Annotated in this window: 45 protein-coding genes (2 of these 45 only partly in view); 33 read left to right on the top strand and 12 right to left on the bottom strand. The window is 45.4% G+C overall.

What is annotated here, in order from left to right; translation table 11 throughout:
- From STSP1_RS02175 to STSP1_RS02080, 20 genes are all read left to right on the top strand, one after another.
- On the top strand, window positions 1-1,549 hold the 3' portion of the coding sequence (locus tag STSP1_RS02175) for an ATP-dependent helicase (protein ID WP_123806953.1). It extends 632 nt beyond the left edge of the window; 1,549 of the gene's 2,181 nt are visible here — the last part of the coding sequence; its start codon lies beyond the left edge, outside the window; the stop codon is at window positions 1,547-1,549.
- A 171-nt stretch (window positions 1,550-1,720) separates the two neighbouring features.
- Window positions 1,721-4,033 carry a tetratricopeptide repeat protein gene (locus tag STSP1_RS02170; protein WP_123806952.1) on the top strand — a complete coding sequence of 771 codons (2,313 nt, stop codon included), beginning with the start codon at window positions 1,721-1,723 and terminating at the stop codon, window positions 4,031-4,033.
- Between the two features lie 6 nt (window positions 4,034-4,039).
- A complete protein-coding gene (locus STSP1_RS02165; RefSeq protein WP_085754778.1) occupies window positions 4,040-4,483 on the top strand; it encodes a DUF2752 domain-containing protein in 444 nt (147 codons plus the stop codon).
- On the top strand, window positions 4,461-5,141 hold the full coding sequence (locus tag STSP1_RS02160; RefSeq protein ID WP_123806951.1) for a hypothetical protein: 681 nt from the start codon (window positions 4,461-4,463) through the stop codon (window positions 5,139-5,141). The genes STSP1_RS02165 and STSP1_RS02160 overlap by 23 nt, the downstream gene beginning before the upstream one ends.
- A 41-nt stretch (window positions 5,142-5,182) precedes the next feature.
- On the top strand, window positions 5,183-6,766 hold the full coding sequence (gene serA, locus STSP1_RS02155) for a phosphoglycerate dehydrogenase (protein ID WP_085754776.1): 1,584 nt from the start codon (window positions 5,183-5,185) through the stop codon (window positions 6,764-6,766).
- Window positions 6,767-6,943: 177 nt separating this feature from the next.
- Window positions 6,944-8,707: a TrkH family potassium uptake protein gene (locus STSP1_RS02150; protein WP_085754775.1), complete on the top strand. Its 1,764-nt coding sequence runs from the start codon at window positions 6,944-6,946 to the stop codon at window positions 8,705-8,707.
- Between the two features lie 192 nt (window positions 8,708-8,899).
- Entirely contained in the window at window positions 8,900-10,123 is a 1,224-nt protein-coding gene (locus STSP1_RS02145; RefSeq protein ID WP_085754774.1) for an IS4 family transposase, read from the top strand.
- Between the two features lie 303 nt (window positions 10,124-10,426).
- The gene (locus STSP1_RS02140) at window positions 10,427-12,571 is read left to right on the top strand and encodes a LamG-like jellyroll fold domain-containing protein (protein ID WP_085754773.1); all 2,145 of its coding nucleotides are present in this window, start codon (window positions 10,427-10,429) and stop codon (window positions 12,569-12,571) included.
- Between the two features lie 43 nt (window positions 12,572-12,614).
- Window positions 12,615-14,792, top strand: a complete 2,178-nt coding sequence (locus tag STSP1_RS02135) for a LamG-like jellyroll fold domain-containing protein (RefSeq protein ID WP_161491566.1) — start codon at window positions 12,615-12,617, stop codon at window positions 14,790-14,792.
- 327 nt (window positions 14,793-15,119) lie between these two features.
- Window positions 15,120-16,430 carry a phenylacetate--CoA ligase family protein gene (locus tag STSP1_RS02130; protein ID WP_118158562.1) on the top strand — a complete coding sequence of 437 codons (1,311 nt, stop codon included), beginning with the start codon at window positions 15,120-15,122 and terminating at the stop codon, window positions 16,428-16,430.
- Between the two features lie 15 nt (window positions 16,431-16,445).
- Window positions 16,446-16,880 carry a hypothetical protein gene (locus STSP1_RS02125; RefSeq protein WP_085754771.1) on the top strand — a complete coding sequence of 145 codons (435 nt, stop codon included), beginning with the start codon at window positions 16,446-16,448 and terminating at the stop codon, window positions 16,878-16,880.
- Between the two features lie 13 nt (window positions 16,881-16,893).
- Window positions 16,894-18,111 carry a bifunctional 3,4-dihydroxy-2-butanone-4-phosphate synthase/GTP cyclohydrolase II gene (locus STSP1_RS02120; protein ID WP_085754770.1) on the top strand — a complete coding sequence of 406 codons (1,218 nt, stop codon included), beginning with the start codon at window positions 16,894-16,896 and terminating at the stop codon, window positions 18,109-18,111.
- A complete protein-coding gene (locus STSP1_RS02115; RefSeq protein WP_085754769.1) occupies window positions 18,112-18,600 on the top strand; it encodes a hypothetical protein in 489 nt (162 codons plus the stop codon).
- 34 nt (window positions 18,601-18,634) lie between these two features.
- Window positions 18,635-19,189 (top strand): RNA polymerase sigma factor, encoded by a 555-nt coding sequence (locus STSP1_RS02110; protein WP_085754768.1) that lies wholly within the window; start codon window positions 18,635-18,637, stop codon window positions 19,187-19,189.
- Window positions 19,190-19,191: 2 nt separating this feature from the next.
- Window positions 19,192-20,073, top strand: a complete 882-nt coding sequence (locus STSP1_RS02105; protein ID WP_085754767.1) for an anti-sigma factor family protein — start codon at window positions 19,192-19,194, stop codon at window positions 20,071-20,073.
- Between the two features lie 176 nt (window positions 20,074-20,249).
- Complete coding sequence (locus STSP1_RS02100; RefSeq protein WP_161491565.1) at window positions 20,250-20,567, top strand: Sec-independent protein translocase subunit TatA/TatB; 318 nt, start codon at window positions 20,250-20,252, stop codon at window positions 20,565-20,567.
- A 71-nt stretch (window positions 20,568-20,638) separates the two neighbouring features.
- Window positions 20,639-21,109, top strand: coding sequence for an N-acetyltransferase (locus STSP1_RS02095; RefSeq protein ID WP_085754766.1), 471 nt, complete (start codon window positions 20,639-20,641; stop codon window positions 21,107-21,109).
- Window positions 21,094-21,939: a prephenate dehydrogenase gene (locus STSP1_RS02090; RefSeq protein WP_085754765.1), complete on the top strand. Its 846-nt coding sequence runs from the start codon at window positions 21,094-21,096 to the stop codon at window positions 21,937-21,939. The genes STSP1_RS02095 and STSP1_RS02090 overlap by 16 nt, the downstream gene beginning before the upstream one ends.
- 215 nt (window positions 21,940-22,154) lie before the next feature.
- On the top strand, window positions 22,155-23,477 hold the full coding sequence (locus STSP1_RS02085; protein ID WP_123806950.1) for an MFS transporter: 1,323 nt from the start codon (window positions 22,155-22,157) through the stop codon (window positions 23,475-23,477).
- Window positions 23,455-23,967 carry a methylated-DNA--[protein]-cysteine S-methyltransferase gene (locus tag STSP1_RS02080; RefSeq protein WP_085754763.1) on the top strand — a complete coding sequence of 171 codons (513 nt, stop codon included), beginning with the start codon at window positions 23,455-23,457 and terminating at the stop codon, window positions 23,965-23,967. The genes STSP1_RS02085 and STSP1_RS02080 overlap by 23 nt, the downstream gene beginning before the upstream one ends.
- Here STSP1_RS02080 and STSP1_RS02075 read toward each other — a convergent pair.
- The 6 genes from STSP1_RS02075 to aroC form a co-directional block, all read right to left on the bottom strand.
- A complete protein-coding gene (locus STSP1_RS02075) occupies window positions 23,964-24,371 on the bottom strand; it encodes an acyl-CoA thioesterase (protein WP_085756639.1) in 408 nt (135 codons plus the stop codon). The genes STSP1_RS02080 and STSP1_RS02075 overlap by 4 nt on opposite strands.
- A gap of 55 nt (window positions 24,372-24,426) precedes the next feature.
- Window positions 24,427-25,665, bottom strand: coding sequence for a phosphoglycerate kinase (locus STSP1_RS02070; protein ID WP_085754762.1), 1,239 nt, complete (start codon window positions 25,663-25,665; stop codon window positions 24,427-24,429).
- A gap of 169 nt (window positions 25,666-25,834) precedes the next feature.
- On the bottom strand, window positions 25,835-26,665 hold the full coding sequence (locus STSP1_RS02065; RefSeq protein WP_226997495.1) for an alpha/beta hydrolase: 831 nt from the start codon (window positions 26,663-26,665) through the stop codon (window positions 25,835-25,837).
- Window positions 26,666-26,681: 16 nt separating this feature from the next.
- Window positions 26,682-27,212, bottom strand: a complete 531-nt coding sequence (locus STSP1_RS02060) for a D-glycero-alpha-D-manno-heptose-1,7-bisphosphate 7-phosphatase (RefSeq protein WP_161491564.1) — start codon at window positions 27,210-27,212, stop codon at window positions 26,682-26,684.
- Window positions 27,213-27,232: 20 nt separating this feature from the next.
- The gene (locus STSP1_RS02055) at window positions 27,233-28,384 is read right to left on the bottom strand and encodes an MFS transporter (RefSeq protein ID WP_161491563.1); all 1,152 of its coding nucleotides are present in this window, start codon (window positions 28,382-28,384) and stop codon (window positions 27,233-27,235) included.
- Window positions 28,385-28,520: 136 nt separating this feature from the next.
- Window positions 28,521-30,113, bottom strand: a complete 1,593-nt coding sequence (gene aroC / locus STSP1_RS02050) for a chorismate synthase (protein ID WP_085754758.1) — start codon at window positions 30,111-30,113, stop codon at window positions 28,521-28,523.
- Between the two features lie 425 nt (window positions 30,114-30,538).
- On the opposite strand from aroC, the gene eno reads away from it, so the two are divergent.
- The 4 genes from eno to STSP1_RS02030 all read left to right on the top strand — a co-directional run bounded on the left by eno (window position 30,539) and on the right by STSP1_RS02030 (window position 34,737).
- On the top strand, window positions 30,539-31,834 hold the full coding sequence (gene eno / locus STSP1_RS02045; RefSeq protein ID WP_085754757.1) for a phosphopyruvate hydratase: 1,296 nt from the start codon (window positions 30,539-30,541) through the stop codon (window positions 31,832-31,834).
- A gap of 146 nt (window positions 31,835-31,980) precedes the next feature.
- Window positions 31,981-32,940, top strand: a complete 960-nt coding sequence (locus tag STSP1_RS02040) for a glycoside hydrolase family 43 protein (RefSeq protein WP_085754756.1) — start codon at window positions 31,981-31,983, stop codon at window positions 32,938-32,940.
- 130 nt (window positions 32,941-33,070) lie between these two features.
- A complete protein-coding gene (gene larB, locus STSP1_RS02035; protein WP_085754755.1) occupies window positions 33,071-33,847 on the top strand; it encodes a nickel pincer cofactor biosynthesis protein LarB in 777 nt (258 codons plus the stop codon).
- The gene (locus tag STSP1_RS02030) at window positions 33,844-34,737 is read left to right on the top strand and encodes an NAD(P)H-hydrate dehydratase (protein WP_085754754.1); all 894 of its coding nucleotides are present in this window, start codon (window positions 33,844-33,846) and stop codon (window positions 34,735-34,737) included. Before larB ends, STSP1_RS02030 begins: the two co-directional genes overlap by 4 nt.
- Before the next feature lie 29 nt (window positions 34,738-34,766).
- Here the strand turns inward: STSP1_RS02030 and STSP1_RS02025 are convergent, their stop codons facing one another.
- Window positions 34,767-35,321: a class I SAM-dependent methyltransferase gene (locus tag STSP1_RS02025; protein ID WP_085754753.1), complete on the bottom strand. Its 555-nt coding sequence runs from the start codon at window positions 35,319-35,321 to the stop codon at window positions 34,767-34,769.
- A 297-nt stretch (window positions 35,322-35,618) separates the two neighbouring features.
- Between STSP1_RS02025 and STSP1_RS02020 the strand changes: the two genes are divergently transcribed.
- The 4 genes from STSP1_RS02020 (at window position 35,619) to STSP1_RS02005 (ending at window position 46,272) form a co-directional block, all read left to right on the top strand.
- Entirely contained in the window at window positions 35,619-38,489 is a 2,871-nt protein-coding gene (locus STSP1_RS02020) for a LamG-like jellyroll fold domain-containing protein (RefSeq protein ID WP_161491562.1), read from the top strand.
- A gap of 110 nt (window positions 38,490-38,599) precedes the next feature.
- Window positions 38,600-41,332 (top strand): glycoside hydrolase family 31 protein, encoded by a 2,733-nt coding sequence (locus STSP1_RS02015; protein WP_161491561.1) that lies wholly within the window; start codon window positions 38,600-38,602, stop codon window positions 41,330-41,332.
- 32 nt (window positions 41,333-41,364) lie between these two features.
- Window positions 41,365-43,551, top strand: coding sequence for a glycoside hydrolase family 43 protein (locus tag STSP1_RS02010; RefSeq protein ID WP_085754750.1), 2,187 nt, complete (start codon window positions 41,365-41,367; stop codon window positions 43,549-43,551).
- Window positions 43,552-43,656: 105 nt separating this feature from the next.
- Entirely contained in the window at window positions 43,657-46,272 is a 2,616-nt protein-coding gene (locus STSP1_RS02005; RefSeq protein WP_123806949.1) for a beta-L-arabinofuranosidase domain-containing protein, read from the top strand.
- A gap of 80 nt (window positions 46,273-46,352) precedes the next feature.
- Here STSP1_RS02005 and STSP1_RS02000 read toward each other — a convergent pair whose 3' ends face one another.
- From STSP1_RS02000 to STSP1_RS01985, 4 genes are read right to left on the bottom strand one after another with little or no spacing between them, the layout of a single operon-like run.
- Window positions 46,353-47,738 carry a TRAP transporter large permease gene (locus STSP1_RS02000; protein ID WP_085754748.1) on the bottom strand — a complete coding sequence of 462 codons (1,386 nt, stop codon included), beginning with the start codon at window positions 47,736-47,738 and terminating at the stop codon, window positions 46,353-46,355.
- Entirely contained in the window at window positions 47,738-48,253 is a 516-nt protein-coding gene (locus STSP1_RS01995; RefSeq protein ID WP_085754747.1) for a TRAP transporter small permease, read from the bottom strand. The genes STSP1_RS02000 and STSP1_RS01995 overlap by 1 nt, the downstream gene beginning before the upstream one ends.
- Window positions 48,250-49,260, bottom strand: a complete 1,011-nt coding sequence (locus tag STSP1_RS01990) for a TRAP transporter substrate-binding protein (protein ID WP_085754746.1) — start codon at window positions 49,258-49,260, stop codon at window positions 48,250-48,252. Before STSP1_RS01990 ends, STSP1_RS01995 begins: the two co-directional genes overlap by 4 nt.
- 21 nt (window positions 49,261-49,281) lie before the next feature.
- Complete coding sequence (locus STSP1_RS01985) at window positions 49,282-50,487, bottom strand: ROK family transcriptional regulator (RefSeq protein ID WP_085754745.1); 1,206 nt, start codon at window positions 50,485-50,487, stop codon at window positions 49,282-49,284.
- Window positions 50,488-50,604: 117 nt separating this feature from the next.
- Between STSP1_RS01985 and STSP1_RS01980 the strand changes: the two genes are divergently transcribed.
- Genes STSP1_RS01980 through uxaC form a run of 5 tightly spaced genes read left to right on the top strand, consistent with a single transcriptional unit; the run spans window position 50,605 to window position 56,728 of the window.
- A complete protein-coding gene (locus STSP1_RS01980; RefSeq protein ID WP_085754744.1) occupies window positions 50,605-51,423 on the top strand; it encodes an SDR family oxidoreductase in 819 nt (272 codons plus the stop codon).
- 45 nt (window positions 51,424-51,468) lie between these two features.
- On the top strand, window positions 51,469-52,719 hold the full coding sequence (locus STSP1_RS01975) for a nickel-dependent putative hexonate epimerase (protein WP_085754743.1): 1,251 nt from the start codon (window positions 51,469-51,471) through the stop codon (window positions 52,717-52,719).
- 28 nt (window positions 52,720-52,747) lie between these two features.
- A complete protein-coding gene (locus tag STSP1_RS01970; protein ID WP_085754742.1) occupies window positions 52,748-53,815 on the top strand; it encodes a sugar kinase in 1,068 nt (355 codons plus the stop codon).
- Between the two features lie 24 nt (window positions 53,816-53,839).
- Entirely contained in the window at window positions 53,840-55,291 is a 1,452-nt protein-coding gene (gene gnd / locus STSP1_RS01965; RefSeq protein WP_085754741.1) for a decarboxylating NADP(+)-dependent phosphogluconate dehydrogenase, read from the top strand.
- A 27-nt stretch (window positions 55,292-55,318) separates the two neighbouring features.
- Entirely contained in the window at window positions 55,319-56,728 is a 1,410-nt protein-coding gene (gene uxaC, locus STSP1_RS01960) for a glucuronate isomerase (RefSeq protein ID WP_085754740.1), read from the top strand.
- Window positions 56,729-56,903: 175 nt separating this feature from the next.
- Here the strand turns inward: uxaC and STSP1_RS01955 are convergent, their stop codons facing one another.
- Window positions 56,904-57,671, bottom strand: the 3' portion of a protein-coding gene (locus tag STSP1_RS01955) for an IS256 family transposase (protein WP_161491560.1). 471 nt of this gene lie beyond the right edge of the window; 768 of the gene's 1,239 nt are visible here — the last part of the coding sequence; its start codon lies off the right edge, out of view; the stop codon is at window positions 56,904-56,906.

The raw sequence follows: 57,671 nt of genomic DNA, 5'->3' as shown, positions 1-57,671 counted from the left end.
ATATAAATATATCCTCGTAGATGAGTATCAGGATACAAACCACGCCCAGTATCAAATCGCAAAAGGCCTTGCTCTCGAGCATGGCAATATCTGCGTAACAGGCGATCCAGACCAGTCTATTTATCGCTGGCGGGGAGCTGATATAAGGAATATTATGGCCTTCGAAAAAGACTGGCCAAATGCCAGAGTAGTAAAGCTGGAGGAGAATTTCCGGTCTTGCCCGGCAGTCCTTAACCTTGCAGACAGGCTCATATCGCACAACAGGGAAAGGAAAGAGAAAAATCTCAAGGCCGTCCGCAGTGAGAAGAAGGATATTGTTTTCTCGCCCTTTGAAGACCAGCGGGAAGAGGGACTCTCAATAGCCGGGAAGATTAACGAGCTTATCCAGCAGGGGCACAATCCCAATGAAATCGCCGTTCTGTACAGAACCAATTCTATGAGCCGCTCAATCGAAGAGGCATTCATACGTGAGAAAGTGCCCTATCTTATTGTTCGGGGAGTAGAGTTTTACAACAGAAAAGAAATTCGTGATATGCTTGCATATCTCAAGCTTATTTCTAACCCCTCTGACTCTGTTGCACTTGAACGGATAATAAATACGCCAGCGAGGGGCATAGGCAAAACTACAATGGAAAGGATCAAGAGTTATGCCTCGAAGAAGGGAATCTCCCTTTGGCAGGCCGCCTGTGAGGCAGACAAGGTGGAGCTTTTAAGCAAGACTGCGGCGGCAAAGGTTTTAGAATTTACGAAGATGATAAGAGGCTTTCAGAATTTTTGTGGGCAGGATAGCTTTGCAGTTTCAGATTTAATAGAAGATATATTCGAATCCTCGGGTTTTAAAGCCGCCCTTAAAAAATCCTCAGAGCAGGAGGATGCTGTTGAAAATATAGAGGAGCTCATAAACAACGCCGCATTTTTCGATGCTGCTCAGCAGGAGGAAGGACAGCTCGGCGGCCTCGATGACTATCTTCAGATGATCTCGCTATACAGCGATGCGGATGCTTACGACCCGGGAAGCGGAAAGGTTTCTCTTATGACTCTCCACGCCGCTAAGGGCTTGGAGTTTGACAACGTATTTATAATTGGGCTCGAAGAGGGCATACTTCCCCATGAGAGAAGCAGTGAGTCAGAATCTCAGCTCGAGGAAGAGCGAAGGCTGTTTTTCGTTGGGATCACTCGGGCAAGGCTAAATCTCTTTATAAGTCAGACGAAATATCGAACTATATGGGGCAGGGAAATAAGAACTATGCCTTCAAAGTTTATCTTTGAATGCGGTCTTAAAACCGAAAAATATTCTGCTGTAAACGATAGAATTCAAGAAAGCATGCGGAGCTCCCGGAAAGCTGAAAGAGAATTTGCAGGCAAAGGCAAACCTTCTGGAAGCCCTGCATACTTTGCCGGCCAGAGGGTGAGCCACAGGAAATTCGGCGCTGGTGTGGTTAAAGAATACCTCGATTTGGGCGAAAACAGCGTGATTACCGTTAAATTCGATAAGGGGCAGATTAAAACCCTAATTCAAAAATATGCCAAGCTTGAATGTTTGGATTAGCTGCTTATCGGCAAGCGAAAATATATTTCGAGCGGCTTTTCTGAAATATTTTAGCTTTGATGTTTAGCTCTATTGTGTAGAATAGCATCTTATTATATATCAGGCCTTGATAACTGGATTATTGAGGGAAAAAGTTTTGTAAACAAATATTATGTGGATATTATGGTGAAATTGATATTACGAAGTATAACTGCATTATTGGTTTTGAGTTTCAGCCTGCACGCAGCAGAGCTTGAGGCCGAAAAGCTCGACAGAATATATTCACCGCAAACCGCTCAGACGTTCCATAATATTGCATGCGATATTCTTGAACCGGAGTATGTGAGCGTACGCGATGCGAAAGAGGCCATTGTCCTGATCAAAGCTGCGCACCGGCTTGATGAAACTATGAACAATATGCTTCCTCAGCTTCTGGATGCAGTTGAGATAGACGAAGAGACAGATCATTCGGATTTCGTAAAGAAGCTTCTTTATCGATATGTTACAGCCTCAAGCGACTCGGAGCTTGCTATGCGGGGCATTTCATACCTATTGAATCAGGCGCCCACCCGAGAAAGAAGGGAAGAGATTCTGGATGCCTTCAACAGCGACATCGGCTCAACTAATGAGCAGTTTTCTTCAAGACTCAGCACATTTCTGGGCTCTCTGATTGCTGAAACGGGCGATTTTAAGCGGGCTTCAAGGCAGTTTAAGCTTGCCTACGAGAAAGACCCTTACAACGTTGTGGCCTTTGAGAAGCTCTCTGAGATAGATCCTGAAAGCGTGAACGTGGTTAATATGGGGCCTTATCTCAGAAGGAAGATTGTATTAGACCCATACAGCCTTGAGCTTACCCTTGATTTTGCTGACTATGCATTCAAATACGGTCTGTTTAAAATAGCCCGTGACACCTATGAATATGCAGCAGACCTGTTTGTTTATGAAAACCCCGATCAAAAAATTCCTCAAAGGGTTTATATGCCGTGGGTTATCAGTGCCTACAATGTTGAGCATGGCGAGGCAAAGTGCATTAAGATTATCAACAGGATCCGCCAGCAGGGCGATTTCAATATCTACGTTGAATATATTTCTATTATGTCAGAGCCGCTCTCGCGTTCAGAGCGTATGGACAAGCTCTCAGGGCTTGCTGAGACAGGCGAGCAGATGCTCGAAACAAACAACCCTATGGTTACAGAGCAGCAGCTTGCATTCTTTTATTTCTTCCTAAACAGAAACACCCAAAAGGGTATTGAAATGGCAAAAAGGGCATACGCTAGAAACGCCGATTCGGTGGACGTGAGAGCTCTTTACGCCTATTCGCTCTTTGAGTCCGGCGATATGGAATCAGCCAAGCAGATTGTTGAAGAGATTAAAACTTACAATCAGATTGCCGCCTACACCGGAGCGATGATCAGCCTTGAGGAAAACAACGAAAGCGAGGCGATGAAGCTGCTTCGTTCTTGTATAGAGATGCAGCCCGGAGAGCTGATTTCTCATAAAGCCAAGGAAGTAATGCGGGAGAATGAATCTAACTATGTTCCCGCTTATGATGCCTTCACTCTCAGGCAGAATCTCGAAAAGGCATTTGGCGATTCCCTGATTCCCAAATTCTACCGTCCTGAAGATGTGATTACAACAAAGCTGAGCCTGAATGGTGTAGAATTCAGTTACGGTGCAAAACTTGGGCTTTATGTGATAATCACAAACAACGGAAGACAGCCGATAGTTGTAAATGAAAATGCGTTCTTCAAGGGGAATATTTTAGTTAAGGCTAAAGTTGCGGGCGATATAGAAGGTGCAAAGCCGATTGAGATAAGGAAGAAGATTACCCCTGTATCACCTATTCGTCCGGGCGGAACTCTCGCTGTTCCAATGCCGATTAAAACAGCAGCCCCAACCTTAGACAGGATCCTTGAGAGATTCCCGCAGGCAAATTTGGTTATTACGTTTCAGGCATATTTCGATTCTTATGAAAATGAGTCCGGCGAACTTGCCAGCAAGATCGTCCCCGCTACAACAACAGCCAAAAGGCTTGGGGTAGTGCTCACTGAAGATTTGCTTGAAAAGAGAATTCAGTCCCTTCAAGAAGGTTATGCGGGTCAGAAAATTAACACTCTCAGGCTTCTTAACGGACTTGTAGCTGAGCGAAAGGCCGCAAAGAATTACGGCGTTGTTTATAAGAGAAACGCTCTTCCAGATTCAGTGCTCAAAGAGGCCTTTGATATAAGCCTTGCTGATATGAACTGGCAGGTGAAATTCCTTATGCTCAATGTGCTGAGAGGCGCATCCGATCTGCTCGATGCGAAGGAGAAATTCTCCAACGCCCTTGATGATGATCATTGGCCTGTGCGTCTGCTGTCTTTATACGCACTTACTAATATCCCCCAAAGCAGCGATTTCCAAAAGGTAATAGACTGGATGTATCAGGCGGACGAACAGGAACTTATTCGCAAGATGGCTCTTATAGCTGGCGCTGTGCCTGAGGCTGCCGAGGAGGAGTATTAGCAGAATTTGAATCACAAACCCGCTGAAATTCAAAATTCAGGGACATTTGCCGTTTGGAGATGGATAGTTTTTATCTGCGTGCCCTTTGGCTGGTTTTTAATATGGCTTATGGGCAGCGAAATCATCAGCGGCGAATCTGTATTCGGGATCTGCGGATTCAGGCAGAAGCACGATTTACCCTGCCCATTTTGCGGGATGACAACTTCAGCAAAATTATTCCTTGAAGGGAATTTTTTGGACTCTCTCAAAGCTCAGCCGGCAGGTTTTATATTATGCATATTCAGTATTGCTGTTTGGGTTGAATCTGCAATACTGCTTATCCCTGCGGTACGGAGAAAAAGAAGCTTTTTTATAAAGTGGAAATTACGGGTTTTATTATTAGCTGCTTTGGTTATAATCTTACTTTCCTGGGGCTGGAAGATTTTCTATGAAACGATTATTTATGAATAAAAAAAACATAGTTTTAATTTTGTTTGTTTCTGCGGCGATTTTTACCGGAGGCTGCAAGCTTGCCGGCATACTTGCAGCAGGCCCTTCAAAGCAGTATATACTTCCTGAATATGACCTGAAACCGGATCTTAAAGAGAAGATATATATTTTCGTTTCTCAGCCGGCATGGATTGATACTCCTGTAAATATAAGGCAGGATATTGCAGACAAAATGAAGGCCTATATAAAGGTGAGTTTCAAGAAAGATTACGTTCCTGAAAATATCCTGACATACGAAGATGCGCCTTTTGCTGATACGAACTCTGCAGATCTGGATCCATCAGGGGCAGCGGAAAAGCTTGGAGCGAAGAAAATGTTTTACATAGAGATTCAGGGCCTTGATATAATCCGCCTGTCTCACCAGTTTGGATACTACTCTGCAGAAATGAAGATCGGGGCATTGTATTATGATATCACCAAGGATAAGAAGCTCTGGCCGGCAGGAAGTGAATATAAGGTGCTGAAATATGATATAGAGTGCGAAAAAGGTGCTGAAAAACTCGGCTCAAGACTTGCAACTGCAAACGCACATTGTATATTAAGGCACTTCTATAAATGTAAGAAAAACAAATTCAAAATTGCTGAGGAAGCTGTTGATACAGATTTTAGTGACTGGTAAGTTTAGCAGCAGCTTTTTTCAAAAGTTTTAATGGAGAACGTATGTATAAGATACTTATTGCAGACAAGTTAGCCCAGCAGGGAATCGATTTGATCAATGCCACTGAAGGCTTTGAAGCCGTTGTGAAAACGGGCATCAGTGAGGAAGAACTCTCCTCTATAATCGGTGATTATGATGGGCTTATAGTAAGAAGCGCTACGCAGGTAACCGAAAAGGTTCTGGAAAACACTGGCAATCTAAAGGGCGTTGCCAGAGCAGGCGTAGGGGTTGATAATATAAATATCCCCGAGGCAACCCGCAAGGGCGTTCTGGTGATGAATACCCCAGGCGGAAACACGCTAAGCGCTGCAGAGCATACCATGGCTCTTATGCTGGCTTTGAGCAGGAATGTTGTGCCGGCGTGCAACAAGATGAAATCCGGCGGCTGGGACAGAAAACTCTACGTTGGAAATCAGCTCAACAACAAGGTGCTCGGTGTTATAGGGCTTGGAAGAATCGGGATGGCAGTTATCAGAATGGCTTCCGGATTTAATATGAAAATAATGGGTTACGACCCATTCTCAATCCCCACTCAGGCAGAAAATTTCGGTGTTCAGATTACAGATTCTCTCGAAGAGATCTACAAAAACGCCGATTATCTTACAATGCACATCCCGAGGAACAAAAATACAGAAAACCTCATCTCCAAAGAGCAGCTTGAGATGATGAAGCCAACTGCGAGGATTGTAAACTGTGCAAGGGGCGGGATAATAAATGAAGATGACCTTTACGATGCCCTTGAGAATAACGTTATTGCGGGCGCAGCTCTGGATGTTTACAATGAAGAGCCCCCTGAGAACAGAAGGTTTGAGAAACTCGAGAACAGCCTTGTAACACCGCACCTCGGCGCCAGCACAGAGGAAGCTCAGATTGGAGTGGCAGTAGAGGCGGCGGAAGTGCTGATGGATTCGATTAAAGGCGGCCCGATTAAGAACGCTATTAATGCACCTGCCGTAAGTGAATCGGCTCCGAAGATTATCAAATCTTACAGCGAACTTGCTCAAAAGGTAGGAAGGCTTATGAACGTTCTCAAGGCAGGCAGGATTAAGAAGGTTGTGCTTGAGTACCGCGGGACTATAGCAAATGAGGATGTTACTCCGCTGAAAACTTCATTCTCTATCGGACTGCTCCAGCAGAATTTCGATGTGCAGGTTAATATCGTAAATGCAGGCTTCCTTGCAAGAGAAAGAGGAATCTCTATTGATGAAGTGAAAAACGAAGACTGCACAAACTTCTCCTCCTGCTTCACAGCGAAAGTGTCAACAGAAATAGGCGATTATTCTGTAACAGGCACGTTGTTTGACGACAACATAATGAAGATTGTTAGTATAAACGGTTATGAAACTGAATTTACTCCGAGCGGCCTGATTATGCTGGCACTTTATAAAGACAGGCCAGGGGTCATCGGTTCTATCGGAACAGCCTGCGGGAAATACCAGATCAACATCGGTACTATGAGCGTAGGCCGTAAAGGCGGCAAGGCAATGATGGCTCTGAGCCTTGACCAGAATTTGGGCAAGGAAGCGCAGAAAGCTCTTGATGAAGTAGAATCCGTTGAAAAATACACAGTTTGTGATTTTGAGTAAAATCAGCAGATAGATTCAACTTGAAATTTTAAGGGGCGAGTTTCCAGCTTAGCCCCTTTTGTTTTTGCATATGAATAAGGCGGAAATTTCTAAAACGGCCGGTAGCTATCCTTAATGACTTCAGTATAATCATCAGTTGAAAGCAAAAACTCCTTAAGTTTACAGAGACAGCCTGAAATGAAGAACGGCAGTGTAAAGCTAACCCCCCAACAATGGGTCCATATTAGTGTGTGCCTGTTGGTGGTTGCAAGTTTTATCTTGCTTTTCGGCTTTTATGAGCCGCTGGTAAGTCCTGCAGCTCTGCACATTATTCAAATACTCGCATTTATATATTTCTTTGTGAGCCACGCAGCCGGCTTTATACGTGCAAAAAACAAGCTTGCATACGCCCGGAGAAACTGGTTTCAGATTCCGCTGCTTTTGGCTCTGGTACTGTTTTTTATCCTCGCTTCTCAGAGATTTTTCAGCGATCATCCCGTGGAAGGCATTCTTCTTGTCCTGAATATCTACCTTATAGTTCAGGTTGTAGATTCTGTTTGCAGGTTTATTGTTAAGGTTGCGGCTACTGGGCGAAACCCGATGCGAACTTTTGTTCTGAGCTTTATAGCTTTCATAATTATCGGGGCGATTTTTCTTAAGCTCCCCACTTTTCATAAATGTGAGCAGTTTAGCTTTGTAGATGCATGCTTTACAACAACCAGTGCAGTCTGCGTTACTGGACTGATAGTAAAAGATACCGGCAGCGATTTTACGATTCTGGGTCAGTTTGTGATCTTAACGCTTATGCAGCTCGGCGGATTGGGAATAATTATATTCGGTGCAATATTTGCTCTGCTTTTCGGCAAAGCGTTTTCGGTGCAGGAATCAGTAGCATTGCAGGATCTACTGAGTACTGAAACAGTTGGCCGGATTAAGAGGATGATAGGCTTTATCTTCGCTTTCACCATTATAGCTGAGGCTCTTGGAGCTGCGGGCCTATGGGGTATGTGGGAGCTTGAAAGCGCAAGATTTGAGGCCGGCAGAAGGCTTTTCTGCAGTATATTCCATTCAGTCAGTGCATTCTGCAACGCAGGCTTTTCGCTCTTTACTGACAGCTTCACCTCTTTCAAGGCCTCACCGCAGATTTATGCGGTAGTGTGCCCGCTGATTATCCTCGGGGGGCTCGGTTTTACCGTTCTATACAATATCAGCGAAATGACAGCCTGCAAAATCCGCAATTTATTCCGCTCTTTATTCATCCCGCCTACAGTTTTCAATAAATTGCCTTCCGGATATACCAGCCTGCAGACAAAAATTGCAGTTTGGGCAACTCTCGCTCTTCTTGCAGCCGGCACAGCAGGATACATCACTTTTGGTTATATCTTTGAAACCTGCGAAATCTCCAGCCTCAAGGATGCTTTTTTTATGAGCGTTACAACGCGAACTGCCGGCTTTAATACCATTGAGGTAGCCCAGATGAGCGAGGCAGGCAAGCTTTTTTCGATTATACTTATGCTCATAGGAGGTTCGCCGGGTTCAGCAGCAGGCGGTATGAAAACAGTTACTCTTGTGGTTATAATACTCGCAGTTTTGGCCGCTGTTACCAAGAAAAAAGAGGTGGAGGCTTTCCGACGCAGCGTTAGAACAGCAATAATTGGCAGGGCGATTACAGTGGCTTTTTTCTATATTACCGCATACATAATCGTTGTATTCGGGCTTATGATAACCGAAAGAAGCAATTCTTTTGAGGCCATTGATTTGATGTTCGAAGGGGCAAGCGCACTTGCTACTGTAGGGCTTTCTTCAGGCATTACATCTGAGCTTTCTGTCTCAGGCAAGGTGCTGCTGATATTCACTATGCTCTTAGGCAGGTTAGGCCCTCTTACGATCCTTTCCTCTTTGCTGCTCAGATTTAAGACAGCTAAATACAATTATCCGGAAGAGCCTCTGATTATAGGCTGATATTTTTATGGTTTTTTAGAGCAATATTCTAACTTGATAGATATGCTGACAAATTCAGTAAGAAAATTAAAAAAAAATAATTTTTTTTCACAGCCATCCCATAGAAGAACAAAATATAAGATGTTTCTTTGAAAATAGCGGGGTATGAGTTACACTAATTTCAACAAACTAACCAAAAATTAGGAGTAACTCATGACACCCGCTAAGCATCAATATACAGTTCTCAAGCAGATATGCCAATATATTCCTGCTTATCTTGTTTCAAAATTATCCCGGTTTTACGGTATTGACAAGCAATCACGAACATTTTCGTGCTGGTCTCACATTGTATCTATGCTTCATGTCCAGATTGCTCACAGCCTCTCGCTGAACGACGTTGCCGACACATTGCGTAATCATTCCGGAGCTTTGATTCCTATTCGCCGTGCAACCCCACCAAGCAGGAATGGGCTTTCTCATGCAAACAGGGTTCGAGATCCTCGTATGGCAGAGACTCTCTTCTGGGAGGTGCTGTCCCATATCCAAGCCCAGCATCCTAATTTTGGCAGAGGTCATAAATACTCCGGCCTTCCAAGGCGTTTTAAGAGAGCAATATATGCGGTTGATTCAACAACGATTCAGCTTGTAGCCAACTGTATTGACTGGGCTAAACATCGCAGACGCAAAGCCGCTGCAAAGTGCCACATGCAGCTTAATCTCCAGACATTCCTGCCTCAATTTGCTATTGTAAAAGAAGCCTCAACCCATGATTCGACAGAGGCTTATCAGCTCTGTCAGAACCTTAAAAGCGGCGAAATAGCGGTTTTTGACAAGGCTTACGTGGATTTTAAGCATCTGGCTGATCTTGACAGGCGAGAATTATTCTGGGTTACCAGAGCCAAAGACAATATGAAATATCGTTTTGTTAAACAGAATACAGAACCAAAAGGTGATATCCAATACGATGCATTAATTGAACTTGAAATGCCGAAAAGCTATGAGGCCTACCCGAAGCAGCTCCGTTTGGTTAAGGCTTATGTGGAAGTTAACGGCGAGAAAAAGCTTATGAAATTTATCACTAACAATACTCAGTGGGCGCCGAGCAGTATCTGCGGCCTATATAAATGCCGATGGGGCATAGAGGTGTTTTTCAAGCAAATAAAGCAGACTTTGCAGCTAAGCGATTTCCTAGGGCATAGCCAAGAAGCGATTCTATGGCAAGTATGGACGGCAATGCTTGCTTATATTTTAATACGGTATATAGGTTTCCTCGGCAAATGGAAAGGAACATTCAGTCGATTGTTTACTTTGCTGAGGGGTGTATTATTCAGCCGGCTGGATGTTTTTAGCGTTATGGCTGCCTGTGGGACAGCACGTGGTTCACCGCGTATGGTTGCAAGCCCTCAGCAGGCTTATTTGCCAGGTTTTAATATGTAGCAAGATTTTACGCAAAGAAAGAGGTGAAAAAAGAGTGGGCAGTATTGAGCAAATAACTGACAATTGAACAATAGCCAAAAAAATGCAAACTGGGGTGATTGAAATCCTTCAGGAAAAGGGCGTTTTAATACAATAAACAAGCCCTCAACGATAAATCTATGGACCTATGGGATGGCTGTGATTTTTTTTGTAAAAAGATTGGCTCCTTCTTATTAATTCACTGAAGAAAATTTTTAAATGGAAGTTGCAGCTTTGGTTGCTGCATATAGTTAATAAGTTAAATTTATTTCGGAGTATTTCATTATGAAAAAAGTGTTTTTAATTCTTTTCTGTTGTTCAGTTGCGGCGTCCGTCTGGGCAGGGGAGATAGTCCCTTGGTTCGATGACGGCGATGCCCTGGTGGATTATACCGCTGCCAGAGATGGAGATTTCGGCGATATTACAGCCCTGAACCCGGGCAGCACTATCACCTTCGCCGCAAAATTCACACCTTCAGTGGCCGATGTTACAGAAGACAGCGGCCCGGTGGCTGTAATTGAAACCGGCGGTACCACCTTCGGCAGCGGCATTTGGATCTGCAACGGCGAGCTTCACTACGCCTTCAGGGCAAATGTTAGCGGAAATAACGACCGCACCTTTCAAGATTTCGAATTTGCAGATGGTGCTGGTGCAGTAAAAATGGGCGATATTGAGGCAGAACAAGAAGTAAATGCGTGGGTTTCTGTCGATTTGAATTCAGGTATAGTTCTTTCTTCAGTTAATGGAGTTAGAAGAATCGTCTATCTGGACACTTTCCCCACCTCAACAAATCTGACAGGTAACCAAACTGTTACATTTCTCGGAGCAGGTACTATTGATACAGGCTCAATGGGCGGCTTGAATGGAGCAAATGAGCCCCTGCTTAATGCAGAAAATACGTGGGGAATGACTACCGTATCCGGCACTACCGTGAGAGGACAGATTTTTGGAGAAGCCGTAGATCCTACGCTTCTTCCTCACGACCCTTCTCCTGCGGTAAGAGCTGAGAATATCGACCCCGACACCTTTACAGAAGTTAGTTTTGACACTGCTGAAGATCCGGAAAATGCGGGCTCTCAGAATTCTGACGTAACAGGTCATTTTGTAACTTTCTATCGCGGAATGGACGGCGATCCTAATCTTGGCATGGCCCCGCTTTATGAAACCTTCGTTTCAGCAGGAGCAGATCCTATTACAGTGCCGGTCAATACGCCTGAAACATTCGAGCTCGAGCTCGGGCAAGAGGTTTTCTGGAACGTTGAAGAACAGATGAGCGGAGCACCGGAAGGCGATTCTGCAAATATAGTTGGGCCTCTGTGGAACTTTGAAACTCTGCCCGCTACTCCGGCTGCTGTTTCTCAGCCTGTAGATGAGGCCGTATTTGCAGGTGAGCAGGCGGTATTTGAATACACCTTCACAAGCAAATCAGCAGCAAGCTCAGCATGGTATAAGGAAGGCGACCCTGACACAGAACTGCTCGAATCCGATCCTGACATAACCATTGATCTTGCCCAGAACGGCGATGAATTCACCTCAACGCTCTACATCAATAATGCAGAGGTGGCTGATCAAGGTTATTACTACTGCATTGCAGCAAACACAGCGGGCGATACTCAGTCTGATTCTGCTTCTCTTGCTGTTAAGCGTATGGTTGGATACTGGCCTCTCGACGGAGACTATCAGGACTATTCCGGCGAAGAGAATCACCTTACACCTTATGAAGAACCGATAACAGAACAATGGGTTGACGGCGTCGCCCCTGCAGTAACCGGTCAGGCTCTGAGTACAATAGAACACAGAGATACGGTTGCTCAGACAGAGCCTTTTGCGGCCGCTGAATACACCGATGAAGTTACTATGTCTATGTGGATTTATTGGCCGGGAGCGGACAGCCACCCTGCAAATAATCATTTACGTACTATATTCAGCTCACGTGACTCAAGTCAGAATAACTGGTTTTGGGAGTTTGATCAGAGAACAGGCTGGCTTACTGTAAATGCCCCGGGATACGCACCATACGGATATTACAATCTTCCAAAGAGCGAGTGGGTTCATCTTGCGGTAACCTCATCCGCCGATGAAGTTGCCACGTTCTATGTAAACGGCTCTGAAATTGACCAGACAAATCCGGGCAGGTACAGCATCAATACTGCAAGTGTGCCTGTATTCCTCGGAACAAACCAGCTTGATAACCTCGATTTCTGCACCGAGGCGATATTTGATGAAGTTAGGCTCTACAATTATGCTATGCCTCCAGAGGATATTGCCGGCTTGTACTATGATGTAACCGGCGAACAAATATGCGTTGAGCCGAATGCTGAAAATCTCGCTTATGATATAAACGGAGACTGCACCGTAGGCCTTGAAGATTTTGCTGAATGGTCGGTTGACTGGCTGAACAGTATGCTTTATCCCGCAGCGGGCGAGTAATTCGGTTTGTAAGTGATAATTAAATATTATGGAGAAAAATAAAATGACGAAAGTATATAAAATCCTTGTATTAATGTTCTTTGCAGCGGCCTGTTCAGTGTCTCTGGCTGGAGAAATAGTTCCCGGATTCGATGACGCTGATGCCTTGGTAGATTTTTCTGAGAAAACCGCTCAAAGCCAAACTTGTCCGCCAATAGACAGCTCTGGGCTGATAACACTTTCAGCAAAATTTACTCCGACTGAAGCAGACACAACTAAAACAGACGGGCCGGTAATAGTGATTGAGGTAGGCGGAACTACCTTTGGTACAGGTCTGTATATCTGCGATGGTATGCTAACATTTTGCTCAAAGGGAGCCGGCGGCTCCGGCGGAGAGCAGGCAAATGTAGCCAGCCTTGATGATACCGATGCCTCAGGTGATGAAGGCGTTGCAGTGGCAATGGGACCAGTATATCCGGGCGTTGAAACAGAAGCTTTTGCTTCTTTCAATGCGAACACCGGCGAGCTTGCAGTTATGATTAACGGAAGGCTCTATGAAGAAACCATAACAGGAACATTAGGCTCAACAAATCTCACTGGCGATCGCAGAGTAAGCGTTCTTGGCCAGTTTCCCGCTGAGGGAGAAAGCTACAATTACCCTTCAATGGGTGGCTTGAGCCGTGATTGGTATCCTTCAATTGAGCTGGTAACCTCAGACGGCTGCGCTGTTGCTATGGAAACCGAAGGAGGCTCTGATGTTAGAGGGCAGATCTTTGAAGACGTGATAGATCTGGAAACCTTCCCGAGAAACCCAGTGCCTGCCAACAATGCGATTAATGTTGACCCTGCTGCCGTAACTTCTGTTCAGTTTGACACTGCCGGCGACCCCGCTGACACTTCAAATCCGAACCCAGACATTACAGGGCACTTTGTTACTATCTATTCAACATTCGACCCAGCAGATCCGAACAACAATGTGGCAGAAGTTGATACATTCGTTCCGGCAGGCAGTGATCCTGTGCAGGTTCCTTACTCATTCAACCTTGGTGATGAGGTATTTTGGCAGGTTGAAGAGCAGGTTAGCGGTGCTTCAAAAGGCGCTCCGGGCAACATTGCTGGTCCTGTATGGGAGTTCGAAGCACTGCCGGCAATCCCTGCAATTACCGCTTCACCTGAAGATACGGCAGATTTTGCCGGCACAGAAGTAACTTTAAATGCTTCTTTTACCAGCAAGTCTGCAGCTTCTGTGAATTGGGTGAAGGCAGGTGAACCTGAGCTTATTCTTGACGACAGCGACCCTGACGTAACAATCGGAGTATCTCAGCACGGTGACAGCTACACCACAAGCCTTTCAATTGCTGATTTTGAGAAAGCCGATGAGGGTGAATACTTCTGCAGGACAAACAATGCGGCCGGAACTGTAGATACTGATTCTGCGATGCTGGGAGTTAAGCGTATGATAGGTTATTGGCCGCTTGATGGAGACTATACAGACGCTTCAGGCGAAGGCCATCATGCAGACCCAAACACTACACCTCTGGCAAGTCAGTGGGTTGACGGTGTTGACCCTGCAATGACTGGCCAAGCACTTGATACTGAGCCTAACGCTCTTGTGGCCGCAGAAACTGATGCCTTTGTGCCTGCTGAGTACACAAACGGGCTTTCTATTACCCTCTGGATCAAATGGGCAGGCTCTGGTGTTGCTCCTACAGATTGGACAGGCCTTGTTTGCTCTAAAGACCAGCAGCTAGATAATAACTGGTGGTTTGGTCTCGGTCCGGACGGACAGATTGACATCAATCATCAGGATTACGGCCCTGTTACAGCTCCTCAGGAGTATTATCTGCCAGAAGGTGAATGGGCTCATATAGCGTTTGTAAACAACGAAGATGAGCAGGGCAAGCTCTATGTCAACGGTACTCTTGCTGCTGTTGGCGGGCCTTTCAAAACCAGCAGAAACGAATTGCCTGTGCAGCTTATGAGTGATATGCGGGATGAAAACGGCACACTCTGGCGGCCAACATACGGCGTATTCGATGAGATAAAAATGTACAATTATGCACTTTCAAGCGATGAAGTAGCAGAGCAGTATTACCAGATAACTGGTGAAACAGTTTGTACAGAGCCTGAATCACCCGTGCTTCAGTTCGATTTCAACGGCGACTGCAAAGTTGACCTTGCAGATTTCGCTCTGATGGCGGGCGACTGGAACGAGTCTAACCTGTATCCACAGCTTGACTAAACATTACTGACTCCTTTAAAACATTAAAGCCTCCTCAATTTTTGAGGGGGCTTTTTTTGGATTCAATAGCCCCTTTGGAAGTTGAAATATTGTAGCAGAAAGAGCCATATTCCTGTTTCCTCAAAAAAATTCAAATGTTGGTTTTTTATACGGAGCAGTTCAGCCCAGACCCTTTTATGGAGAGGCTAAATTCCTGCGGACTGCCTTGGAAGATGATTGAATTTGAGCAATAGTATAAAGAGAGCCTTTTTGTAAGTTGAAATTTTTACGGTCTTTGCTAAACTTTAGCTTTTGCGGCCAATTAAAACAATTATAAAGGCAGAACAAATGCAGATAAACTTCTGGAATAAGCAGATCGAAACGGCGAGCCGAGATGAGATAAACGATATTCAGCTCCAAAGGCTCAAAAAGATTGTGGGACTTGCTTTTAAATCAGAATTCTACAAGAAAAAGTTTTACAAGGCGGGCATAGAAACCCCTGAAGATGTTAAAACTCTTGAGGATATTCAGAAATTCCCCTTCACTACAAAAAACGATTTGAGGCAGAATTACCCCACAGGACTGCTCGCATCGGATTTTGATGATGTTGTGAGAATTCATTCCTCCAGCGGGACAACAGGCGTTCCTACGGTAATCTATCTTTCGGCCGAGGATATGGACTGCTGGACTGAGCTGGTTGCAAGGAGCCTTGTTGCAACAGGCTGCACGAAGAGCGATATATTCCAGAATATGATGACATACGGACTGTTTACAGGCGGCTTAGGCCTGCATTACGGGGCTGAGCGAGTAGGGATGGCGGTTCTCCCTATCGGCGGTGGAAACACGATCCGGCAGGTTAAATATATGCAGGATTTCAAAACAACAACTCTGCACATTACCCCGAGCTACCTTCTGCACATCCACGGGAAGCTGGATGAATTTAATACGAAAATAGAAGACTTGAATCTCAAAAGGGCTATCACCGGCGCAGAGCCGCATACTGAGCAGACACGAAAAAAACTTGAAGAGCTTTACAATATGCCTTGCTACAATTCCTACGGGCTAAGCGAAATGAACGGGCCGGGAGTAGCGTTTGAATGCGTTTACAGAAACGGAATGCACATCTGGGAAGACGGCTTCATCGCAGAAATAATCGACCCTGAAACAGGCCAAGTGCTTCCGGACGGCGAAAAGGGCGAACTTGTTCTCACAAACCTTACCAGAACAGCTATGCCGCTTATAAGATACAGAACAAGAGACTTGTGTCATATCTATGATTCAGACTGCCCGTGCGGTAGAACTCACCGCCGGCTTTCCCGTATTATGGGGAGAACCGATGATATGATGATAATCAACGGCGTGAATGTATTCCCTTCTCAGATAGAGGAGGTTGTGATGAATATACCCGAGGTTGGAACGAATTTCCAGATTGTTCTTGCCAAGAGCGGGGCTATAGACAAGGTAATTGTAAAGGTTGAGATATACTCAAAGATGTTCAGCGGAGATGCCTCGCAGCTCGACAGCCTGAATAAAAGAATTTGCGAGGAGCTGAAGGCATCAATATTTGTTAATCCAGCTGTTCAGATACACGAACCCGGCACCCTGCCTACTTTTGAAGGCAAGGCAAAGAGGGTGATTGATATGCGGGAAGAAATTTAGATTGGAGCTTTAATTATGATAAAGCAGCTTAATGTTTTTGTTGAAAACAGGCCGGGCAGAGTTTACAGGGTAACTGATATTCTTACCGAAAACGAAATCGACATCAAGGCCTTTACCGTGCAGGACAGAGGCGAATACGGCCTTATCAAGATGATAGTGGATAAACCAGACGAGGCAAGGCTTGCGCTCTCAGAAAGGGGATTTGCCTGCGCACTTAAAGATATCACCGCTGTGAGCGTTCCAGACAGTCCGGGAAATTTGAAGCGGCTCACATTAATTATGAATGAGAATGATGTAAACATTGCCGATGTATTCGGCTTTGTTGTTCAACCCGGTAATTTGGGTGTCTGCTGCATGGAGATACACGATACCCTGAAGCAGGCCGCTGTTGACAACCTCAAAAAAGAGGGTTTCAAACTGCTTGACAGCTCAGATTTTACAGACCTTTGACAGAAATATATAAATGGAAGATACGCAGTTAAACACTATAGATGAAGTAGCAGAAGACCTTCGCAGCGGGAAGATGGTTGTTTTGGTGGACGATGAAGATCGCGAGAACGAGGGCGATCTGGTCTGCGCGGCAGAGCATATAACCCCTGAGATTGTGAATTTTATGGTAACTCGGGGCAGGGGTCTTATATGCGTTCCGCTTGAGGCTGAGAGATGCGAAAAACTGGGGCTTCACCCTCAGTCTCTCGTAAATACCGCTTCGCTAGGCACAGCCTTTACTGTAAGCGTGGATGCAAAGGACGGGATAACAACCGGAGTGAGCGCTTCCGACAGGTCCAAAACGATTCAGGTACTATCTGATGATAAAACAAAGCCTTATGACCTTGCACGTCCCGGGCATATTTTTCCTCTGAGGGCAAAGGAAGGCGGCGTTCTTACCAGAGAAGGCCAAACTGAAGGTGCTGTGGACCTTGCAAGGATCGCAGGTCTCAAGCCGGCGGGCGTTATTTGCGAGATAATGAACGACGACGGAAGTATGAAGCGTTTCCCTGATCTGGTGAAGTTTTGCAGGGAGCACGATCTAAAGATGACTTCAGTTGCCAATATAATTGAATACAGGATGCAGAAGGAAACTCAGGTTCGAAGAATGCAGGCAGTGTCTATGCCTACAGATTTCGGCGAATTTGAGCTTGTTGGATATGAGAGCCTTGGCTCAACAGAGCCTCATATTGCCCTTTGCAAAGGTGATTTAACAACAGATGAACCTGTTCTTATCAGAATGCACTCAGAATGTATGACAGGCGATTTGTTTCATTCAAAGCGATGTGAATGCGGCAAGCAAATGGAAAAGGCCCTTGAGATGATTCAGAAAGAGGGCAGAGGGGTGTTCGTATATCTGCGTCAGGAAGGAAGAGGGATAGGCCTTGTTAATAAGCTAAAGGCCTATAAGCTCCAAGAAGACGGCCTTGATACTTATGATGCGAATGTGGAGCTGGGATTTGCCCCTGATAAGCGTGATTACGGTATAGGAGCGCAGATACTCAGGGATTTGGGAGTGAGCAAGGTGAAAATCCTCACCAACAACCCTAAGAAGATCGAGAGGCTCAAGGTTTACGGGATTGAGGTTGTCGAGCAGATGCCTATTGAGATGCAGCCATGCGAGTACAACGTAAACTACTTGAGAACAAAAAAGCACCGTTTCGGACATTTACTCAAAGGTGAGGATCTGTAATTGGTTAAGCTTATTGTTTGTATATTGATTTTTACGGGCGGCTGCGGCGTTTTTACATCCTCCGTAAGCCTTGAGGAATGCAAGCATAGCTGTGAGAGCCAGTACGCCGGCTTCAAGCCGGAAGTCTTAAGGGTTTCTCCGCTTTCATCTGCCTCAAAGGTTTCGGGAGGCTATCAATTTGAGGTATATGTTGAGCTGGAGGATAATTTCGGCTCGAATATCAAGCACCCGGGGGTGTTCAGGATTGAGGCCTACAGACCTAAAAAGCTCTCTGCTGTTTCAAAGGCGGAAAGAATCTTTAAATGGGACGATATAAATGCTGTTTCAGCAAAGGATAACAACAGTTATTGGAGAGATATGATGCGTTCCTACTCATTTCACCTTCAAATGCCCGAGAAAGGCTCTGCACTATCAGAATGCGTTATTGAGGTTACTTTTATCTCGGAAACCGGTATGCTGAATACTCAGAAAACTTTGCAGATTGATTAAAGTGCAGAATAATCCAGAAGACAGCAGCCTACTGATGCGCTACCGCCAAGGCGATAAGGACGCCTTGGGGGAGCTTATCCAAAAATATCAGTCCAGACTCTACACGACACTTCTGAAAATTTGCCAAAACCCCGATGATGCCATGGAACTTTGTTCTGATGCGTTTGTCAAAGCTGTTGAAAACATTGATAATTTCAAGGCCGAAAGCAGCTTTTATACTTGGCTTTTCAGAATCGCTGTTAATCAGGCATTGAACTTTGTGAAGCGAAAGGGGCTTGTATCGTTCAGCTCAGCCGAAACAGCGTTTGCAAACGAGGATGAACCTGAAAGGGTGGAATTTGCTTCGCAAGAAGCATCGATGCCAATTGATCAGCTTCTTGAAGATGAAAGAAAACAGGTGCTTTGGCGGGCGGTGGACAGCCTTGAGCTTCATCATAAAACTATGATATTGCTCAGAGATATAGACCAGATGAGCTATAATGAGATAGCAGAAATTCTGGAAATAACTCAGGGCACGGTTAAAAGCAGAATCTACAGAGCCAGAGAAGCTCTGAGATTAAAGCTTCTGCCTTATTTTGAGGGCGAGTAAAAATGAGTGAAATCCAAAAATTGATAACGCAGTATGTTGACGGATGTGTTTCTGCTCAGCAGGCCGCAGAGCTTGAAGAGATCATGTCTCGTTCGCCTGAAATCAGACGCAAGGTTCGAGAGCAGCAGAAAATCCGTGAGATTCTGTCTGAGGCCGGTGAATTTGCTCCGTCTAAGGATATGCACACCCTTGTACAAAATAAGCTTGCAGCACGTCGGAAAAAGAAAAGGGTTTATCTATTCAGAACTGTCGGCAGTGCAGCAGCTTTGCTGGCCTTTGCAGCAGTTATTACAGTTATATGGGGCTCTTTCAATATAAATGAGCGTCCAAAGCAAGCTCCTGCGAAGATTGCAGCAAGGAGTTTGAGTGTGGACAGAATCACTCAGAATCCTGTTTCTCCTTTAATGAACGACTGTATGCTCTCTTGCAGGGTGGTTTTGGGAGGTGATAATTCCGAGCTGTCTAAAAAGCTTTTAACTCAGATTCTTTACAACCGATCCCTTCTGGCTTCTGCTGATTCAAAAAAAGGAAGAGTTCGGTTTGATTCTCATTTACAAGCCCTTTCATTGGTTCTAAGCGATCTTTCGAGGGTATCGGATTCAAACTGTCGTCTTACGATCAAAAACTTTTCCACCGGCGATCAGATTGTATTAGAGAATGCTGCCTTTAATCAGGCTGCAGAAATTCTAAATGAGGCAAGCTGGAATAAGGCTTTGAATCTTGCAAAGACCTTTGATATTCAAAACAGCTTTCGTCTCCCTTCAGCCGAAACAATTGAGCCTTCTATGGGTTTTATTGAGCCCTCAATTGCTTCCTCCAAGCCCAAAAAGCAATCAAATGGGCAGGGCAGTGTGAGCGTGTGTATTGAATTTAAAGGAATTTAGCTTAAGTTTATTGCATTTCAGCCCAACTTTTATCTGCTCTGAGCGTAGTAAATGGTGGTAAATGAATAATTTTGCAAACCTTTACTAATATTTAAATATTTGGCTTGCCAAAATTAGTTTTTAATGTTAGATTTAAAACAAGTTAAGAAAATTTTGTTTCATATAAGGGTGAGAAAATGGAATACGTTCTCGGTTTTATAAATTTTGGTCCTCAAGAGCTGATTATTATTTTAATAATTGCTGTGCTCATCTTTGGCAAGAGGCTTCCTGAAATTGCACGCGGTATGGGAAAAAGTGTTAATGAGTTCAAGGAAGGCCTTAAAGAAACCAAAGAACAGATCTCTGAAGATATTGATACTGATGAGATCGAGTCTGAGATAAGAGATGTTGAAGGGCAGGTAAAAAGAAACGATAACAGTTACTCTGATTCTAATTCCTCAGATGATTCTGAAGATTATTCAGCAGCTCAGGAGCAGGAAAAAGAGCAGGCTTAATTCATTCTTTTAGGCAATTTGAGATAATTTAGGCAGCCTGTTTTTAAGGTTGCCTATTTTTTTTAATTATTATGACTATACGCAAGGCAAAAATTTCCGATGCTGAGGGCATTCATAAACTAATTAGGCATTATGCAGAGCTTGACAGAATGCTTTTTAGGTCCCTCTCAAGGGTTTATGAAGATATTATGAGCTTTGTGGTTGCTGAGCAAGAGGGTGTAATTGCTGGCTGCGGGGCACTGTCGGTTGTCTCAAAAGACCTTGCAGAGATTAAGAGTCTTGCTGTTAATAAAAGATATGCAGGCAAAGGTTTAGGTAAGGCAATAGTGCAGAAGCATATGCAAATCGCCTCTGAACTCGGAATAAAAAAGGTTTTCGCCCTTACTCTTGAAGAAGATTTCTTTTTGAAATGCGGTTTTGAAACCGTAGAGAAAGGCAGGCTTCCGATGAAAGTATGGAGCGACTGCGCTAATTGCCCGAAACAAGAGCATTGTGATGAGATCGCAGTAGTTACTTCGGTTGAAAAATGCCCAAAAACTTAAAAAAAGTTTCTATTATTGGAGCAGGCCTTATAGGCGGCGCTGTAGGCAAGGCGGTTAAAGAACGCCTTCATGGCTGCAGGGTTTCCTATTACGATAAATCCTCCGCGAACGCCGCCAAGGCAGTGAAACTCGGCTTTGCAGATAAGTATGCGGCAGAAATAGAAGACTGTGTTGAAGATGCAGAGTTGATTATCGCTGCTGCTCCAGTGGGAACTTTTAAATCAATTTTCAGCAAAATTTCACAATTCGTGGATGAGAAAACTGTTGTTACCGACGTTGGATCTACTAAAGTTATTGTCTCAGAATGGGCGGAAGACATTCTGGGCAATGGCGTTTTTATAGGTTCACATCCAATTGCAGGTTCTGAAAAGTCCGGAATAGACAACGCCTGTGATGTTTGTTTTGAAGGCGCAAGATGCATTATTACCCCGAGTGAATCGGTCTGTGAGGAGAAAATTTCTTTTCTCAGCGATTTTTGGGAGGCCTTGGGGATGCAGACATCAATTATGACTGCCGCTCGTCATGACAGTATATATGCTGTTTTGAGCCATCTTCCGCACGCTGCTGCGGCAGCTATGGTGCTCTCAACTCCCGAGGAATTTATAAAGTATGCAGGCAAGGGATTCCGCGATACAACCAGAATTGCGGAGGGTGATTCTGATATCTGGACAGATATTTTTATGACAAATTCAGAAAATATGCTTAACAGTCTAGACGGGATAATAGAAAAGCTGGAGAAACTCAAGTTTTTCATTTCCAACAATTACTTATCTGAGCTTCGTGATTTTTTTGAGCAAGCGAGAGAGTACAGAAAAAAAATTAATAAATAATTTGATTTTAACTAATTTATCCTTGATATTGCAATAAGAACACCGTAGAATACCAAGTTGGATAGTAAAGCTCACAAAAACCTACTACTCCTCTAAAACATTTTGACCTCCTCCTCCTTAACAACCAGCTTTGCCTCAAAAGCTGGGGGCGGTGTCCAACGACACCGCTCTTTTTTTGTGCAACAAAAATTATACTGCTGAAAGATAAAATTGTTTTGAGTACCAAGTTAGTAAACTTTCCTTTTAAGCCTGCAAAGATCCCGTTTTTCTATGGATGGGTGATCGTTGCAGTATGCGCTATCGGGGTAGTTATGAGTGTGCCCGGGCAGACGATAGGCTTCAGCGTGTTCACAGAGCCGCTGAGGGAGGCTGTTGGGCTTTCAAGAAAAGATTTGAGCAAGGCCTATCTGGTTGGTACACTGCTGAGCAGTTTTATGCTTCCCTTTGCAGGGAAGATGATAGACAAACTCGGCGGCAGGATTATGGGTACAATTTCTGCTTTTCTGCTTGGATTGGCATGCCTTTTGATGAGTCAGATAGACCGCTTTGCTGAATTTGCGGGTCAGTTCGGCCTTGCCTTTGCGGCAGTCTGCCTATGCTTCACATTTATGCGTTTCTCAGGACAGGGCTGCATGACAATGAGCTCCCGAGTTACTATGGCCAGATGGTTTGAGCATAGAAGGGGGCTTACAGCCGCATTGAGCGGGATTGTAGTCTCATTCGGGTTTAATGCCTCCCCCAAACCGCTTGGTCTTATGGTCGGAAATATAGGCTGGAGCAGCACGTATATAGCCTTATCTGCGGCTGTCGGGATAGGAATGAGTATCATTGCTTTTGTTATGTTCCGTGATAATCCCGAGGACTGCGGCATGCACGTTGACGGCCCGAATTATCAAAAGGCAAGAGAGAAAAGCGGGGAGGTTGCGGATGAATATTTTGATTTTACAAGGTCGCAGGCGGTTAAAACTGTTGAATTCTGGATATACACCTTTGCAGTGGCATTGAGCGCCCTTCTTACAACTTCAATCTCATTCCATACTGAGGCAATTGGAATGGAAGCAGGCCTTACAGCCCAGCAGGCTTTCGGCCTTTATATGCCTATGTCTTTTTTCAGCGCTTTTTCCAATCTTCTTGGGGGATACTTTAGCGACAAAGTGAAAATGAAAAAGATCCTGTTTATATTTATGATCGCTATAACCTTTGCAATCATAGGAACCGCAAACTGGGACAAGCTTTATGGCAGGGTGATGTTTATGGCTGGTTTCGGGACAAGCGGAGGCCTTTTTAATACACTGAGAACTGTAGCTTGGGCAAGATTTTTCGGGAGAAAACACCTCGGGGCAATTAACGGTCTTACAATGTCGATGCTGGTAATATCAACAGCAGCCGGCCCTTGGCTTTTCAGCCTGCTTAAGGGTTTCTTCGGGACATACAGCAATGTTTTGCTTTCTTTTACAGTTTTCCCAATTATAATATTTATATCAGCATTTTTTACAGGCAATCCGCAAGAACGATATGCAGAAAATGCCAGAAAATAAGTTTGAACATCAGGTTTTCAAAACAGAATTAGGCTGGGCGGGCATTGTGGAATCAGCCGGCATAATTTGCCGAGTGATTCTTCCTGCTGACAGCAAAGAGGATGTTTTGAGCATAACAGAACGATATAGTTCTTCTTACAAGGTTCCTGGTTATGCGGCTGAAAAAATTATTCTTTACTTTCAGGGCAGGCAAGTTGATTTCAGTGATTTGAAAATTAAGCTTAATGCAGAAGGCTTCTCAAAGGATATACTAAAAGCAGCGGCGAGGATAAAATACGGCAGCATCTGCACCTATGCCGATTTGGCGGATAAAGCAGGGCAGAAGGGCAAAGCAAGGCCGGCTGGCAGAGCGCTTGCAAACAATCCTCTGCCTGTTATTATTCCCTGCCACAGAGTGATCAAAAAAGACGGATCACTTGGAGGCTTTATGGGAAGCAGTGGTAACTTATTGAAACTTCGGATGCTGAGGCTTGAGGGCGTTAGTGTTTAGCTATGATCGCTGTATAGATGCTTTTTCAGCTCTTCTCTAATATCATCAGGAATCCGAACTGCCTTTTGCAGAGAAAAATCATAATGCACGATAACGGCATTCCCCTCTACGCATAATTTGTCGTTCTGCAGGGCCTGCTGGTATAAATGGAAGGATGAATTCCCAATCTTTGAGATGTATGTTCTGATTTGCACATCCGTACCGAAATACATTTGGCCGAGGAAGTCGAAATCTATATGCGCCATTATCATATTCCAGTTTGAGGGATCGAGGCTCAAATCCGGCACAAATATTTCAAATAAGGGATTTCTTGCCTGCTCGAACCACTGGGGAATAACGCAGTTGTTGATATGACGCAGGCCGTCTATATCTCCAAAACGCGGGGTTACTACTTTTGAAAACATCTCATCTCCAAGAAAAAAATGGGCGGCTGTTTTTGCCGCCCCGAGTGAGTTTTTCTTATTTATCTTCAAGGATGGCAAGGCATGCGAATTTCTTGCCTTCCATCATCTCAAGAGATGCCCCGCCTCCGGTTGAAACGTGGCTTACTTTATCCTCGAGCCCGAGGACCTTTATCGCGCTTGCGCTGTCTCCGCCTCCGATTACGGTTCTTGCTCCGGCTTCTGTAGCCTCTGCCAGTGCATAAGCTACAGCCTTAGTGCCTTTAGCAAACGCTTCCATTTCAAATACTCCCATCGGCCCGTTCCATACAACGGTCTTTGCGTTTTTGATTTTATCGGCAAACATCTCTGAGGTCTTAGGCCCAATATCAAGCCCTAACCAGCCGTCATCAATGCTTCCTTCCACAACCTTATGCTCAGCGTCCGCTTTGAATTCCTTCGCTTCCACTGTGTCAACAGGCAGGAGGATCTCGCAGTTGCCGTCTTTGGCTCTTTCCATAAGCTCACCGGCCTTTTCAACAAAGTCTTCTTCGCAAAGGCTGCTTCCGATATTTTCGCCCATTGCTTTGGCGAATGTAAATGACATACCTCCGCCGATTATGATGGTGTTTACCTTGTCCATGAGGTTTTCAATTACCTGAAGCTTATCTGAGACTTTCGCTCCACCGAGAATCGCAACAAAAGGTTTATCGCCTGCTTCAATTGTATCGCCGAGGAATTTTATCTCTTTCTCAATCAAGAAACCCGCAACGCAAGGTTTACCTGTCATCATCTGGGGAACCGTAAGCATTGAGGCGTTGTCTCTGTGTGCTGTTCCGAAGGCATCGCATACGTAAATATCTGCAAGGCCGGCGATCTCTTTCGCAAAGTTATCTTTCGCTTCTCTGAGCTGCTCGTCCTCCTTGGCAGCTTTGTCTTTTATAGTCTCGGCCTTGTGGAATCTGAGGTTTTCGAGCAGCATAACATTCCCCGGCTTTAGGCTTGCAGCCTTTGCCTGAACATCGCTGCCTATGCAGTCCTCAACGAAAATGACGTCTTTGCCCAGAAGCTCTGAGAGCCTTTGGGCTACGGGTGCAAGCGAGAAATCCATATTCCTTTCGCCTTTCGGCCGTCCCAGATGGCTCATAAGTATTACACTTCCCCCGCCTTCAAGAGCCTTGTTTATGCTCGGGAGAGCCTTGGTAATTCTAGCGTCATCGGTAATCTCTCTGTTGTCGTTCAAAGGCACATTAAAGTCGCAACGTATAAGTACTTTTTTGCCTTCCACTTTGATATCAGCAATTGTTTTCTTTGCCATTTTTTCACCTTCTAAAATTAAGAAATACAAACAGACATTAACAAGTATTATAAACCCAAATAATGATACTTTAAATCACAATAAAAATCAAGCGTCATATAGATTAATTTTTGTGTGTTTTACGAATTCACGCAAATATTGTTTTTGGTTGTAAGCGGCCCTAAAGCCGTTATTTTTTCAGCGTTGGCTTGCCTTCAAGATATCCAAGAGAGGTAAGAAACTTATCCGCCTCTAACAGGGTTACGTAAAATTTCTTCTTATTGAAAAAGCCGTGTTCGCATCCTTTGTAGGTGTGCAAATCGCACCTATTGCCGAGCTTGTTCATTTTTGTCTTGAATGTCTCAGCAGTTGAAACGGGTATCAAATCATCTTTTGTTCCAAGGAATACAGTTGCTTGAGGCATATCTTTATGAATGTTATGAAGGGGAGAAAAACCACGCCAGTAATCTTTCACTCTTTCATACCCATAGCCGTTTGGGCCGTTGTCAAAAACAGGATTGAACAATACGAGTGCGTTGGGGCGGCAGCTCACTTCAAGATTGTCTGTTTTTTCGTTAAATCCGTCTAAAGCAGCCGTTGCCGAGGCTACATGCCCGCCTGCGCTTCCCCCGCCTGCTGCAATCATATTAGGGTCTACGCCGAGTGCATCTGCATTCGCACGTACCCACCTTATCGCTGATTTTCCGTCTCTCACGCATTCCTTGGGGGATGTTTCGTATTTGTTTTTTGTCCTGTAGTCTGCGCACATCGCAGTCATCCCTCTTGAGGAAAGATATTCTGCTTGCTGGTAGAAATGCGATGGACTGCCGGATACCCATCCTCCGCCAAAGAAGAATACAATGCAGGGAGTTTTATCGCCGCTTTTATGTTCTTCAGGATTGAAAATGTGCATTGTGAGATCTGTCTGCTCTGTATGTTTATAAACCATAATTTTATCAGGCTTAATCTCCGCAGAAAAAAGCGAACCTGCAATCAAAAGGCTCATAACTAAATATTTCACTTGGCTCTCCTTTAAATTATTTTTGTGCGAGTATTATATCGGCTGCTTCGCCGATATCTTTTACAGTTAATGCATTTTCGGGCAGCTCGTTAAGATGCTTTATGCCGTGCCCGGTTAAAACGTATATTCCTTTTCCGCCGGCATCTTCAGCAAGATGGTAATCGCTTGGATGGTCCCCTACACTGTAAGACTCTAATATATTAATGCCATAATCTGCCGCTGATTTCCATAGAAAAAATGGATTTGGCTTTTTGCAGCTGCAAAAGTCTTCATTTTTGTGCGGGCAAACGTATGTATCGGTGATTTTAATGCCTTTCTCAAGCAGCGTGTTGTTTACATAAGCGTTCACTGATTCCACATCTCTCTGCCCCAGCAGCCCCTTGCCAATCCCCGACTGGTATGTAATAATAAAGAGCTTGAAACTTACCTGAAGCTTAATCAGTGCGTCGAAAGTCTCTTCAAAGAAGACAACCTCTTCAGGCGAGCTGAGATGCCCTCTGTCTTCAATCAGAGTTCCATCTCTATCGAGAAATACAGCTTTATTCACAATAAACCCTCTATTACAATTTAAGCCGTTTCTTCCGCTCGTTTGGGGGATCTGAGACCCATTGCGTTGATTCCCATTGCCGCAAAAACTATCAAACTGCTTACCGCTATGCCGATTGTGAAAGTTCCTGTTGAGTCAGCTATCCAGCCGCCTGCTCCTGGACCTATGATACCGGCAAGACCGTACCAGAGAAAGCATATTGGGTACAGGCTTGGGAAAAGTTTTGTTCCGAAATGTGATACCATTGATGATGCATATACAACAAAGCACGCACCAAAGTTTATGCCTACTATCAGCGTAGCTGCAAGCAGCAAGGGTTCGGGCATCTCTATGAAAAACAAAATGACGGAGATACCAAGAGCCCCCAGAGAGGCCAGAACAGTAGGGCGTACACCTAACTTATCGTGAATCTGTCCCCAAATAATTCGTCCTGATGCGTTCCCTACAGCGAAAATTGAAATTCCAAGAGTAGCAGTTTCGCTTGTAAGACCGAGGCTCAGGAGAATGGGCTTTAAGTTTCCTATTACAAGAAGTCCTGCGAAAGTACCTGCAAACATCCCTGCACAGAGCATTATAAAAGGTTTTGAAAGCAGGCAGCTTGAAATGTCTTTCTCCTCTAAATTCTCACTTTTCGGCTTAACAGCTCCCTTATCAGGCTCTTTAAGAAGCAGGCTGGCTGCGATTGCAAGCCCGCCGAAGCCGTATCCAATGAGCCGAAAAACCTCTAACACATTCCAATTGAGGGCGGTTAGAAGATATTCTGACAGGGAGCTTAAGGCAATTGCCCCGCCGCCGAATCCCGCAACTACCACTCCCGTAACAAGCCCCTTGTTGTTGGGGAACCATTTCATACCAACTGTGAGCGGGCAAACATATCCAGCCCCAATGCCTGCACCAGCAAGAATTCCAATTCCTGCTAGAATCACTGCATAGCTCCCGCCTGAGATTGATGCTGTGAGATACCCGAGTGAAAAAAGCAGGGCTCCTGTGAAGGCAATCTTTCGGGGAGAGAATCTTCCAAGAAGTCTGCCTGAGGGAATCATAACCACTGTGAAAACTGCAATGTTAATCCCGAAGATCATGCCGGCCTGTCCGTTGCTCTGCCCGTAGTCTTCGGTTAGCGAGGGTATAAAAACGCTCCAAGCATAAACCCCGCCCAATACTGACTGCATCAAGACGCCTGCAACTAGTACGATCCACTTTCTCATATTAACCCTTTCTATAAATCAGCCTCAGCTTCTAAGATAAAAGTTAAGCCGACTCTTTTCTTATTCCTAACAGCTGCATACCCGTTTAATTCAAGCCAGATTATATATCGGATCTCAGCCTTTGTTGAATCTCCCAGCAGTCCAGCAATACAAGCGCAGCCATTGATTCAACTACAGGAATAATCCTCGGCACAATGCAAGGGTCGTGCCGGCCTTCAATCTTGATCTTTTCGGATCGACCTTCTATATCCACTGTTTCCTGCTGCCGGGATATTGAAGGAGTCGGTTTCACGGCAAGCCTTATCAGAATATCCTGCCCTGTAGAAATGCCCCCCAGCACTCCGCCTGCATGATTTGTTTGGAAATCATTATCCTTCATTTGATCATTGAATTCGCTTCCCAAGCTTCGAGCAGCTTCAAAACCGTCTCCAAACTCTAAACCCTTAACTGCCCCGAGAGAGAACAATGCTCCAGCAAGCCTTGCATCGAGTTTGCCGAAAACCGGATCTCCAAGTCCCGCAGGTGCGCCGGAAATCCTCAGCTCCACAATCCCGCCTAGTGAATCGCCGTTTTTGAGGGCATCCATAATCGCCTGCTGCATTTTTTCAGCTGCATCTTTATCTGCGCAGCGAACAGGATTTGCTTCTATATCATTTTCATTATAACTGCTTGACTTTACTCCGCCAATCTCGGCGCTGGAGGCAGTTATTTTTACACCTCGCTCTGAGAGTATTTTCTTAGCAGTTGCTCCTGAAGCGACCCTTCCGGCAGTTTCCCTCCCGGAAGACCTGCCTCCGCCTTTGTGATCTCTGATGCCGTATTTCTTCCAGAACGTGAAATCTGCATGCCCAGGGCGGAACAGATGTTTGATAATGTCGTACTTTGTAGAATCCTGATCTTTGTTTTCGATGATCATTGCTATTGGCGTGCCGGTGGTTTTTCCTTCAAACACGCCCGATAGAATTCTAACTTTATCCTTCTCGCTTCTGGGTGTTGAAACGCTGCTTTGGCCTGGACGGCGGCGGTCAAGCTCCGACTGAATATCTTCAGCAGAAAACTCAATTCCGGGTTTTAGCCCGTCGAGAACCACACCTACCGCATCGCCGTGGCTCTCCCCGAAGGTAGTAGAGCGGATGACCTGGCCTTGGGTATTCGGGGATTTCGAAAGCACCGCAAAGTAATCTGTAACAGCGCTTATGAATTTGCCCGGATTGTCTTTATCATCAGAGACATCAATTGTTACATCTGCAAAAGGCTCTATTGCCTCAATCTTCTTGTTTGCAACATCCCTGAAATAGTCTTCAGGAGAAGGGCGGCTGAAATATATAGAGCTGCCTCTGTTTTTAAGCCTTTCCCAAAGGATGTCCAAATCAGCCTTTAGGAGTACGATAACAGAATCGTCCCTAAGAAGCCTTCTTGAATCAGAGTCCATCAGGGTTGACCCGCCTACAGAAATGATGCACCAGTCCAGCTCTGCAGCTTCTTTAACAGCACGTTTTTCGTATTCTCGAAAGGCCGCTTCGCCCAGCTTTTCGCATATTTCATAGAAGTTGAGCTTATCATTGTGCTCACGGCTGTAAAGCTCTTCAATTATCCCGTCTGTCTCATAAAAGGGTATTTCAAGTCTTTTAGCAGCTTCAGCACCTATAGTGCTTTTGCCGCTGCATTTTGGGCCTGTTATTATTATCTTCATTTTTCTTCTGGGCTTTAAAGGTCTTTTGCATAAGCAGTTGCTTTTTTCGGCTCATTATGCCTTCATTTTCAAATCCGGCGGCGCACAAAAAACCAGCAGAATCCCATTTGAGACTTGCCGGCATATTGATTGTCTGTTTCTTTTATCTTAAACGATTCATTAGTAATCGATCTGCCAAATTTTCAAAACAGCAGGTATTTAATCTGGCAGGCATCTTTCCTGCCTTTAATATGTTTTTAATTATATAGAAACTAACTTTTGGTCAAGTTTTTTATTTACAGCTTCAGATATTCAGCCCTCCAAAATGCGGGTTCCAATCTTGCTTTTACTTGACTTATCTCTGCCCTTTATTACACTGAGCGCTGTTTCTGCTTTTAATGTAAAAACAGCTTAATAATAATGCATAAAACGAAAGGAAAAGTGCAATGTATGCAACTATAGTAGATGTAAGAGGGCGTGAGATCCTTGATTCTCGCGGCAACCCGACAGTTGAGGTTGATGTACTGCTAGATGACGGCTCTATGGGGCGTGCGTCAGTTCCAAGCGGCGCTTCAACAGGAGCGTTTGAGGCCTGCGAGCTCCGCGACGGCGATAAAGACCGTTATCTTGGTAAAGGGACTCTCAAGGCTGTTAATAATGTAAACGAGATCATCGCTCCTGAGCTGGTTGGTATGAATGCGATGGATCAGGAAACCCTCGATAAAACGATGCTCGAACTTGACGGCACGGAAAACAAGACGAAGCTCGGTGCTAATGCAGTTCTCGGTGTTTCTCTTGCAAACGCCAAGGCTGCTGCTGAGAGTGCGGGGCTCCCGCTCTACCGCTATATCGGCGGGTCAAACGCAAGCACATTGCCTGTTCCTATGATGAATATCCTCAACGGAGGCGAACACGCAGACAACAATGTTGACTTTCAGGAATTTATGGCTATGCCGGTTGGTGCTGAGAGCTTCCAGCAGGCTCTCCAGATGGGTGCAGAGGTTTTCCATACGCTTAAGAAGGTTCTCGCAAGCCGCGGCTATAATACTGCTGTTGGCGATGAGGGCGGATTCGCTCCTTCTCTCAAGAGCAACGAAGAGGCCTGCGAGGTAATCGTGGAAGCTATAGAAAAGGCCGGCTACAAACCCGGCGAACAGGTAGCAATAGCTCTTGACCCTGCTTCAACAGAGATGTGGAACGAGAAAGACAACACCTACACTTTTTTCAAGAGCAATCCTGACAAAAAGATGACAGGCGAAGAAATGGCAGCTCACTGGGCTGCTTGGATCGATAAATATCCGATCGTTTCGATCGAAGACGGACTCGCTGAAGAAGACTGGGAAGGCTGGAAGAAATTCACTGCAGACTGCGGAGATAAGTGCCAGCTTGTTGGTGATGATCTTTTCGTTACCAATACAAACAGGCTCGCAAAGGGTATCGAGATGGGTGCTGCAAACTCAATCCTGATTAAGGTAAATCAGATTGGCACGCTCACTGAAACCATTAACGCTGTTAAGCTTGCCCAGCTCCACGGCTATACTGCGGTAATGAGCCACCGTTCAGGTGAAACTGAAGACTCAACCATCGCTGATCTGGCCGTTGCTCTGTGCTGCGGGCAGATAAAAACTGGCGCTCCTTCAAGGTCTGACCGTGTTGCAAAATACAATCAGCTTCTGAGAATCGCGGAAGATCTCGATTCAAATGCAAAATACGGAAGAGATACAATGCTTTACCTCAAGTAAGCAGGGTTTAGATACGCATATTTAAAGGACGCAGGATTCTTTCCAGCGTCCTTTTTTTTGTTTTCTGCGATGGAAAAAGCTTGCAGAAGTATGTACGATTTAATATTGTAAAAGCGGTAAATAAATGTATTTGAAAGGCGGTTATAATGAGCAGTAAATTGTATTTCTTATTTTGCATCCTGCTTGCGGCATCAGGTTTATCCGCAGAGAAGCAAAAAGATGGGCTAAAGCTGGAAGATTTTCACGTCCACGATCCCTTCATACTTGCTGATGAGAAAACGCAAACCTATTACCTCTACAGCACAGGCGGAAAAGCCTTCTTCAGCAAAGATTTGGAAAACTGGGAAGGCCCGTTTAAGTTTATTGAGATACCAGACGATAGCTGGGCAAACCCCAGACACGGTGCATGGGCACCTGAAGTGCATATCTACAACGGCAAATATTATCTTTTTGTTACGCTGCATAACAACGACAGGCCTGTTAAAGGAAAAGGAAAGCCGCTTCGCCCAAGGCATATGAGAAGCACGCAGGTATTGGTAAGCGATTCACCCAAGGGGCCTTTCAAGCCGATGAGCAAAATGCCCACTCTCCCCGCAGGGATGATGACCTTAGACGGAACATTCTTTGTCGAGGACGGCTGCCCTTGGATGGTTTACTGCCATGAATGGGTTCAGATATTCGACGGAACAATTGAAGCTGTAAGGCTCACAAATGATTTATCCGATACTGTTGGGCAGCCTGAATTGCTTTTCCGCGGCTCGGATGCCCCATGGGCGGGAGCAGTAAACAAAGAGAAGGGAGCTTATGTAACCGACGGGTGCTTTTTATATAGAACAAAGGCCGGCAAGCTCCTTATGCTCTGGTCGAGTTGGCAGAAAAATCACAAATATACTCAGGGGCTCGCTGAAAGCACCTCCGGTAAGCTCAAAGGGCCATGGAAGCAGAAAAAACCCCTGCTTACCAACGACAGCGGGCATGGAATGATATTTAAAACCTTCGACGGCCGGCTGATGCTTGCAGTTCACAGGCCTACTATGAGCCCTGATTCAAGAGCAAGGCTCCACGAAATCATAGACACAGGAGACAGCATAAAGCTGAAAGACTAATCATTTGAAAATGAGAATCAATATTTTAAAAATACGTAACTGATAAGACTCTTTCAAAAGTTATTATGCCATTCTTGCATTGCCGAGCTCTGCAGGATATAATCTTGAATATTATTAAGCTGGCGGATATATGGAAAATTCACAAATAAAGGTAATTCTTGAAAAAGTAAGCTCAGGTGAGATAAGCCCTGCGGATGCTTTGAAAAAGCTTCGTGTGCTCCCGTTCGTCCACACAGAAAACGCCTGCATAGATACACACCGCTCTGTGCGATGCGGCTTTCCGGAAGTGATTTACTGCCCGGGCAAGAGCACAGGCGAGATAGTTCAGATATTTCGAAAGCTGTATGAGACTGGCGTAAATATCCTGGCAACCAGAGCAGAGGAGCCGGTTTATCAGGCAGTACGGGACAGCGAAATATGCCCGCGAGAAGACCTTACCTACGATCCGAGGGGTAGAACAATTACACTGATGCAGGATCATTACGATTCACTTCACGGAGATATATCCGTCGTAACAGCGGGTACAGCAGATGTGCCTGTGGGAAGAGAAGCTCTTGCAACGTGCCTTGCGATGGGTCAGAATGCCGAGCTTATTGCAGATGTCGGCGTAGCTGGGATACATAGGCTTTTAAGCAGGCTTGAACGCATTCGAAAGAGCAATGTGGTGATAGTAGCAGCGGGAATGGAAGGCGCTCTTGCGAGCGTTGTGGCAGGGTTGGTAGATGTGCCCGTAATCGGTGTACCCACGAGCGTGGGGTATGGTTCGAATTTCGGCGGTCTGTCCGCTCTTCTCACAATGCTAAACAGCTGCGCAAACGGCGTGAGCGTAGTGAACATTGACAACGGTTTCTCAGCCGGTTATACAGCCTCTCTAATCAACAGGAATTTTAAGCGGAGTGATGAATGAATATAATATCCAACATAAAATTTCTTGAGCCGAGAGTTTCAAACGGCTACAAAAATATGTACGGACGCTGCCTTGTAGTTGGCGGTTCACGGAATATGTCCGGAGCCCCCGTTTTGTCTGGGAAAGCTGCCCTGCGTTCTGGAGCAGGGCTTGTGGAGCTAGTAGTACCAGAGCCGGCATATTTGCCAGCGTCTTCTAGTGAGCCGTGTTATATGGTAACCCCCGCTGATGCAGACAGGACAGGTAAATTCAGCAAAGATTCTGTTGATGAAGTCCTCGCTTCTGCGGAGAAGGCAGATGTGATAGCCGTTGGGCCGGGGCTGGGAATTGGAGAAAATCTTCAGCTTCTTATTTCTGAGCTGATAAAGGTGCCCGAGTTCAACATTGTTATTGATGCAGACGGGATAAACAACCTCATCCATATTCCGCATTGGCCGAATATGGCAAGGGCGAATATAATCCTCACGCCTCATCCGGGTGAGATGAAGCGTCTTGCAGCATCTATTTCGATGGAATATTCTCCTGATGAAAGGCTCGAAAATGCTGCCGAACTCTCGCTTGAATCCGGCACAATTGTGGTGCTAAAAGGCGCTGAGAGCGTTGTGGCTTTCGGCGAGGACTGCTATGTAAACAATACAGGCAATCCCGGAATGGCCACAGGCGGAAGCGGGGACGTGCTCACAGGTATGTCAGCAGCTCTCTGGGCGCAGATGCAGAGAAATCAGGCTGATGAAGATCAGCTCAGAAACGCATTCGACGCAGCAATTCTGGCCGTTTATCTGCACGGAGCGGCGGGAGACATTGCAGAGGATAAATGCGGAACAGCTGCTATGATATCATCGGATATAATCGAAGCTCTGCCGCAGGCATTCCGCACGAACGGTATGTGATTGCCGTATGACTCCTAATTGCGGCAGTATTATTCAAATCTGAAAACAGAGAGGTAGTTGAAGCTGCCGGCGGGTGAACAGATCTCAGCTTTCATTCCAACCGCTTTTTCCAGTTCTTCCGGGGTATATCGAATATTCAATGGCGGGCCGAAACCTGTATCTTCCTTCTTGAATTCCAAAACAGCAAGTCTGCCTGATGGTTTTAAAATTCGCGATGTTTCCTTCTTGAAACTGCTGATTTGCCCGTCTGTAAATCCGTGAAATACGTTCGATAGATACACCAAATCCACTGAAGCGTCTTCAATCGGCATCCTTTCTGTAATGCTTGCAAGATGCACTTCTGTATTTTCTGCGCTGAATTCGGACTTGAGATTCTCGATTGAATTCTCGTGAGCATCTATCGCATAAACCTTCCCTTCAATTCCGGTGAGTTCGGAGAAGAGTTTGGTCATATATCCGTTCCCGCAGCCGGCATCAAGTATGCTCTGGCCGGGAGTAATATCAAGAAGCTCTAAAACCGTTTCTGTATCAACGATAAGTTCGGATGATTTCCCACCGTGCTGGTGTTTGTGTGTGCTGTTCATATTAATCCTTTATCTCTTTAGAATATTTTCGGTGATTTTAAAAGAAGCCAAAGATGTGTCAATTAGCTCTGCTTGACTATTATCTGTAATTTCTTACACTAAATCCCAATGATTAGAATTATAGAGTATTAGATTCAATCCGGCTTTTTACAGAATTATGGTTATGATTTTCCTTACAGCCGGCAAATAGTTATGAAAATTTTTCATCGAGGGGTTATGATGAAAATATTACCGCGTAAATGGGATTTTTCGTTGTGCGCTGGATTTGGATTAAATTCAGCTTTAGCATTATTTACAATGCTGGTTTTGTGTGGCAGTTCTTTTGCTCATCAGATTTGGTTCAATTCTAAGATGGAATACTCCGATTCCCGCCCGCAGATGAGCCCGCAAAGCGAGGCCAATTTCTCAGGGGCGGATTTCGATGCAGGGAATATCGGCGGATCCGGGAATAATTCAAGCGGAGGCACTGATAACGGCACGGCAAACGACAGCTTCACCTATGTTGCAAACAATCAGCCCATTCAAGGTCAAGCTTTCACCACAGCAAGTTCAGCCCACGGCTACAGGCTTAATTCCATTACCGTTCAGATGGCCGGCTATTCAAATAATGTCGCAGAGGACGGTGATCAAGTTTTCTGGGATCTGAGAGAAAAAAACGGGCCGATAATCCTTACGATAGCGAGGATTGAAGGCAGCAGCCGAAAGGTTATAACAAGTCAGCTTTTCAAAGCGGGCGGTCTTGATAATCCGGGCAATGGTCAGAGCAGCAACGGGCCGGGTACTTACATTACCTTCCATCTTCCATTTACTACTATTCTCCAGCCCAATGCTGTGTACGGATTTGAGATTGCGATTGGCAACGGAAGCTCCAACTTTTTCGAATGGCTTGGAACTAAAAGCGATTCTTATCAGTCTGGACGCGCATATCATCATTCCGGGAACGAGGTTACCTTTCTTGATGGAGACCATACTTTTGCTGCCGATATGACTGCCCTAAGCTTTCCCCCGACAGGGTTTGAACATCCATCTGCACTTCACAGTAAGGAAGAGCTCAATTTAATGAAAGAGAAAGTGGATGCTGAAGAGCAGCCTTGGCTTTCAGGCTGGAATATGCTTCTCAGCAGCCCATACAACAATTTCGGCTGGCCTGCTTATAACGTTGACTACATCTCCCGAGGCGGAGCGAGCGATAATTACACGCGTTGCCAGCAGGATGCCCATCTGATCTATACTCAGGCCCTCAGATGGCACATTACAGGTGATACAGCTTACGCAGACAGGGCAGTGCATATAGCAAATGTCTGGTCTGATTTGATTGGTCTGCAAGGAAATTCCAACAGGTCTTTAGCGGCAGGTATATGCGGATTTTTATTTGCTGCCTCAGGTGATCTGCTCAGCTCTTATCCTGGCTGGGAAGATGAAGATAAGAAGGCTTACAAGGATATGATGATGCGTGTGTTCTACCCCGAAAACCTTGATTTCCTGTGGCGTCATCACGATACGTTCTGGCGTGAGGGCGGAAATACGCATTACCGCCTGAACTGGGATACTGCAAATATGGCCTCTATGGCAGCTATTGGCGTACTTTGCGATAACAGGGCTGTTTATGAGCAGGCCTTAGACTTTTTTAAATACGGACCTGGCAACGGAAGAGTTGAGCGGGCGGCTTGGTATATCCATCCAAACGGGCTCGGCCAGGGGGAAGAGGCTGGAAGAGACCAAGGGCACAATCTCGGCGGTTGGTACTTTATGGCTATGCTCTGCAAAATTGCCTGGAATCAGGGCGATGATCTTTTCGGTTATGACAATAACCGCGTGCTTAGAGCATTTGAATACAATGCAAAATACAACCTCGGCCACAACGTTCCCTACACCCGCCATCAGAACTGCGATATGGGATATACCGAAGGTTCAGTTTCCAGCGCGGGAAGAGGGCTCGGCGGATACTATCAGTATGAGCTGGTTTACAATCATTATGAAAAGCAGAAGGGCATTGCCGCACCTTGGAGCAAAAGGGCGGCAGAGCAATTAAGACCCGAGCCTTGGCCGGATACAGGTCTCCATCCCTCCCAGGTGGATTGGTTCGGCCTTGGAACGCTTACATTCACAAAAGAGCCTCAGGCTTCTGAAACACCTCCTGCAGGGCTGAGAGCAAATTGGAGCAATAACGAGATTACGCTGCACTGGTGGGGCTCTGCAGGGTCAGAGAGCTATATCATAAAACGCTCTGAAACCCCTGATTCCGGTTTCAATGAGCTTGGAAGGGTTAACCCGCCAGACTTGTATTTTAAGGACACAAGCGTCGAAAACGGCAAGACGTATTATTATATCGTGGAGGCTGTACGGTCATCTGAGAATCTGCAAAGTGAGCCTCTGCGTGTTTCGCAGGAACTGGCCGCTCATTATACCTTTGAAGGTGATGTGAAAGATCTTGCAGGCAGCAAAGACGCCAAACTCTGCGGGGCAGAAGACGGCCTGCCGGGCTTCACTTCAGGCGTTAATAGTTCTAAAGCAATTGATCTGAACGGCAAAAATCAGTACGTCAAACTCCCCGCAGGAGCGGGCAATTATCAGGATATTACCGTTTCAGCATGGGTTTACTGGCGCGGCGGGGGAGACTGGCAGCGTGTGTTTGATTTTGGCTCTGAGATTGAAAAGTCTATATTTCTTACAGTTTCCGGCAATGGAGGGGTTCAGTTTGGACTCACAACTACAAAATGGGGCAATTATGAAGGCGATGCCTGCTATTATCTCCGCGGGCCGGAAATGCCCGTAAACAAGTGGACTCATCTGGCCGTTTCGCTCAAAGGAGACACCGCAACTCTCTACGTAAACGCCGAGCCGGAGGATCAGAAGCAAGTGAGCCTTGTTGACCCGCTTTTTGCCCAGCCTTACTGCTATATAGGCAAGAGTATGTGGAATTCCGATCCCTGCTTTAACGGCAAAATCGATGATTTTAGAATTTACAACTACGGCCTTTCTCAAGAGCAGATAGAAAACCTCCCAGGCGAGGATGAACGGATGCAGGTTTTGCGTTCTCTCGCGCATTGGTGGCTCTTTGTTTGCCCTGCTGGGGAAGATGAAAAAGGCTGCCTTGCAATAGATTTTGATTCAAGCGGGGCTATTGATTATAAAGACTTCTGCATATTTGCTTATATGTGGAGTTAGATATGTCCAGTTTATACATGCAAATTTGTCGGCTTTTATTACTAATATGACTATGTTTTAGAGTTAGAATTATGATGTTTAGAAAAGAATTACCTAAAGCAATTTTTATTTTGTTAAGTTTTTTTGCTTCAATTTGTTTACCAGCAGAGGATACCAACGGTATCGAGAAAGATTCATCCGGCATTACAATCCACACGAATAAAGGTATTACAAAGCTGGAATTTTTTGATGATTGTGTTGTTCGTGTAATTCATTCCAACGCTATTAAAGAAACTTCCTTTGACAGTCTTGCAATTAAAGCTGAGCCAAAATTCGCTGATTGGCATCTCAATACTGAAGATGGGAAGTCAGTAGTACAAACCGAATCGCTTAAAATCACAGTAGATAAATCAACCGGCAGAGTAAGATTTTTTGACAATGCCGGCAATACCCTGCTTTCAGAAAAAAACAACGGTACCACCATAACTGATTTTTCAATTGGTTCTTATCAAACAAATCTTATCGAACAGAAATTTAATTTTGACCACAAAGAGGCTCTTTACGGGCTTGGCCAGCATCAGAATGGTGTAATGAATTATTCGGGGCATTCGATTGTTCTTCAGCAAAAGAACAAGGAGATTGCAGTGCCGGTGGTACTTTCCTCAAAAGGTTATATGATGATTTGGGATAATCCGGCAGTTACCAAAGTCAATTTTGGTGTAGGCTTGGAGGAAGTTATTCCCCAAAAAAAACTTCTCTCGCCAAAGGGTCGAAAAGTAGGACTGAAAGGGGAATATTTCAAAGGTAGAAATTTTGAAGAATTGGTTTTTAGCAGAATAGACTCAAAGATCGATTTTAACTGGTCTTCGAAACCTCCCAAAGGAATGAGCCGCAATAATTACAGCATTCGCTGGACAGGCTGGATTGAAGTTACGAAAGCTGGTGAATATTCAATTATTCCATCTGCAGATGATGGTGTTAGGCTATGGATTGATGGGAAAATGATTACAGACCAATGGCAGACTCAGCCCGAAACTCAATTTCCTGCAAATATACAGCTTGATAAAGGCAGGCACAGAATAAAAATGGAATATTTTCAAGGAGAGTTTGATGCTGCTGTCCGCCTTAGTTGGCAGGTGCCTCAGGAACCTGTAACCAGCTGGTCTTCAAAAGCTGGAGATGGAGTTGATTACTGCTTTATTTACGGCCCCCAGCCTGACAAATCTGTTAAGAAATACCGTAATCTTACAGGTCAGGCGCCTTTGTTTCCGAAATGGTCGTGGGGATTTTGGCAATGCAAGGAACGTTACAAATCTCAGCAGGAGCTTCTTGAAATTCTTGAGAAATACCGCGAGCTTGAAATACCTCTTGATGGAATTATACAGGATTGGCAGTACTGGCCGAATGGTCAATGGGGAAGCCATAAATTTGCTTCAGAGCGTTATCCAGATCCTGCTGCAATGGTCGAAAAGATTCATAATCTTAATGCCCATACTATAATATCTGTATGGCCTCGTTTCGATCTGGAAACAGAGAATTTAGCTGAGCTTGAGAAAGCAGGAGCTGTATATGCCCCTGTTTATGATAATGTTTATCCTGCGGGCAAGACAAAATGGTATGACCCATTCAATCCCAAAGGGCGTGAATTGTATTGGAATCAGATTTATGAGCAGCTCGGCAAAATTGGCTTTGACGGCTGGTGGCTTGATGCCTGTGAGGCAGAGCTTGGCGGCGATTGGGGAGAGATGAACAAACTGAATACAGCTCAAGGAATTGGGGCAGAGGTTTACAATGCTTATCCGCTGTTGCATACTTCGGGTGTTTACAAGGGGCAGCGAAACTCAATGCCTTCCAAGAGAGTTTATATTCTTGCAAGAGCAGCTTATACAGGACAGCAGCGTAATGGTGTTGTTGCCTGGTCCGGAGATGTGCAGGGGACATGGGATGTATTAAAAAAACAGATCCCTGCCGGCCTTAATTTTGCCGCAACTGGTATTCCATATTGGAATACAGATATAGGCGGCTTTTTTGGCGGAGACCCCAAAGACCCTGAGTATCAGCAGCTTTTTGTAAGATGGTTTCAATATGGGGCATTCTGCCCAATGTTTCGTGTCCATGGTACTGGCAATGGAAAAGAGGTCTGGAGATTCGATGAAGCTTCGCAGGAAATACTTGTAAGATACATCAATCTCAGATATCGCCTTCTGCCGTATATATATTCCGTTTCATGGAAGGTTACAAACAACGGATACACTATGATGCGACCGCTCATTATGGATTTCCCAAAGGACAGAAAGGTTTACGAAATATCAGATCAATATATGTTTGGCCCTTCAATTATGGTTTGCCCGGTAGTGAGCAAAGATGCCGAATCTCGAAATGTCTATCTTCCAGGTGAAGGTGAATGGTATAACTTCTGGACTGGGGAAAAGTATTCTGCGGGTCAGGCAATTGTTGCTGATGCTTCAATCAACAGGATCCCGCTTTTTGTTCGGCGAGGCTCGATTATTCCATTGGGACCGAAAATGCAGTATGTGGGACACAAACCCGCTTCCGAAATTGAGCTGCGTATATACGCAGGAGATGACACAAGCTTTACCCTCTATGAGGATCAGGGGGATAGTTATAACTATGAAAAGGGAGTATATTCTACCATTGATTTTTCTTGGCAGGACAATTCGGAGAAATTGATAATTGGCCGCAGAAAAGGCAGTTATCCCGGTATGCTTGAAAATAGAACTTTCAAAATAGTTCCTGTTAAGAAAGGTGCTGGGACAGGGATTTCTTTTCCGCAGCAGGATGCCTCAGAAGTACGCTACAGCGGAAGTACGAAAGAAATTGGCATCAAAAGTATGTTGAATTAAAATGAAACTTATATATCAAAAGGATTATCAGTATGAAAAAATTACGTAAAACAAGGCTCTTGTTTTTATTTCCTGTTTTTGCCTTAACACTGATTTTTGGCAATTGGCATACTTTGAGAGCTGCTTGCGAGAAGGAATTCTCCGGCTATTTATTCACATACTTCACCGGCAACGGCCCCGGTGAGGAACAGATTCATTTCGCACTGAGTCTTGACGGTTTCAATTACAAAGCTCTCAATAGCAGCAAACCAGTAATATCTTCGAGCAAGATCAGCTCAACCGGAGGCGTTCGAGACCCTCACATCCTTCGCGGGGCTGATGGAAAAACATTTTATATTGTTGCTACAGACCTGTATGTGCCCGATATGGGATGGAATAATTATGCAATGATTATGTTGAAATCGAAGGATCTGATTCATTGGGAGTCTTCAGTTGTGAATATCCCTGAAACCTTTCCCGAGAAATTCGGCGATGTAAACCGCGTATGGGCGCCGCAGACGATCTATGACGAAAATGCCGGCAAGTATATGGTGTATTTCTCAATGAAACAGGGCGATGAACCTGATGTTATATACTATGCTTATGCGGATAAGGATTTTGCCGGACTGGAATCTGCACCGAAACAGCTCTACTACCCGCCTGAAGACAGCAACACCAAAGCATGCATCGACGGGGATATAATCAAGAAGGACGGAAGGTTTTACCTCTTCTACAAAGCAGAAGATGGAGACCCGGGAATAAAGCTTGCAGTATCAAACAGGCTTACAGAAGGTTACAGGCTTTACAGCAGCAGGCGAATGGATCGTTCACGCCATCGAGTGGAGGGTTCAGGTATATTCAAACTTAACGATACCGACGAATGGATTCTGATGTACGATGTTTATACTCGGGGAAGGTACCAGTTTACGCGGTCTTCCGACCTGCTGAATTTTAAAGTTATCGATGATGAGATCTCCATGGATTTTCATCCAAGGCATGGAACGGTAATGCCGATTACCAGCGATGAGTATTTAAGGCTTGTAGAGCAGTGGGGCTCCTTGAAGCATCTTTCTTTTATTGCGGGCTCGAAATACGTAAAAACTAATAATGTTTCCTTTGACGTGGAAAATAAAGTAATCCATCTTCCGGTGAAAAATGAAACTGATCTTGAAAGCTTAGATCCTGAGTTCAGCGTTTGCTCATTTGCTTCAGTCTCGCCGGAAGGAGCTCAGGACTTTTCTGAAGGTGCGGTTGAATACACATTTGAATATGTTGGCACAAAGGAGAAATATCAGGTAAGAGCCTCCCGCTGGAATAATCCAGTGCTTAGCGGTTTATATGCAGACCCAGATATCATTTATTCAGAGAAAACCGGCAAATTCTATATTTACCCCACCAGCGACGGCTATACCGGATGGTCTGGAACATTTTTTAAGGCATTCTCTTCGGAGAATTTGGTGAACTGGAAGGATGAAGGGGTAATCCTTGATCTAAAGAAAGATGTGAGCTGGACAAGCCGCAACGCATGGGCGCCCTGCATAATCGAAAAGAAAATCGAAGGTAATTATAAATACTTCTACTATTTCACCGCTGCACAGAAGATTGGAGTCGCAGTTTCTGATGAACCTGCCGGCAGATTTGTTGATTCCGGAAAGCCTCTGATCAGCTCTCATCCTGAAGGTATAAACCGAGGACAGGAAATCGATCCTGATGTTTTCTGTGATCCTCAAACCGGCAAAGACTACCTTTTCTGGGGCAACGGTTATCTCGCCGGCGCAGAGCTGAGCGATGATATGCTTTCTATTAAACAAGACACACTCAAAATTATGACTCCTGACAGAACTTTCAGAGAAGGCGTGCATGTTTTCTGCCGCAAAGGCAAATATTATTTCCTGTGGTCTGAAAATGATACAAGAAGCGAGGATTACAGAGTTCGCTACGCTGTTGCCGAGTCCCCTCTTGGTGAGCTGAATATACCGGAAGACAATTTAATTTTATCGAAAGCTCCAGAAAAGGGTATATACGCTACCGGCCACAACTCCACGATCGCTGCTCCGAATATTGACCAGCGTTTCATCGTCTATCACCGGTTCACATATCCTAAGGGGATTGAGATGGGGCGTTCAGCAGGCTATAACAGAGAAGTGTGTATTGATAAGATGCAGTTTGATGAGTCCGGAAGAATCCTGCCTGTAGAGCCGACGCATGAAGGTATTTCCCCCTTGTCAGTTCAAAAGTAGAAATATGGGTTATTTCAGAAGGTTAGAATTATGAGAAACAAAAAATTGCTATTAGTTTCATCTGCCGCTGTCTTATTCATCTTGCTGTTGCAGAGCGAGGTAATTTTGGCACAAAAGAACAGCGCTAATCAGCGGAGCTATCTATATCCTGTTCCGTTTACAAAGGTGTCGTTTAATGATCACTTTTGGCTTCCCCGTTTGCAGACAAACCGCAAGGTTACCGTTCCTTATATTTTCGATAAACTCGAGGAGACCGGGCGGATTGATAACTTTGCAATTGCCGGCGGACTGAAGGACGGCGAACCTCGCTATCATTTTCCGTTCGATGATACAGACATATACAAGACGCTTGAAGGGGCGAGCTATTCGCTTATGGTCTCGCCTGACCCTGAGTTGGAGGAATATCTTGATGAGCTCATAGAGCTAATTGCAGCGGCTCAGGAAGATGACGGCTATCTCTACACGATGCGAACCAACGGCAGAGATAGATGGAGCGGAAATGAGAGGTGGGCAAATCTTTCAATGAGCCATGAGCTATACAATGCAGGGCATCTTTTTGAAGCTGCGATTGCTCATTATCAGGCGACAGGCAAGAAATCGCTCTTGAATGTGGCAATGAAATTTGCAGACCTTCTGGTGGATACCTTCCATGAGGGAGGCGTAGAAATCCCGCCCGGTCATGAGATTGCAGAATCTGGCCTTGCGAGGCTTTCAGAGGTAACCGGCAACGAGGAATATCTTGAGCTTGCCAGATATTTCGTTGATATAAGAGGCAAATCAACCGAAGACTACAGCCCTTGGGGCGAATACCATCAAGACCATAAGCCAGTTCTCCAGCAGGATGAGGCTGTAGGGCACGTTGTCCGGGCATTGTATCTCTATATCGGCATGGCAGATATAGCCGCACGAACGCCCGATTCTGCTTACAGCGCAAAGCTGATGGGTACACTGGTAAATATTTGGCACAGCATAGATGATACGAAAATGTATATCACCGGAGGACTTGGAGCAAAGCATGGAGGAGAATCATTCGGCAAGCCCTATGAACTTCCAAACGACGGATACTGCGAAACCTGCGCTCAGATTGCAAATGTAATGTGGAATCAGCGGATGTTTCTGCGCTACAGGCAAGCTAAGTACATAGATTCGCTGGAACGAAGCCTCTACAATTCACTCATCAGCGGGGTTTCGCTGAAAGGTGATACCTTCTTCTATCCCAATCCGCTTGTCTCCAGCGGCGGCTATTCACGCAGCGCTTGGTTTGAGTGCAACTGCTGTATAGGAAATATTGCACGTACAATCCCGTCGATTCCCGGTTATGTTTATGCTTGCAGCGATGATTCAGTTTGGGTTAATCTGTATATACAGGGCAGGAGTAAGTTTCAGCTCTCAGGCACTGAGGTCGAAATGGTTCAGAAGGGCGGATATCCTTGGAAAGGCAATATCTCGATAAATGTTTCGCCCGAAGAGCAAACTCGGTTCACAGTATATGTTCGCATACCGGGCTGGGCGCAGAATAATCCCGTTCCTGGAAATCTCTACCGCTATAAAGATAGCTTTGATAAAAAACCAGAGCTTCTCGTAAACGGCAAATCCGTGCCGCTTGAAGTAGATAAAGGCTATGTTGCTGTCACTCGAAAATGGGAGGCTGGCGATAAAATCAGGTTAACCCTGCCTATGAAAGTTAGGCGGGTTTTGCCGCACCCGAAAATCAAGGCGAACCGCGGTAGAATTGCACTCGAGCGCGGCCCAATAGTTTACTGCGCCGAATGGCCCGATTTCAAGAGCAAACGTATTACTCATCTGTATATTCCAGAAGATGCTGAGCTTAAGGGAGAATACCGTAAAAATATGCTTGGGCTGGACGGTATTACCAATAAAGGCAGCGTAATTACGGGGACTGTAAAGGGGCTTTTCGAAACTGAAAAATCAAAATCAGTTTCTAAATATGTTTCTTTCACTGCCATTCCTTACTACGCATGGGCTCACAGAGGTGAAGGGCAAATGGCTGTCTGGCTCCCAGCAGATAAGGAGCATGCAAATCCGATCCCTCAGCCTACCGTGAAAAAACTGCTCGGCCATTGGAAACTTGATGAAGATGCAGGCAAAATCGCATCAGATGCAAGCGGGGCTGGGAATGATGGAAGTCTTATCGGCAGCTTTTCTTTTCACAGCGACTCAGAAAACGGAGTTGCTGGCGGATCGATTAAGTTCGACGGCAAGGATGATTTTATTCAGCTTCCTGAAGGTTTTAATGATTTTGTAAAGGGCTGCACAGTGTCTGTGTGGGCATATCCCACTGCCGTAAAGAATTGGGCAAGGTTTGTGGATTTGGGCAGAGGCGAATCCTCTGATAATATCTTCCTTACCCGTGAGGCAAGTTCGGACAGTCTCATTTTCAATTCATTTTCAGGCGAAAGCTCCTCAGGTCTTCTTCGAGCAGAAAATGTGATAGAGCTTAATGAATGGCAGATGTTCACTGCTTCGGTTTCCTCCTCAGGCAAGGCAAAACTTTTTGTTAACGGAAAACTTGAAGCTGAAGGGGAAGCGGGGCTTTCAAATGTCAAACGCACCCGCAATTATATAGGAAAAAGCAACTGGCCGGCAGACGAAAACTTTGAAGGGCTTATCGACGAGGTTCGAATCTATAATTACGGCTTAAGTGATTCCCAAGTAAAACAGCTCTACGAAAACACTAAAAATGGCCAACAATTCAATTAGAAGCTGATAACTGAAAGTAAAAGGGTGCTTTATTTAAAAGCACCCTTAGATTTTAAGTCGCGTTAAAAAAAAGCAATCAGCTATTGCTCGCCGGATTCTTCGGCTTTCTTATTCGGCTCCATACCTAAAACGTTGCTGTTCCATTCTTGAACGGTTTTTTCTACAGCCTCCGCCTTGAGCTGTCCCGTTTTAACCGGCAGCCACAGCGAGACCTTTGGAACGTACGTAATCACCATCAGCGATACTGCCATTGCCCCGAAAAATGGAAGCATATAGCGGGTAACTTTTGCGATAGTGGTTTTTCCTGCCCCGCATCCAATAAACAGGCACGTCCCAACCGGCGGAGTGCAAAGCCCGATGCAAAGGTTGGCTATGAGCATTATTCCGAAGTGAATCTCGTGCATACCCATAGTTTTAACTACGGGCAGGAAAATCGGCGTAAATATAAGCACTGCGGGGGTCATATCCATAAAAGTTCCAACAAACAGGAGCAGCAGATTGATTGTAAAGAGAATCACAACTGGATTATCTGAAAGGCTTATCAGTCCGCTGCTTACAGACTGCGGTATGTTGGCCATTGTCATTATCCAGCTCATTCCCGAGCTTGCTCCTATTAAAAGCATTACCACAGCTGTTGTTATGCCTGTTTTTTTTAGTATTTCGGGAAGCTCATTCATCTTTATTTCCCGATAAACCATTACTGATAGTATGAACGCATAAAGCACTGCTACAGCCGCCGCTTCAGTGGCGGTGAATATGCCTTTGAGGATTCCGCCTATAACTACTATAACAAGCAGAAGGCTTAGGATTGCTCGCTTGAACGACAGCAGAGCCTCCACAAATGAAACCCTGTCTGCCGAGCTGTATTTGTGTTTGAAGGCGAAATAGCCGCATACAAGCATAATGAAAAGACCGGTGATGATGCCGGGAAGAATCCCCGCCATAAACATTGCTGCAATCGAAACGCTCCCCGCTGCAACTGAATACACAATCATTACATTGCTCGGAGGGATTAGGAGCCCCGTAGTAGCAGCGGTGGTAGTTACTGCTACGTTGAACTCTCGGTTGTAGCCTTTTTTGTTCATCTCGGGAATCATAAATCCGCCAACAGATGAAACTGCCGCAGCTGCAGACCCTGAAATAGATCCGAAGAGCATACAGGTCAGCGTATTAACGTAGGCAAGCCCTCCGGGGAACATACCAACAAGAGAGTTTGCAAAATCTATGAGTCTCCGTGCCATTCCGCCTCTGCCCATAAGCTGGCCGGAAAAGATAAAGAATGGAATCGCAAGAAGGGCAAAGCTGTTTACCCCCTCGGCCATTTTCGCCGCTATCATAACTGAAGGGTCGCTGCCCTGAGCTGCTATTGCCATAAAGGCTGCAACAGCGATAGAAACGGCTATAGGAACGTTAATTATAAGCAGGAGTACGAATCCCAGTACAAGAATCAGTGTTATCGATCCCATTAGTTTTCCTCCTTCTGCTGGTCTTTTTCAAGAAATGTTTCTGCAAGCTGCTCTGCTGTAAACAAGATCATAAATGCCCCGGCAATTGGTAGGGCAAGATATACGTGCCCCATCGTTATGCCTACAGCTGGAGTTAGGGCAGCAGTTGTCTGGTCCATATTCGCAGAAACTACCTGAGTACCGCCGATTATGAATACAGCTATAGCGAAAAAAAGGACTATGAACTGAGTGAAAACTTTAACCAGCTTCCTCGCCTCAGGTGCGAGTTTTCCAACGAAATAATCAACCCCGAGATGAGCATTTTCGCCAAATGCAAGGGCTCCGCCAAGAAGGGCAACCCAGACAAGCAGAAATCGAGCAAGCTCTTCTGTCCATTTTGCCTGCCCGCCAAGAACGAAACGGGTAAATACGCCCCACAATACGTCCAGAACAAGCACTGCCATCGCAATAATCAGACCGTATTCAAGCAGTCGGCAGAGCCAGTATCTTGTTTTTTTGAGTATCGCTATTTTCATGGTTTAATCTCTCGAATTTTCTCTACAAGATTTTTCATTTTCTGATCTTCCATCTCTTCGTAAAGAGGCTGAACTTTCTCAGCAAAGAGGCTCTGATCAACATCATGTATAGTTACACCGTTTTCTTTAGCTGTTTCAAGCGATTCCTTTGTTTCTTCTTGCCAAAGCTGTCTCTGGTATTCTCTGGATTCTCCGGCTGCCTGCACCAGCCATCCCTGCAGTCTGTTATCGAGGGTGTTCCATATCTTTGTGCTTATCAACAGCACATCTGGTATTCGCGTATGGGCGTCTTTTGAGAAATGCTTACAAACCTCGTAATGCTTGTTTGTAGTAAAGCTGGGCGGGTTGTTTTCTGCTCCGTCAACTGTTCCCTGTGCAAGAGCTGTATAGAGCTCGCCCCATGCAATTGGTGTTGGAGAAGCCCCGAGCGAGCTTACCATTTTCATTGCCATCTCGCTGTTCATAACTCTTATCTTCAAATTTTTCAAATCTTCAGGTGTCTTTATAGGCGTGTCTTTAGTGTAGAAATTTCGGCTGCCTGAATCGTAGTAGCAAAGCCCCTTCACACCTTTATTGTTGCCTTTTTCGAGCAGCTTCCTGCCAAGCTCGCTTTTAAGAACTGTCCAGAAATGCTCTTCAGATCTGAAAAGGTAGGGAAGGCCGAATACCTTCAGCTCAGGAACGAAATTCTCAAGAGAAGCAGCTGAGGTTTTGGTCATTGCAAGGTCTCCGCTGCGAAGCTGGGCAATACATTCCACCTCAGACCCGAGCACACTGCTGGGATAAATATCGATCGTTGCCTCTCCGCCGGAGAGCTCTTCTATACGCTCTTTCATAAACACCATTCCCTTATGTACCGGATGGTTTGTGTCGAGACAATGGCCGAGCTTCAGCACTGTCTTTTCAGACCTCCCGTCCATAGAGCGGACAAACAATGAAAATATGGCCGTCGCTGCGATAAGGCCGATAATTAAACCGCTTACGAAAAACGAAGATTCTTTCTTCACGATTACCCCACTTAATAAAAATTATATACTGAAATGTTTTTCTATAACAGCTTCCGATGCACCTTTCATCAGAGCCTCAAGGCCGGCTTTTGCCGGTATTATTTTGATATTTCTTGAAGTTTCGTCATATACATCTGTTTTGAAACGATTTAATATAGACTGCATAAAAAAGTCAGAGCAGGCATCATTAACGTATCCAGCGAGTATCAATACTTCAGGGTCGAACATATTTATTGCCATAGCCGCTGCCCAGCTAATTTTATCGGCTGCGTAATCTCGAAGTGATAAGGCGTATTGATCCTGTTCGCTGATAAGCTTTTTCCACTCCCTGACAATGTCTTCCGGTTCGTTTTCTTCGTTCAAAGCCTCCGAAAATCCGCTTTCGATACCAGAGGCAAGGTCTTTCATAATCTTCTCGGCAATCGCCGGTCCGGAAATGTGTGCTTCAAGGCAGCCACGCTGCCCGCAGCCGCAAAGAGGGCCCTTTCGATCTATTACTATATGCCCAATCTCACCGCAGCGGTTTGTTGCTCCGTTGATGAGATTTCCGTCGATTATGTTATTGAGCCCCACGCCGTCTGCAACATTGAAGTAAACAATATTCTTTCGGTTAAGAGATGGAGAAGCTTCCAGCTCTGCGAGAAGGCGGACCTTTGTTGTGTAAACATAAACAGGGCATTCGAAATACTCAGCAAGCATCGCCTTCAAAGGCACATTTTTCCAGCACATAGGTCCTGAAAGCTTAACAACACCTTCAGGCGAGATCGAACCGCTCAGAGCCAGCCCGATACCGAAAAGCTTGTCTATCTTCAATTCATGTTTGTTGAGAATGCCCTTTATGGTGATTTCCAGCAGCTTTACAACATTTTCTGCAGAACGGTCGGAAGCCAAAGGCAGCTTAACTCTGTCTCTTTGAGTGGAATCCAAATTGTATAAAGCTATTGAGATATGGTTTGGAGATATTTCTGCCCCTGCAACAAAACCGCCGTCTGGATTGATTGAGATCCACTTCGGCCTCGCACCTCTTTTTGTGCTTTCTCCGAGGGTTTCTTTGATCAGCCCTTTGTTTCTAAGCCTTCCCACAATGTAAGTAACAGTAGAGCTGCCCAGACCAGTTTTCTGGCAGATTTGAGCCTGAGAGAGCGTTGTTTGGTTGCGCAAAAGCTTGAGAACAAGCCTTTCATTCTTAAGGCCTGCGTTTTTTGAATCTATTGCAGTTACGTTCATACAAGTATATTAACTCAGTCAATGAGTTTTTCAAGAAATTATTCTTTGAACTTGTAATTTTTTTAGTTATAATAAAACTCAGAGCTTGAGTTAAAAGTAAAATATTGAGGTAGCTAAATGAAAAATATGTTTGACCTGACTGGAAAGAGGTATGTTATAACAGGCGGCGCAGGGGTTTTAGGCAGCAGGATGGCTAATGATCTGGCCGCTGGCGGGGCTAAAATCTGCATTGCTGATTACGATGAAGAAAAGGCACAGAAGGTTGCAGAAGAAATAAATGAGCAGGGTAATTCTGCCTCGGCTGTTAAATGTAACGTTCTTAATAAAGAACAAATCCAGCAGACGCTCGAAAAATCTGTAGAGATAATGGGCGGTGTTGATGGGCTTATTAACGGCGCAGGAGGGAACCGTAAAGACGCTACTGCCTCGGGAGATATGAGATTTTTTGATATACCCGAGGATGCGATGCATTTCGTGTTTGACTTGAACTTTTTCGGCACTTTCCTTCCCTCTCAGGTGTTCGGAGAGTATTTTGCAGATAAAAAGCAGGGCAGCATACTCAATGTCTCGAGTATGGCAGCTCTAACCCCGCTAACGAATATCTGCGGCTATGCAGCGGCCAAGGCCGCCGTAAGCAACTTTACTAAATGGCTTTCAGTTCATATGGCAAATAATTATTCCCCCGATATAAGGGTGAATGCCATTGCGCCGGGATTTTTCCTCACAGAGCAGAACCGCTTCCTGCTAACAGACGAGAAAACTGGCGAGCTTACCAACAGAGGAAAGACGATTATAGACCATACACCAATGGGTGAATTCGGGAAGCCTGAATACCTCAGCGGCACTGTATTCTGGCTTTTGAGCGATGCTTCAAGATTTGTAACGGGAACTGTAATCCCTATCGACGGGGGATTCAGTGCCTTCAGCGGCGTTTAATTAGGGTGGATATTCGGTTTTTTCCGTTTTAGAGGGGAATTGATTATGCTTTACTGCAGCTCAGGCAGCGAAAACGCAAAACTGTCCGGCCGAGATTTGCGATCAGCTCTATTTGAGGCTCTCGATATGCTTGGAGCCTGCAAAAGGGTTCTTGTTGTCCCGCCGGATAATACGAGATTCTATTCCCGTGCCGGCGAGCTTACCCGCTTTGCGTGGGAGTATTACGGAGATAAGCTTACTGATATTCTCCCCGCCCTTGGAACTCACAATCCCATGACAGAGACGGAAATCAAGCGGATGTTCGGAGATGTACCCTCTGATTTGTTCCGAGTGCATAATTGGCGGGAGGATATAACTGCTCTAGGCAGGGTGCCGTCGAGCTACATCAGCGAGGTTAGCGGAGGGAGGCTCAACTTCGACTGGCCTGCTCAGGTGAATAAGCTCATTTCAGAGGGCGATTTTGATCTTATCCTTTCGATAGGGCAAGTCGTCCCGCACGAGGTTATCGGCATGGCCAACTACAACAAGAACATCTTCGTTGGCACTGGCGGGGCTGAGGGCATCAACAAAAGCCATTATCTGGGAGCCGTTTACGGGATGGAGCAAATAATGGGAAGGGCGGATAATCCTGTTCGAAGCGTTCTGAATTATGCGAGCGAGAATTTTGCCCGCCATCTGCCCGTTGTTTACGCTCATACTGTTATTGAAGCCGGCGAAAACGAGAATATTACCCGCGGGCTGTTTATAGGCGATGATGCAGAATGTTTCCATAAGGCAGCTGAGCTGTCTGAGAAGGTAAATGTAACCCAGTTGGAAAGACCCTTAAAAAAAGCTGTTGTCCTGCTAGAGGCAGATGAGTACAAAAGCACATGGCTTGGAAACAAGGCTATTTACCGAACTCGTATGGCTATGGCAGATGGAGGCGAGCTGATTATTCTTGCCCCGGGTGTTAAGGAATTCGGCGAGGATAAACAGATTGACCATTTGATTCGCAAATACGGCTATACAGGAACGCCCGATGTTCTTGAGAATACAAAGAAAAACAGTGATTTGAGCGATAATCTAAGCGCTGCCGCTCACCTGATTCACGGTTCCTCAGAAGGGCGGTTCAATATTACCTACTGCCCGGGCGGATTAACGAGAGAGGAGATTGAATCGGTGAATTTCAGATATGCCGATTTGGATGAAATGATGGAAAAGTACAACCCTGATGAATTAAATGACGGGTTCAATAATATTGACGGCGAAGATATTTATTACATTTCAAATCCAGGGCTCGGGCTCTGGAAGAGTTAAGGCAATTTTAGAAGATGATTGGGGAAAAATGAATCATAAGAAAAAGTATTCAATCCTTGTTCCAACGAGTATGGGGCTTCGGCTTACGCCTGAAAACTCTCAACCCTTCCACTGCAGCGAAAACTTTAAGATGCAGGCGACAAGTGCTGAAACAAATGTAGCGAGCGTTTCCTCATATTTGGGAATGCCGGCCAAGGTGCTTACGGCTTTTGTGAAGGGCAGCCCTGTATCCCGTTTCATCAAAGATAATCTCAAAAGCCGCGGGATGGATTATGAAGGCCAGGAATTCGAGCAGGGCGGGCCATGGGGCTTTCGCCATCAGATAAATATGGCCGGCAGCGGCTGGGGTTCACGCGGGCCTCGGGTTCATAACGACAGAGCCGGCGAGGTTGGCAGAGAGCTCAGCAAGGAGCATTTCGATTTGGAAAGAATTTTTGCTGAAGAGGGGGCACAAATCGTCCACCTGTCCGGCTTGGTTGCTGCCTTATCTGAGAAAACCAGCCAGTTCTGCCTTGATGTTGTTCGAGCTGCCAAGAAAAACGGCTCGCTTATCTCGTTCGACCTTAACTACAGGGCAAGCTTCTGGTATGGCCGCGAAAAAGAGCTCAGCGAAGCTTTTGCTGAAATAGCTACAAACAGCGACATACTCATCGGCAACGAAGAAGATTTCCAGCTCTGCCTTGGCATTCAAGGCCCTAAATCCGGCGGAAAAGGGCTTGAGGAAAAAATCGATAACTTCAAAGAGATGATTGGCAGAATCCAGTCGGCTTACCCGAACGCAAAGTGGTTTGGAAACACGCTTCGTGAAGTGGTATCCGCAAACAACCATAAATGGGGTGCGATTCTTACAGACAGCAGCGACTGGGAAATCATAAGGCCGAGGGAAATCGGGGTTTTAGACCGTATCGGAGGCGGCGACGGATTCGTTGGCGGCCTGCTTTACGGAATCCTGCAGGGATGGGATGCAGCAAGCTGTGCTCGTTTCGGCTGGGCAAGCGGAGCCCTCGCTGCAACTATGCTCACAGACTACGCCCAGCCTGCAGATGAAAACCAGCTATGGAGCATCTGGGAAGGTAATGCCAGAGTTAAAAGATAACAGAATAATATAGGAGATTACAATATGGCAAAAGCAGATATCGCAGTGGTAGGTTTGGCAGTGATGGGCGAAAACCTTATTCTCAATATGGAAAGCAAAGGGTTTACCGTTGCCTGTTATAACCGCACGGTTTCAAAAGTTGATAATTTTATGAGCGGCAGAGCCAAGGGAAAAAATATAATCGGCTGCCGAAGCATGGAGGAGCTGCTCAGCTCGCTGAAATCCCCGAGGAAAATTATGCTTATGGTGAAGGCGGGCAAGCCTGTAGATGCCTTCATTGAGCAGGTTCTCCCGCATCTAAACGACGGAGACATAATAATAGACGGGGGCAACAGCCATTTTCCCGATACTATCCGCAGAACTGAATACGTAGAGAGCGAAGGCAAGCTCTATATCGGTACAGGCGTTTCCGGAGGCGAGGAGGGAGCTCTTTTAGGCCCTTCAATAATGCCCGGCGGAAGCCCCAAGGCTTGGGAGCATGTAAAGCCGATATTCCAGAAGATCTCTGCTCATACAGATAAGGGCGAGCCCTGCTGCGAATGGGTTGGTGAAAACGGGGCAGGCCATTTCGTGAAGATGGTGCACAACGGCATCGAATACGGCGATATGCAGATGATCTGCGAAACATATCAGCTTATGAAATACGGCCTTGGAATGAGCAACGAAGAGATGAAAGATGTGTTCACAGAGTGGAATGAAGGCGAGCTGGATTCGTATCTCATCGAAATCACCCGTGATATACTCGGCTACAAAGATGAAAACGGTGATTATGTTTTGGATTTAATCATGGACACTGCTGGCCAGAAAGGTACAGGCAAGTGGACAGCGATAGCTGCCCTTGATGTAGGTCAGCCGCTTACTCTGATAGGCGAGGCCGTTTTTGCGCGTTGTCTTTCTGCGCTCAAGACTGAACGCGTTGAGGCTTCAAAGCAGCTTTCCGGCCCTTCTCTTCAGTTTGAAGGTGATAAGCGGAAAATGATTGATGATTTGCGAAAGGCTCTCTATGCCTCGAAGATTGTAAGCTATGCACAGGGCTATCAGCTTATGCGAGCTGCAGCGGCTGAATACGGCTGGAATCTCAATTACGGCGGAATCGCTTTGATGTGGCGGGGCGGCTGCATTATTCGGTCGGTATTCCTCGGCAAGATAAAAGAGGCCTTCGAAAAGAATCCTGAGCTCTCTAACCTCCTGCTCGATCCTTTCTTTGCAGAGGCTGTTCAAAACGGGCAGCAGGCTTGGAGGCGAGTGGTTACAACTGCCGTTCAGAAGGGTATTGCTGTGCCTGCAATAAGCAGCGCGCTTGCATTTTACGACGGCTACCGCAGCGAACGCTTGCCCGCAAATATGCTTCAGGCACAGAGAGATTACTTCGGAGCTCACACATACGAAAGAATCGATAAGCCTCGTGGCGAATTTTTCCATACCAACTGGACTGGACGCGGCGGAGAAACCGCTTCTTCAAGCTATATTGTTTAGGAAATTCTCCCAGAAAGGAAAAGCGGTATGGACAACTTTATAACAGATAATTTCCTCCTGCAAACTAAAACCGCCCAAAGGCTTTATCACGAATTCGCTAAGGATTTGCCTTTATTTGATTATCACTGCCATCTGCCGCCGAAGCTGGTTGCAGATGATGCTCAGTTTGAAAATATTTCTCAGGCATGGCTCGCCGGCGATCATTACAAATGGCGGGCAATGCGGACTAACGGAGTAGATGAAAAATTTGCCACTGGAAACGCCTCAGACCGCGAGAAATTCCAGAAATGGGCGGAAACGATTCCATACGCCCTCAAAAATCCGCTGCACCATTGGACCCATCTTGAGCTTAAGCGATATTTCGGGATTGATGAGCTTCTCTCTCCGGCCTCAGCAGACAGGATTTACGATAAAACCAGCGAGATGCTGAGAAGCAGTGAGTACAGCACCCGCAATCTAATGCGGATGATGAATGTTAAAGCTGTCTGCACTACAGATGATCCAACAGACAGCTTGGAGCATCACAAGAAAATTGCTGAGGACGGGTTTGAGATAAAAGTTCTCCCAACATGGCGGCCGGATAAGGCGATGGGAGCAGAGGATACCGGCAAGCTGATTCAGTGGATAGATAAGCTCAGCGAAACAACGGATACCGAGATAACAGATTTCGATGCATATCTCGAAGCTCTAAATAATCGCCACAGCTTTTTCCATGAAAACGGCTGCCGGATATCAGACCACGGTTTGGAAACGGTTTGCGCAGAGGATTACAGCGAAACGGAAATCAATTCAATATTCCAAAAGATTCTCTCGAAGAAAGAGCTTTCTTTCGACGAAGTGAGCAAATTCAAATCCGCAATGCTTTTTGAACTTGCAGTGATGAATCATTCCAGAGGCTGGGCACAGCAGCTTCATCTCGGTGCGCTCCGGAACAATAATTCGAAGATGTTCAATGCCCTAGGCCCTGATACGGGGTTTGATTCAATTCTTGATGCAGAAATTGCTAAGCCGCTGTCAAAATTCCTGGATAGATTAAACAGCAAAGACAGCTTGGCAAAAACCATAATCTACAACCTGAACCCAAGAGACAACGAGCTTATCGGATCAATGATAGGCAATTTTCAGGACGGCAGCATCCCGGGCAAGATGCAGTTCGGTACGGCTTGGTGGTTTTTGGACAATAAATTCGGCATGGAAAGGCAGATTGAAGCACTATCCAGCCTTGGCTTATTGAGCAGGTTCATAGGAATGCTCACAGATTCACGAAGCTTTCTTTCCTATCCGCGGCACGAGTATTTCCGGAGGATTCTTTGTAATATCCTCGGCAGCGATATAGAAAACGGTATTGTCCCCGAAGATATCGACTCTCTTGGAAGGATGGTGCAGGATATCTGCTTTAAAAATGCAGAAAATTACTTTCAGATAAACCTAACCTGAACAAATACAACCTTTTTCATTATTACCTTCTTGGGCGGAGCTTAAGCTTCGCCTTTTTTTTGTAAAAAATTTGGTCTCATAGATATTAATAATGGCCAGTGAGATAAAATTAGAGGCAGTGTCCCAAATTGTGTGTCTGAAGGATCTTTTCAGCATTTATGCTTAGCTCCTTATTTCACCTCAGGGTACCCTGAGGTGAAATTTTCCGCCTTTCTTTTGCCATTGTATCAAGTTCATCCTTGCATGCAAACAGACTCGTAACTTTATACCTCATCAATTTCGTCTCACTGTGCTCCATTAAACGGGCGCAGATCAGATTCAACGCACTTTCTTCTGTAGGAAAGCTGCAGCGTATTTTAACGGTTCTCCTGATTATCCTGTTAAGAGCCTCTATCCAATTGGTGGTGTACATCATACGATGCAGTTTAGTCGGATATTTCAAATATGTGAAATAATCATCCCTCTCCTGCTCAGGGAAAATATTCTCAAAACTGCTGTACTTCTTTGCCCATTTCTTCACAAATTTATCCAGCTCGCATTTACCATCTTCTAAACGGTAGCTGCCATCTTCAAGCTTGAAGACCGCTTTGAAATCTGAGGCAACTTCCTTCTTGTCATTTTGGCGAACCTTGCTGAGTACATTGCGAAGCTTATGAATAAGACAACGTTGAAAATCGCTTGAAGGATAAACCCTGCTCACAGTTTCCGACAAACCCTTTAGACCATCTGCAGCAAAGCAAAGAACCTTCTTTACTCCACGCTCTTTGAGGTCTTTAAGAACTGAATGCCAGCCTTCGCTGCTCTCTTCTGGTATATTGTAAACACCTAATACATCTCGACTTAGGTCTTCCTTTAGCCCTAAAGCAACGTACATCGATTCATTGGAAACCTTGTCCCTGCGAAGCTTTACCTTTACCGCATCAATGTAAATGATGTACCAGTC

This window comes from Sedimentisphaera salicampi (assembly GCF_002117005.1).
Taxonomy (GTDB): Bacteria; Planctomycetota; Phycisphaerae; order Sedimentisphaerales; family Sedimentisphaeraceae; genus Sedimentisphaera; species Sedimentisphaera salicampi.
The sequence above is the reverse complement of the archived record's forward strand: the minus strand, read 5'-3'. Positions and strand labels throughout refer to the sequence as shown.

Bases quoted from the DNA above. Each gene is read 5' to 3' on its own strand.
- STSP1_RS02040 (WP_085754756.1), top strand. From the start codon at position 31,981: ATGAGCAGTAAATTGTATTTCTTATTTTGCATCCTGCTTGCGGCATCA.
- STSP1_RS01980 (WP_085754744.1), top strand. From the start codon at position 50,605: ATGAAAAATATGTTTGACCTGACTGGAAAGAGGTATGTTATAACAGGC.
- STSP1_RS02070 (WP_085754762.1), bottom strand. From the start codon at position 25,665: ATGGCAAAGAAAACAATTGCTGATATCAAAGTGGAAGGCAAAAAAGTA.
- STSP1_RS02120 (WP_085754770.1), top strand. From the start codon at position 16,894: ATGGAAGATACGCAGTTAAACACTATAGATGAAGTAGCAGAAGACCTT.
- STSP1_RS01970 (WP_085754742.1), top strand. From the start codon at position 52,748: ATGAATCATAAGAAAAAGTATTCAATCCTTGTTCCAACGAGTATGGGG.
- STSP1_RS02145 (WP_085754774.1), top strand. From the start codon at position 8,900: ATGACACCCGCTAAGCATCAATATACAGTTCTCAAGCAGATATGCCAA.
- STSP1_RS01975 (WP_085754743.1), top strand. From the start codon at position 51,469: ATGCTTTACTGCAGCTCAGGCAGCGAAAACGCAAAACTGTCCGGCCGA.
- STSP1_RS02105 (WP_085754767.1), top strand. From the start codon at position 19,192: ATGAGTGAAATCCAAAAATTGATAACGCAGTATGTTGACGGATGTGTT.
- STSP1_RS02025 (WP_085754753.1), bottom strand. From the start codon at position 35,321: ATGAACAGCACACACAAACACCAGCACGGTGGGAAATCATCCGAACTT.
- STSP1_RS02130 (WP_118158562.1), top strand. From the start codon at position 15,120: ATGCAGATAAACTTCTGGAATAAGCAGATCGAAACGGCGAGCCGAGAT.
- STSP1_RS02030 (WP_085754754.1), top strand. From the start codon at position 33,844: ATGAATATAATATCCAACATAAAATTTCTTGAGCCGAGAGTTTCAAAC.
- STSP1_RS02080 (WP_085754763.1), top strand. From the start codon at position 23,455: ATGCAGAAAATGCCAGAAAATAAGTTTGAACATCAGGTTTTCAAAACA.
- STSP1_RS02055 (WP_161491563.1), bottom strand. From the start codon at position 28,384: ATGCAGTCAGTATTGGGCGGGGTTTATGCTTGGAGCGTTTTTATACCC.
- uxaC (WP_085754740.1), top strand. From the start codon at position 55,319: ATGGACAACTTTATAACAGATAATTTCCTCCTGCAAACTAAAACCGCC.
- STSP1_RS02100 (WP_161491565.1), top strand. From the start codon at position 20,250: ATGGAATACGTTCTCGGTTTTATAAATTTTGGTCCTCAAGAGCTGATT.
- STSP1_RS02020 (WP_161491562.1), top strand. From the start codon at position 35,619: ATGCTGGTTTTGTGTGGCAGTTCTTTTGCTCATCAGATTTGGTTCAAT.
- STSP1_RS02010 (WP_085754750.1), top strand. From the start codon at position 41,365: ATGAAAAAATTACGTAAAACAAGGCTCTTGTTTTTATTTCCTGTTTTT.
- STSP1_RS02140 (WP_085754773.1), top strand. From the start codon at position 10,427: ATGAAAAAAGTGTTTTTAATTCTTTTCTGTTGTTCAGTTGCGGCGTCC.
- STSP1_RS01985 (WP_085754745.1), bottom strand. From the start codon at position 50,487: ATGAACGTAACTGCAATAGATTCAAAAAACGCAGGCCTTAAGAATGAA.
- STSP1_RS02160 (WP_123806951.1), top strand. From the start codon at position 4,461: ATGAAACGATTATTTATGAATAAAAAAAACATAGTTTTAATTTTGTTT.
- STSP1_RS02125 (WP_085754771.1), top strand. From the start codon at position 16,446: ATGATAAAGCAGCTTAATGTTTTTGTTGAAAACAGGCCGGGCAGAGTT.
- STSP1_RS02135 (WP_161491566.1), top strand. From the start codon at position 12,615: ATGACGAAAGTATATAAAATCCTTGTATTAATGTTCTTTGCAGCGGCC.
- STSP1_RS02090 (WP_085754765.1), top strand. From the start codon at position 21,094: ATGCCCAAAAACTTAAAAAAAGTTTCTATTATTGGAGCAGGCCTTATA.
- STSP1_RS02000 (WP_085754748.1), bottom strand. From the start codon at position 47,738: ATGGGATCGATAACACTGATTCTTGTACTGGGATTCGTACTCCTGCTT.
- STSP1_RS02110 (WP_085754768.1), top strand. From the start codon at position 18,635: ATGCGCTACCGCCAAGGCGATAAGGACGCCTTGGGGGAGCTTATCCAA.
- STSP1_RS02150 (WP_085754775.1), top strand. From the start codon at position 6,944: ATGAAGAACGGCAGTGTAAAGCTAACCCCCCAACAATGGGTCCATATT.
- STSP1_RS02095 (WP_085754766.1), top strand. From the start codon at position 20,639: ATGACTATACGCAAGGCAAAAATTTCCGATGCTGAGGGCATTCATAAA.
- aroC (WP_085754758.1), bottom strand. From the start codon at position 30,113: ATGAAGATAATAATAACAGGCCCAAAATGCAGCGGCAAAAGCACTATA.
- eno (WP_085754757.1), top strand. From the start codon at position 30,539: ATGTATGCAACTATAGTAGATGTAAGAGGGCGTGAGATCCTTGATTCT.
- serA (WP_085754776.1), top strand. From the start codon at position 5,183: ATGTATAAGATACTTATTGCAGACAAGTTAGCCCAGCAGGGAATCGAT.
- STSP1_RS01995 (WP_085754747.1), bottom strand. From the start codon at position 48,253: ATGAAAATAGCGATACTCAAAAAAACAAGATACTGGCTCTGCCGACTG.
- STSP1_RS02075 (WP_085756639.1), bottom strand. From the start codon at position 24,371: ATGTTTTCAAAAGTAGTAACCCCGCGTTTTGGAGATATAGACGGCCTG.
- gnd (WP_085754741.1), top strand. From the start codon at position 53,840: ATGGCAAAAGCAGATATCGCAGTGGTAGGTTTGGCAGTGATGGGCGAA.
- larB (WP_085754755.1), top strand. From the start codon at position 33,071: ATGGAAAATTCACAAATAAAGGTAATTCTTGAAAAAGTAAGCTCAGGT.